The sequence below is a fragment of the Streptomyces sp. NPDC057249 genome, from assembly GCF_042669245.1.
Lineage (GTDB): Bacteria > Actinomycetota > Actinomycetes > Streptomycetales > Streptomycetaceae > Streptomyces.
Genome location: NZ_JBHUXS010000003.1, coordinates 224,385 through 279,789 on the forward strand (window position 1 = coordinate 224,385; position 55,405 = coordinate 279,789).

The 55,405-nt window shown below is 71.6% G+C and carries 53 protein-coding genes and 1 pseudogene; 21 read left to right on the plus strand and 33 right to left on the minus strand.

The annotated features are described in order from the left end of the window. Positions 1–84 precede the first annotated feature (84 nt). Positions 85–1,068: a zf-HC2 domain-containing protein gene (locus ACFUJY_RS07530; protein WP_383295896.1), complete on the minus strand. Its 984-nt coding sequence runs from the start codon at positions 1,066–1,068 to the stop codon at positions 85–87. After that, entirely contained in the window at positions 1,065–1,832 is a 768-nt protein-coding gene (sigE, locus tag ACFUJY_RS07535; RefSeq protein ID WP_383295898.1) for an RNA polymerase sigma factor SigE, read from the minus strand. Before sigE ends, ACFUJY_RS07530 begins: the two co-directional genes overlap by 4 nt. Before the next feature lie 177 nt (positions 1,833–2,009). On the opposite strand from sigE, the gene ACFUJY_RS07540 reads away from it, so the two are divergent. Continuing rightward, a complete protein-coding gene (locus ACFUJY_RS07540; protein ID WP_383295901.1) occupies positions 2,010–2,675 on the plus strand; it encodes an O-methyltransferase in 666 nt (221 codons plus the stop codon). A gap of 100 nt (positions 2,676–2,775) precedes the next feature. Here ACFUJY_RS07540 and ACFUJY_RS07545 read toward each other — a convergent pair whose 3' ends face one another. Then, positions 2,776–2,943, minus strand: a complete 168-nt coding sequence (locus ACFUJY_RS07545) for a DUF3117 domain-containing protein (RefSeq protein ID WP_018105485.1) — start codon at positions 2,941–2,943, stop codon at positions 2,776–2,778. Between the two features lie 315 nt (positions 2,944–3,258). On the opposite strand from ACFUJY_RS07545, the gene ACFUJY_RS07550 reads away from it, so the two are divergent. Continuing rightward, positions 3,259–4,071: an enoyl-CoA hydratase/isomerase family protein gene (locus tag ACFUJY_RS07550; RefSeq protein ID WP_383295903.1), complete on the plus strand. Its 813-nt coding sequence runs from the start codon at positions 3,259–3,261 to the stop codon at positions 4,069–4,071. 18 nt (positions 4,072–4,089) lie between these two features. On the opposite strand, the gene ACFUJY_RS07555 is transcribed toward ACFUJY_RS07550, so the two are convergent. Together ACFUJY_RS07555 and ACFUJY_RS07560 are read right to left on the minus strand one after the other, a co-directional pair. Next, the gene (locus tag ACFUJY_RS07555) at positions 4,090–4,677 is read right to left on the minus strand and encodes a DNA-3-methyladenine glycosylase I (RefSeq protein WP_018105483.1); all 588 of its coding nucleotides are present in this window, start codon (positions 4,675–4,677) and stop codon (positions 4,090–4,092) included. Then, entirely contained in the window at positions 4,674–5,096 is a 423-nt protein-coding gene (locus ACFUJY_RS07560) for a hypothetical protein (RefSeq protein WP_383295906.1), read from the minus strand. Before ACFUJY_RS07560 ends, ACFUJY_RS07555 begins: the two co-directional genes overlap by 4 nt. A 133-nt stretch (positions 5,097–5,229) precedes the next feature. Here ACFUJY_RS07560 and folP point away from each other — a divergent pair, with 133 nt between their 5' ends. Further along, on the plus strand, positions 5,230–6,090 hold the full coding sequence (gene folP / locus ACFUJY_RS07565) for a dihydropteroate synthase (RefSeq protein ID WP_383296475.1): 861 nt from the start codon (positions 5,230–5,232) through the stop codon (positions 6,088–6,090). Between the two features lie 76 nt (positions 6,091–6,166). Here folP and ACFUJY_RS07570 read toward each other — a convergent pair whose 3' ends face one another. Together ACFUJY_RS07570 and dapE are read right to left on the minus strand one after the other, a co-directional pair. Further along, entirely contained in the window at positions 6,167–6,952 is a 786-nt protein-coding gene (locus ACFUJY_RS07570; protein WP_361031807.1) for a TIGR00730 family Rossman fold protein, read from the minus strand. 109 nt (positions 6,953–7,061) lie between these two features. After that, a complete protein-coding gene (dapE, locus tag ACFUJY_RS07575; RefSeq protein ID WP_383295909.1) occupies positions 7,062–8,141 on the minus strand; it encodes a succinyl-diaminopimelate desuccinylase in 1,080 nt (359 codons plus the stop codon). A gap of 35 nt (positions 8,142–8,176) precedes the next feature. Here dapE and ACFUJY_RS07580 point away from each other — a divergent pair, with 35 nt between their 5' ends. Together ACFUJY_RS07580 and ACFUJY_RS07585 are read left to right on the plus strand one after the other, a co-directional pair. After that, positions 8,177–9,100 (plus strand): hypothetical protein, encoded by a 924-nt coding sequence (locus ACFUJY_RS07580; RefSeq protein WP_383295912.1) that lies wholly within the window; start codon positions 8,177–8,179, stop codon positions 9,098–9,100. 314 nt (positions 9,101–9,414) lie between these two features. Further along, positions 9,415–9,813 carry an ATP-binding protein gene (locus tag ACFUJY_RS07585; RefSeq protein ID WP_383295915.1) on the plus strand — a complete coding sequence of 133 codons (399 nt, stop codon included), beginning with the start codon at positions 9,415–9,417 and terminating at the stop codon, positions 9,811–9,813. Between the two features lie 64 nt (positions 9,814–9,877). On the opposite strand, the gene dapC is transcribed toward ACFUJY_RS07585, so the two are convergent. Both dapC and fdxA read right to left on the minus strand, forming a co-directional pair. After that, a complete protein-coding gene (dapC, locus tag ACFUJY_RS07590; RefSeq protein WP_383295918.1) occupies positions 9,878–10,972 on the minus strand; it encodes a succinyldiaminopimelate transaminase in 1,095 nt (364 codons plus the stop codon). A gap of 117 nt (positions 10,973–11,089) precedes the next feature. Further along, positions 11,090–11,410, minus strand: coding sequence for a ferredoxin (fdxA, locus tag ACFUJY_RS07595; protein ID WP_018105475.1), 321 nt, complete (start codon positions 11,408–11,410; stop codon positions 11,090–11,092). Positions 11,411–11,527: 117 nt separating this feature from the next. Here fdxA and ACFUJY_RS07600 point away from each other — a divergent pair, with 117 nt between their 5' ends. From ACFUJY_RS07600 to thrS, 5 genes and pseudogenes are all read left to right on the plus strand, one after another. After that, on the plus strand, positions 11,528–12,526 hold the full coding sequence (locus tag ACFUJY_RS07600; RefSeq protein ID WP_383295922.1) for a GNAT family N-acetyltransferase: 999 nt from the start codon (positions 11,528–11,530) through the stop codon (positions 12,524–12,526). Between the two features lie 3 nt (positions 12,527–12,529). Then, positions 12,530–13,369 carry a tetratricopeptide repeat protein gene (locus tag ACFUJY_RS07605; protein ID WP_383295925.1) on the plus strand — a complete coding sequence of 280 codons (840 nt, stop codon included), beginning with the start codon at positions 12,530–12,532 and terminating at the stop codon, positions 13,367–13,369. 230 nt (positions 13,370–13,599) lie between these two features. Then, positions 13,600–14,331: a hypothetical protein gene (locus ACFUJY_RS07610; protein WP_383295927.1), complete on the plus strand. Its 732-nt coding sequence runs from the start codon at positions 13,600–13,602 to the stop codon at positions 14,329–14,331. Between the two features lie 121 nt (positions 14,332–14,452). Then, positions 14,453–15,160, plus strand: coding sequence for a class F sortase (locus ACFUJY_RS07615; RefSeq protein ID WP_383295930.1), 708 nt, complete (start codon positions 14,453–14,455; stop codon positions 15,158–15,160). Between the two features lie 207 nt (positions 15,161–15,367). After that, a pseudogene (gene thrS / locus ACFUJY_RS07620) lies at positions 15,368–16,606 on the plus strand (threonine--tRNA ligase); the annotation flags it as partial. Positions 16,607–16,650: 44 nt separating this feature from the next. Here thrS and ACFUJY_RS07625 read toward each other — a convergent pair. Beyond that, positions 16,651–17,871 (minus strand): MFS transporter, encoded by a 1,221-nt coding sequence (locus tag ACFUJY_RS07625; protein ID WP_383295933.1) that lies wholly within the window; start codon positions 17,869–17,871, stop codon positions 16,651–16,653. 82 nt (positions 17,872–17,953) lie between these two features. Between ACFUJY_RS07625 and ACFUJY_RS07630 the strand changes: the two genes are divergently transcribed. Both ACFUJY_RS07630 and ACFUJY_RS07635 read left to right on the plus strand, forming a co-directional pair. After that, on the plus strand, positions 17,954–18,532 hold the full coding sequence (locus ACFUJY_RS07630) for a sugar O-acetyltransferase (RefSeq protein ID WP_383295936.1): 579 nt from the start codon (positions 17,954–17,956) through the stop codon (positions 18,530–18,532). A gap of 19 nt (positions 18,533–18,551) precedes the next feature. Further along, positions 18,552–19,094: a TetR/AcrR family transcriptional regulator gene (locus tag ACFUJY_RS07635; RefSeq protein WP_383295939.1), complete on the plus strand. Its 543-nt coding sequence runs from the start codon at positions 18,552–18,554 to the stop codon at positions 19,092–19,094. Positions 19,095–19,154: 60 nt separating this feature from the next. On the opposite strand, the gene ACFUJY_RS07640 is transcribed toward ACFUJY_RS07635, so the two are convergent. Both ACFUJY_RS07640 and ACFUJY_RS07645 read right to left on the minus strand, forming a co-directional pair. Continuing rightward, entirely contained in the window at positions 19,155–19,787 is a 633-nt protein-coding gene (locus tag ACFUJY_RS07640) for a class I SAM-dependent DNA methyltransferase (protein WP_383295941.1), read from the minus strand. 72 nt (positions 19,788–19,859) lie between these two features. After that, complete coding sequence (locus tag ACFUJY_RS07645; protein WP_383296478.1) at positions 19,860–20,384, minus strand: TetR/AcrR family transcriptional regulator; 525 nt, start codon at positions 20,382–20,384, stop codon at positions 19,860–19,862. Between the two features lie 173 nt (positions 20,385–20,557). On the opposite strand from ACFUJY_RS07645, the gene ACFUJY_RS07650 reads away from it, so the two are divergent. Further along, positions 20,558–21,487: an SDR family oxidoreductase gene (locus ACFUJY_RS07650; RefSeq protein ID WP_383295944.1), complete on the plus strand. Its 930-nt coding sequence runs from the start codon at positions 20,558–20,560 to the stop codon at positions 21,485–21,487. An 18-nt stretch (positions 21,488–21,505) separates the two neighbouring features. On the opposite strand, the gene ACFUJY_RS07655 is transcribed toward ACFUJY_RS07650, so the two are convergent. Next, positions 21,506–22,354, minus strand: coding sequence for an ABC transporter permease (locus tag ACFUJY_RS07655; protein ID WP_383295947.1), 849 nt, complete (start codon positions 22,352–22,354; stop codon positions 21,506–21,508). Further along, positions 22,351–23,259 (minus strand): ABC transporter ATP-binding protein, encoded by a 909-nt coding sequence (locus tag ACFUJY_RS07660; protein WP_383295950.1) that lies wholly within the window; start codon positions 23,257–23,259, stop codon positions 22,351–22,353. Before ACFUJY_RS07660 ends, ACFUJY_RS07655 begins: the two co-directional genes overlap by 4 nt. 132 nt (positions 23,260–23,391) lie before the next feature. Between ACFUJY_RS07660 and ACFUJY_RS07665 the strand changes: the two genes are divergently transcribed. Together ACFUJY_RS07665 and ACFUJY_RS07670 are read left to right on the plus strand one after the other, a co-directional pair. Further along, positions 23,392–24,687, plus strand: a complete 1,296-nt coding sequence (locus tag ACFUJY_RS07665; RefSeq protein ID WP_383295952.1) for a sensor histidine kinase — start codon at positions 23,392–23,394, stop codon at positions 24,685–24,687. Then, on the plus strand, positions 24,684–25,415 hold the full coding sequence (locus tag ACFUJY_RS07670) for a response regulator (protein WP_383295954.1): 732 nt from the start codon (positions 24,684–24,686) through the stop codon (positions 25,413–25,415). The genes ACFUJY_RS07665 and ACFUJY_RS07670 overlap by 4 nt, the downstream gene beginning before the upstream one ends. A gap of 43 nt (positions 25,416–25,458) precedes the next feature. Here the strand turns inward: ACFUJY_RS07670 and ACFUJY_RS07675 are convergent, their stop codons facing one another. The 8 genes from ACFUJY_RS07675 to ACFUJY_RS07710 form a co-directional block, all read right to left on the minus strand. Continuing rightward, a complete protein-coding gene (locus tag ACFUJY_RS07675; RefSeq protein WP_383295957.1) occupies positions 25,459–26,070 on the minus strand; it encodes a response regulator transcription factor in 612 nt (203 codons plus the stop codon). Next, complete coding sequence (locus tag ACFUJY_RS07680) at positions 26,067–27,245, minus strand: sensor histidine kinase (RefSeq protein WP_383295959.1); 1,179 nt, start codon at positions 27,243–27,245, stop codon at positions 26,067–26,069. Before ACFUJY_RS07680 ends, ACFUJY_RS07675 begins: the two co-directional genes overlap by 4 nt. Next, positions 27,242–27,982 (minus strand): ABC transporter permease, encoded by a 741-nt coding sequence (locus ACFUJY_RS07685; protein ID WP_383295962.1) that lies wholly within the window; start codon positions 27,980–27,982, stop codon positions 27,242–27,244. Before ACFUJY_RS07685 ends, ACFUJY_RS07680 begins: the two co-directional genes overlap by 4 nt. Next, entirely contained in the window at positions 27,979–28,914 is a 936-nt protein-coding gene (locus ACFUJY_RS07690; RefSeq protein ID WP_383295965.1) for an ABC transporter ATP-binding protein, read from the minus strand. The genes ACFUJY_RS07685 and ACFUJY_RS07690 overlap by 4 nt, the downstream gene beginning before the upstream one ends. 234 nt (positions 28,915–29,148) lie before the next feature. Next, complete coding sequence (locus ACFUJY_RS07695; RefSeq protein WP_383295968.1) at positions 29,149–31,017, minus strand: peptidoglycan binding domain-containing protein; 1,869 nt, start codon at positions 31,015–31,017, stop codon at positions 29,149–29,151. Between the two features lie 407 nt (positions 31,018–31,424). Next, positions 31,425–31,880 (minus strand): DUF6113 family protein, encoded by a 456-nt coding sequence (locus ACFUJY_RS07700; protein ID WP_383295971.1) that lies wholly within the window; start codon positions 31,878–31,880, stop codon positions 31,425–31,427. Then, the gene (mshB, locus tag ACFUJY_RS07705) at positions 31,877–32,776 is read right to left on the minus strand and encodes an N-acetyl-1-D-myo-inositol-2-amino-2-deoxy-alpha-D-glucopyranoside deacetylase (RefSeq protein ID WP_383295974.1); all 900 of its coding nucleotides are present in this window, start codon (positions 32,774–32,776) and stop codon (positions 31,877–31,879) included. The genes ACFUJY_RS07700 and mshB overlap by 4 nt, the downstream gene beginning before the upstream one ends. A gap of 52 nt (positions 32,777–32,828) precedes the next feature. After that, complete coding sequence (locus ACFUJY_RS07710) at positions 32,829–33,023, minus strand: hypothetical protein (RefSeq protein WP_018100847.1); 195 nt, start codon at positions 33,021–33,023, stop codon at positions 32,829–32,831. A gap of 208 nt (positions 33,024–33,231) precedes the next feature. On the opposite strand from ACFUJY_RS07710, the gene ACFUJY_RS07715 reads away from it, so the two are divergent. Then, positions 33,232–35,313, plus strand: a complete 2,082-nt coding sequence (locus ACFUJY_RS07715) for a prolyl oligopeptidase family serine peptidase (RefSeq protein ID WP_383296481.1) — start codon at positions 33,232–33,234, stop codon at positions 35,311–35,313. Position 35,314: 1 nt separating this feature from the next. Here the strand turns inward: ACFUJY_RS07715 and ACFUJY_RS07720 are convergent, their stop codons facing one another. The 6 genes from ACFUJY_RS07720 to ACFUJY_RS07745 form a co-directional block, all read right to left on the minus strand. Further along, the gene (locus tag ACFUJY_RS07720; RefSeq protein ID WP_383295978.1) at positions 35,315–36,370 is read right to left on the minus strand and encodes a hypothetical protein; all 1,056 of its coding nucleotides are present in this window, start codon (positions 36,368–36,370) and stop codon (positions 35,315–35,317) included. Positions 36,371–36,548: 178 nt separating this feature from the next. Then, positions 36,549–37,808 (minus strand): ABC transporter ATP-binding protein, encoded by a 1,260-nt coding sequence (locus tag ACFUJY_RS07725; protein ID WP_383295981.1) that lies wholly within the window; start codon positions 37,806–37,808, stop codon positions 36,549–36,551. Next, positions 37,798–38,775: an ABC transporter ATP-binding protein gene (locus ACFUJY_RS07730; RefSeq protein WP_383295984.1), complete on the minus strand. Its 978-nt coding sequence runs from the start codon at positions 38,773–38,775 to the stop codon at positions 37,798–37,800. The genes ACFUJY_RS07725 and ACFUJY_RS07730 overlap by 11 nt, the downstream gene beginning before the upstream one ends. A gap of 13 nt (positions 38,776–38,788) precedes the next feature. Further along, positions 38,789–39,763, minus strand: a complete 975-nt coding sequence (locus tag ACFUJY_RS07735) for an ABC transporter permease (protein WP_383295987.1) — start codon at positions 39,761–39,763, stop codon at positions 38,789–38,791. After that, positions 39,756–40,679 (minus strand): ABC transporter permease, encoded by a 924-nt coding sequence (locus ACFUJY_RS07740; RefSeq protein WP_383295990.1) that lies wholly within the window; start codon positions 40,677–40,679, stop codon positions 39,756–39,758. The genes ACFUJY_RS07735 and ACFUJY_RS07740 overlap by 8 nt, the downstream gene beginning before the upstream one ends. 99 nt (positions 40,680–40,778) lie before the next feature. After that, the gene (locus ACFUJY_RS07745) at positions 40,779–42,410 is read right to left on the minus strand and encodes an ABC transporter substrate-binding protein (RefSeq protein WP_383295992.1); all 1,632 of its coding nucleotides are present in this window, start codon (positions 42,408–42,410) and stop codon (positions 40,779–40,781) included. Between the two features lie 506 nt (positions 42,411–42,916). Here ACFUJY_RS07745 and ACFUJY_RS07750 point away from each other — a divergent pair. From ACFUJY_RS07750 to ACFUJY_RS07770, 5 genes are all read left to right on the plus strand, one after another. Further along, positions 42,917–43,945 (plus strand): ABC transporter permease, encoded by a 1,029-nt coding sequence (locus ACFUJY_RS07750; protein WP_383295995.1) that lies wholly within the window; start codon positions 42,917–42,919, stop codon positions 43,943–43,945. 74 nt (positions 43,946–44,019) lie between these two features. Then, entirely contained in the window at positions 44,020–45,810 is a 1,791-nt protein-coding gene (locus ACFUJY_RS07755; RefSeq protein WP_383295998.1) for an ABC transporter substrate-binding protein, read from the plus strand. Positions 45,811–45,896: 86 nt separating this feature from the next. Beyond that, positions 45,897–46,877: an ABC transporter permease gene (locus ACFUJY_RS07760; protein WP_383296001.1), complete on the plus strand. Its 981-nt coding sequence runs from the start codon at positions 45,897–45,899 to the stop codon at positions 46,875–46,877. An 11-nt stretch (positions 46,878–46,888) separates the two neighbouring features. Further along, complete coding sequence (locus ACFUJY_RS07765; protein ID WP_383296004.1) at positions 46,889–47,914, plus strand: ABC transporter ATP-binding protein; 1,026 nt, start codon at positions 46,889–46,891, stop codon at positions 47,912–47,914. 26 nt (positions 47,915–47,940) lie between these two features. Beyond that, positions 47,941–49,071 (plus strand): ABC transporter ATP-binding protein, encoded by a 1,131-nt coding sequence (locus ACFUJY_RS07770; RefSeq protein WP_383296007.1) that lies wholly within the window; start codon positions 47,941–47,943, stop codon positions 49,069–49,071. Positions 49,072–49,269: 198 nt separating this feature from the next. Here the strand turns inward: ACFUJY_RS07770 and ACFUJY_RS07775 are convergent, their stop codons facing one another. The 5 genes from ACFUJY_RS07775 to ACFUJY_RS07795 form a co-directional block, all read right to left on the minus strand. Beyond that, on the minus strand, positions 49,270–50,415 hold the full coding sequence (locus tag ACFUJY_RS07775; protein ID WP_383296009.1) for an ABC transporter ATP-binding protein: 1,146 nt from the start codon (positions 50,413–50,415) through the stop codon (positions 49,270–49,272). Next, entirely contained in the window at positions 50,408–51,466 is a 1,059-nt protein-coding gene (locus ACFUJY_RS07780) for an ABC transporter ATP-binding protein (RefSeq protein WP_383296012.1), read from the minus strand. The genes ACFUJY_RS07775 and ACFUJY_RS07780 overlap by 8 nt, the downstream gene beginning before the upstream one ends. 10 nt (positions 51,467–51,476) lie before the next feature. Next, a complete protein-coding gene (locus ACFUJY_RS07785; RefSeq protein WP_383296014.1) occupies positions 51,477–52,424 on the minus strand; it encodes an ABC transporter permease in 948 nt (315 codons plus the stop codon). After that, entirely contained in the window at positions 52,417–53,349 is a 933-nt protein-coding gene (locus tag ACFUJY_RS07790; RefSeq protein ID WP_383296484.1) for an ABC transporter permease, read from the minus strand. Before ACFUJY_RS07790 ends, ACFUJY_RS07785 begins: the two co-directional genes overlap by 8 nt. A gap of 165 nt (positions 53,350–53,514) precedes the next feature. Beyond that, positions 53,515–55,155: an ABC transporter substrate-binding protein gene (locus ACFUJY_RS07795; RefSeq protein ID WP_383296016.1), complete on the minus strand. Its 1,641-nt coding sequence runs from the start codon at positions 55,153–55,155 to the stop codon at positions 53,515–53,517. Positions 55,156–55,405: the final 250 nt, after the last annotated feature.

The window sequence follows — 55,405 nt, forward strand, 5'->3', positions numbered from 1 at the left end:
CGCAGGGGCGCGTCCCTCCCGAAAATCCTGCCGGAATTCAACCAGGTTTGGGCCGGGGGTGCGCAGCCCGTACGGGGTGCGGGCTCAGCGGCGGGGCGAGAGGGGCAGTCCGTGGTCGGCCGAAGCCGGTTTCGCGGCGGCGGAGGTCGGCGGCAGGGAGGGCTGCGGGGCGGGGGCGGGCGGGACGGGATCGAACCCGCCGCCGAGGGTGCGGCCCATGAACGAGCCGGCCCCGCCGGGGCGTATCGCGGACGTGTCAGAGCGGAGGCCCAGCCCGTACGGATTGCCGGAGAGGCGGCCGGAGCCCAGCAGCGACGGGACGGCGAACCCCGCCGACACGGTGTTCACCGCGAGGGAGACCGAGCGGCCCGCCTGGCCGGACGCGGAGCGCGTGCTCTGGCCCGGCCCGGTCCGCCGGCCGGACAGGACGGCGCCGCCGGTCCGGGCGTCGGCGCCGGCCGGGACCACGCTGTTACCCGGGCCGGAGGCACGCGTCGGGGTCTCGCCGGTGGTCGTCGGAAGGGCACCGCCGAGCGCGATGGCCGCCAGCGAGACGGCGCTGGCGGCGGCGAAGGCGAATCTGCGGCCCCGCCACGGAGAGCGGTCGCCCTCGCGCCCCACCTCGTGGATACGGAAGCCCGTACCGGCCGTGGGCAGCGCCGTGGCGCCCCCGTGGGCCGCGGGGAGGTAGCCGAAGCCGTCCAGGGGGCCGGGGGCGGTGGTGAGATCCGCCCGGCCACCCGGTGGGCGCGTGCCCGGGAAGAGTCCGTCACCGAACCGCCCGGAGGCGCCCTCGGGTCTTCCCTGCCGGTCGTCGTCACCCCCGGGCGGCCCGCCCGGAAGCCCTTGGAGGCGGGCCAGGAAGCCTTCGGAGGGCGAGGGAGGGGCGGCCTGTGCGAACACGTTCTTCAGGCGGCGCTGGGCGGCCGCCTCGGCCGCGCACTTGGCGCAGGTCGCGAGATGGGCGAGCACCCGGTCGCGGGCGTCGTGTTTCAGCTCGCCGTCGACGAGCGCGGCGAGGCGGTCCCCCAGGTGTTGTTCCGCAGGGGTCGGCTCTGTACCACTCACGCCGTGCCGCCCTCCCCGGCCAGGAGGACACCGGCGCCCGCGAGCGAGCGCTGCTCGGCGCGCGCCTCGGGCGAGCGGTGCCGCAGCGCCTTGCGCAGGTGGGAGCGCCCTCGGTGGATGCGGCTGCGCACGGTGCCCAGCTTCACGCCGAGCGTCGCCGCGATCTCCTCGTACGAAAGGCCCTCGATGTCGCAGAGGACGACGGCGGCCCGGAATTCGGGCGCGAGGGTGTCCAGCGCCTGCTGGACGTCTGCGTCGAAGTGGGTGTCGTTGAAGACCTGCTGGGGCGACGGCTCACGGCTGGGCAGCCGCTCGGCGGCGTCGTCCCCGAGGGAGTCGAAGCGGATGCGCTGCTTGCGGCGGACCATGTCCAGGAAGAGATTGGTCGTGATGCGGTGCAGCCAGCCCTCGAAGGTGCCGGGCGTGTAGGTCGACAGCGAACGGAAGACACGGACGAAGACCTCCTGCGTGAGGTCCTCCGCGTCGTGCTGGTTTCCCGTCAGCCGGTAGGCGAGGCGGTAGACGCGGCCGCTGTGCGTGCTGACGATCTCTTCCCATGTGGGCGGGGTCCACGCCTGGGATTCCGCATCGGAGGCGAAGGTCGCGGTCGGTGCGGAGTCTGTGGAAGAACGGTCAGCAATGTCGGTCACGGATTTCGGCTCACCCGCCGACCTGAGAAAGCGCCGCAGCACTCCTCCCCGATCCACAGGCGCAGCCGCACCTCCCCTATCGGCTCTGGTGGTGTCCAGTGGAGCCCCTACCATAACCACCTCGCCCGTTAGCTCCGGATAAGCCTTTTTCCAGCTGGGGCCGGGGATGTCCCCCGGAAGCCCACCCGTGCCACGGACCCGACGGCGGGCCTCGTTCCCGGGCTTCTCCCCACCTTTGGACAACGCCCGGTCCCATCTGCGGGTTCCCGGGTCCAGCGGATACAGTCACCGTTGCGCCAACTAAGGGGACAGGAGAGGGTCATTACCGCCAACCGGCAGACGAGCTGGGCGTTCGCCGACGCCTTTGTCGCCGAGGACGAAGCACTGCGCTGGGCCCGGGACCGGGCCCGCGAGGCAGGGCTCCGCTCGGTCTCGCCAGGCACCGGGGCCGCCCTGCGCCTGCTCGCTGCCACCACGGACGCCAAGGCCGTGGCGGAAATCGGTACCGGCACCGGCGTGTCCGGCATCTACCTGCTGCACGGGATGCGGCCGGACGGGGTGCTGACCACGGTCGACCCGGAGCCCGAGCGCCAGCAGTTCGCCCGGGAGGCGTTCCGCGCCGCGGGCTTCGCGGCCAACCGGTCCCGCTTCATCCCCGGGCGCGCCCTGGATGTGCTCCCCCGCCTCGCGGACGGCGGCTACGACCTCGTGTTCTGCGACGGCGACCGGATGGAGAGCCTGGACTGCCTCGCTGAATCGTTGCGCCTGCTGCGCCCCGGAGGGCTCGTCTGCTTCGAGGGCGTCTTCGCGGACGGCCGTACGGTCGACTCGGCCGCCCAGCCCACGGAGGTGCTGCGCGTGCGGGAGCTGCTGCGCGCGGTCCGCGAGAGCCAGGAGCTGATGGCGACGCTGCTGCCGGTGGGCGACGGTCTGCTCTGCGCGGTCCGGCGCGGCTGAGGCGCGCCCGCGCCCGCCCCCGGACCGTACCGGCTCCGGACGCACCGCTGCCCCGGCACGGGAACCATGCCGGGGCAGCGGTGAAGTGATGAGCGTCTGCTCAGCCGACGACCTGCTTGAGGGCGTCGCCGAGGGCATCGGCCTCGTCCGGCGTCAGCTCCACGACAAGCCGACCGCCGCCTTCGAGCGGAACTCGCATGACGATGCCCCGCCCCTCCTTTGTCACCTCGAGCGGGCCGTCGCCCGTCCGCGGCTTCATGGCCGCCATGCTCGTTCCCCTTCCTGAAACCAGCTCATCGCAACCGGCGGCCCCATGACAGGCGCTGCCTCACCGGCATCGAACACAGTGCTTCCACGCCATTATCCCGCATCACCGACCCCGATGACCAACATCGCTCCGCATCTCTTGGGCAACGCGCTCACTCAAAACCACCCAATTCGGGGACCTCACTGGGATACTCCGGCCCCCTGGGCCCCTCAGCGGCGCGGAAATGTTTGACGCAGGTCACATGTCCGCCTCCGGCGAAGTCGGCCATGCTTGCGTGGAAACGCAGGTGGACGACACACAAAGGGGACCTCTCTCATGGCCGATCACAACGACGTGGTGCGGTACGGCATCAGCGACGGGCTCGCGACCATCACGATCAACCGCCCCGGCGCGATGAACGCCATGGACACCGCCGCCAAGGTCGCCCTCCGCGACGCCCTGCGGTCCGCCGCCGCCGACACCGGCGTGCGGGCGGTGCTGCTCACCGCGGCCGGGGAACGCGCCTTCTGCGTCGGGCAGGACCTCAAGGAGCACCTGTCCAAGCTCGCCGAGACCGAGGCGGCGGGCGAGGGCAACGCGCTCAGCACCGTGCGGGAGCACTACAACCCCATCGTGCGGGCGCTCACCGAGATGCCGAAGCCGGTCGTGGCCGGGATCAACGGCGCCGCCGCCGGCGCGGGCTTCGGCTTCGCGCTCGCCTGCGATTACCGGGTGGCCGCCGACACCGCCTCCTTCAACACCTCGTTCGCCGGGGTCGCCCTCACCGCCGACTCGGGCGTCTCCTGGACGCTGCCCCGGCTCATCGGCCAGAGCCGCGCCGCCGACCTGCTGCTCTTCCCGCGCTCCCTCTCCGCGCAGGACGCCCACGAGCTGGGGATCGTCAACAAGCTGGTGCCGGCCGCCGAGCTGGCCGCCGAGGCGGCCGCCGTGGCCCGTGCCCTGGCCGACGGGCCGACCGTCGCCTACGCGGCGATCAAGGAGTCGCTCGCCTTCGGTGCCGGTCACACCCTGGCCGAGGCCCTGGAGAAGGAGGACGAGCTCCAGACGAAGGCGGGCGGGTCCGAGGACCACGGGATCGCGGTGCGGGCGTTCCTCGCGAAGGAGAAGCCGAAGTACCTGGGGCGGTAGGCCGGCGGCCCCCGGGGGTCACGCCGGGGTGGGGCGGGAGACGCAGTCGGCGAGGTGGTCGTCCACCAGGCCGCACGCCTGCATCAGGGCGTAGGCGGTGGTCGGTCCGATGAACCGCAGCCCCCGTTTCTTCAGCTCCTTGGCCAGGGCGGTGGACTCGGGGGTGACCGCCGGTACGTCCCCGAGGGTCTTCGGGGCGGGGCGGCTCAGCGGGTCGGGGGCGTACGACCAGATCAGCTCGTCCAGTTCGCCGGTGCCCCAGCCGGCCAGCACCCGGGCGTTGGCCATGGTCGCGTCGACCTTCGCGCGGTTGCGGATGATGCCCTCGTCGGCGAGCAGCCGCTCCCGGTCGGCCTCCGTGAACTCCGCGACCGCCGGGATGCTGAAGCCGGCGAACGCGCTGCGGAATCCCTCGCGGCGGCGCAGGATCGTCAGCCAGGAGAGACCCGACTGGAACGCCTCCAGGCACAGCCGCTCGAACAGCGCGTCGTCGCCGTGCACCGGGCGGCCCCACTCCGTGTCGTGGTACCAGAGGTAGTCCTCGGTGGACAGGCCCCAGGGGCAGCGCAGTCCGCCGTCCGCCGCCGCCACGGCTCCGCCGGTCATCGGCCGGGCTCCTCGTCGCGGTCCGGCCGCTCGTCCGCCGGTTCGGCGGTCTCGGGCGGCTGCCAGGGGCGGGGCGGCTGGTCCTGTGCTCCCTTGAGGAGGTCGGGGCCGCCCGTCCGGGTCGCCTGCGCGCCGGCCAGCGCCGACTCCAGCTCGGCGATCCGCGCGTCCCGCTCGGCGAGTTCGGCGCCGAGCCGGCCGAGCGCGTCGTCCACGTCCGGCATCCGGTAGCCGCGGAGGCCGACGGGCAGCCGCAGCGCCTCGACGTCCGCGCGGCCGACCGGGCGCGACGCGGGCAGCGGGTCCGTCAGCTGTTCGGGCGCCACGTCCTGCAGAACGGCGCTTCTGCCTCCACCGACCACCGCGAGGGTGACCGCGGCAACCACCACCACCATCGCCAGCAGCAAGAACAAGAACACGCGTATCTCCCCGGGAGCGGAATTCGTCCGGGTCCGATCGTGCCATGCGGTACCGGAGGTTAGTGTCGGCTGTTGGCCCGCGGTGGTCGTTCCGCCGGCGGATTCACAGGAAGGGACACGGATGGCAAGCGGTGTGCTCCGGCTGGGGCGGCGTGAATTCGGGGCGCACGAGCAGGTGGTCATGGCGATCGTGAACCGCACCCCGGACTCCTTCTACGACCGGGGCGCCACCTTCCAGGACGAGCCGGCCCTCGCCCGGGTCGAGCGGGCCGTGGCCGACGGCGCGGCGATCATCGACATCGGGGGCGTCAAGGCCGGTCCCGGCGAGGAGGTCACCGCCGAGGAGGAGGTCCGCCGCACGGTCGGGTTCGTCGCGGAGGTGCGCCGCCTCCACCCGGACGTGGTCATCAGCGTCGACACCTGGCGCCACGAGGTCGGCGAGGCGGTCTGCGAGGCGGGGGCGGATCTGCTGAACGACGCGTGGGGCGGGGTGGACCCGAAGCTCGCGGAGGTCGCCGCGCGGTACGGGGCGGGGCTCGTGTGCACGCACGCCGGCGGGGCGGAGCCGCGGACCCGGCCGCACCGGGTGGGGTACGAGGACGTGATGGCCGACATCCTGGGGGTGACCGTGGGACTGGCCGAGCGGGCCGTCTCCCTGGGGGTCCGGCCCGACGGCATCATGATCGACCCCGGTCACGACTTCGGGAAGAACACCCGGCACTCGCTGGAGGCGACGCGCCGGCTCGGCGAGATGGCGGAGACGGGGTGGCCGGTGCTGGTCTCGCTCTCCAACAAGGACTTCGTGGGCGAGACGCTGGACCGGCCGGTGAAGGAGCGGCTGCTGGGGACGCTGGCGACGACGGCGGTGTCCGCGTGGTTGGGGGCGCGGGTGTACCGGGTGCATGAGGTGGCCGAGACGCGGGATGTCCTGGACATGGTGGCGTCCATCGCGGGGTGGCGGGCGCCGGCGGTCGCGCGGAGGGGGCTGGCGTAGAGAACCAAGCCCCTCCGGCGATTGAGGAGCGGGGGTACGGGGGCAGCTCCCCCGCATGGCCCGGGCCCCGCGACGCTCAGCGCCCCACTTCCTTCGTCACCAGCGCCACCGCCTCGTCCACGTCGTCCGTGACGTGGAACAGCAGGAGGTCCTTCTCCGACGCCTTGCCCTGGGCCACCACCGTGTCGCGGAGCCAGTCCACCAGGCCGCCCCAGTAGGCCGTGCCGAAGAGGACGATCGGGAAGCGGGTGACCTTGCCCGTCTGCACCAGGGTCAGGGCCTCGAAGAGCTCGTCCAGGGTGCCCAGGCCGCCGGGCAGGACGACGAAGCCCTGGGCGTACTTGACGAACATCGTCTTGCGGACGAAGAAGTAGCGGAAGTTGACGCCGATGTCGACGTGCGGGTTCAGCCCGGACTCGAAGGGCAGCTCGATGCCGAGGCCGACCGAGATGCCGCTCGCCTCGCGCGCCCCCCGGTTCGCCGCCTCCATCGCGCCCGGCCCGCCCCCGGTGATGACCGCGAAGCCCGCGTCGACCAGCGCCCTGCCGATCCGTACGCCCGCCTCGTATTCCGGCGCACCTGCGGGCGTGCGGGCCGAGCCGAAGACGCTGATGGCGCTCGGCAGTTCGGCGAGCGCGCCGAAGCCCTCGACGAACTCCGACTGGATGCGCATCACCCGCCACGGGTCGGTGTGCACCCACTCGGAGTCGTCCTCGGAGTCCAGCAGCCGCTGATCCGTCGTGCCGGGCTGCACCTGGTCCCTGCGGCGCAGTACCGGGCCGAGGCGCTGTTCCTCGGGCCGTACCGCGCCCTCGGGGATCTCCGCACCCTCGGGAATGCGCGCGTCCTCGCGGTTGCCCATGATCTGCTCCCTCCGCCGACGTCGGGGGCGCCCTGCGACGCCTCCGTCTCCCGCCAGCGTAGATCGCCACGGGTTACGGACAGGGGAATCCGGGAGGTCAGGTCGTGGGTCAGGCGGTGAGCCAGGAGCGCAGGCGGTCCTCGCAGTGGGTGATGCGCTCCACCTTGACGTGCTCGTCGCGCTTGTGGGCGAGGACCGGGTCGCCGGGGCCGTAGTTGACCGCGGGGACGCCTAGGGGGCCGAAGCGGGCCACGTCCGTCCAGCCGAACTTGGGCCGGGCGACGCCGCCGACCGCGTCCATGAACGCCTTGGCCGCCGGGTGGGAGAGGCCGGGCATGGCCGCGCCGGAGTGGTCGTCCACCGTGAACTCCGCGACGCCGCAGTCCGCGAAGACCTCGCGGACGTGGGCCAGGGCCTCCTCCTGGCCGAGGTCGGGGGCGTAGCGGTAGTTGACGACGACCGTGCAGGCGTCGGGGATGACGTTGTTGGCGACGCCGCCCTCGATGCGTACGGCGTTCAGGCCCTCGTGGTATTCCAGGCCGTCGATCACCGGCCGCCGGGGCTCGTACGCGGCGAGGCGGGCGAGGACCGGGGCGGCGGCGTGGATGGCGTTGGACCCCATCCAGCTGCGCGCGGAGTGCGCCCGCTCGCCCTCCAGGTGGAGGAAGACCCGCAGGGTGCCCTGGCAGCCGCCCTCGACCTCGCCGTTCGAGCCCTCCAGCAGGATGGCGAAGTCGCCCTGCAGCCAGTCCGGGTGGGCGTCGGCGATGCGGCCGAGGCCGTTGAGGTGGGCGGCGACCTCCTCCTGGTCGTAGAAGACGAAGGTGAGGTCGCGGTTCGGCTCGGGCACGGTGGCGGCGATGCGCAGCTGGACGGCGACTCCGGACTTCATGTCGGAGGTGCCGCAACCCCAGAGGAGGCCGTCCGCGTCGAGCCGCGAGGGCACGTTGTCGGCGATCGGCACGGTGTCGATGTGGCCGGCCAGGATGACGCGTTCGGAACGGCCGAGATCCGTCCTGGCCACGACGTTGTTCCCGTACCGCTCGACGCTCAGGTGCGGCAGTGCGCGCAGCGCCGTCTCGATGGCGTCGGCGAGGTCCTTCTCCTCCCCGCTGACCGAGGGGAAGTCCACCAGCGCGGCGGTGAGGGCGGGCCCGTCCAGGGTGAGGTCAAGCATGCTTTCGGCCATGGATAGGAGCCTAGTCCCTCGCGTACGGTGGCCCCGTGACCAGGACCGACTCCGCTGCCCCCCGGCGCCCCGGCCGCAGCCGCCGGCTGCGGGTCGTGGCGGCCTTCGGCGTGCTCGCGGCGGTGGCCGGTTATCTGACGGTCCAGTACGTGTCGGGCGGGCGCGGGTCCGACCAGTGCACGGTGCGGTCGGCGGACGGTTCGTACCGGCTGACGCCCGAGCAGGCGGCGAACGCGGCGACGATCTCCGCCGTCGGCACCCGGCGCGGGATGCCGGAGCGCGCGGTCACCATCGCGCTGGCCACGGCGTTGCAGGAGTCCGCGCTGCACAACCTCGACCACGGCGACCGGGACTCGCTCGGGCTGTTCCAGCAGCGCCCCTCGCAGGGCTGGGGCACCGCGAAGCAGATCATGGACCCGGTGTACGCGGCCGGGAAGTTCTACCAGCACCTGGCCGAGGTGCCGGGCTATTCGCGGCTGCCGCTGACCGAGGCCGCGCAGCGCGTCCAGCGCAGCGGTTTCCCGCAGGCGTACGCGAAGCACGAGCCGGACGCGGCGCTGCTGGCCGCCGCGCTGACCGGCCGCACTCCGGCCGCGCTGGACTGCGAGCCGCCGCGGACCACCGCCGGGACGGGCGACGCGGCGAAGGTGCGGGCGGCCCTGGTGAGCGCCTTCGGCAAGGGCGTGCTGCCGGGCGGCACCGGCACGGCGGGCCCCTCTTCCTCGGGCACGCTCACGGTCCCGGTGCGGGCGGACCGCCGCGCCGACCGGGACGGCGTACCGCAGCGCGGCTGGGAGCTGGCGCACTGGGCGGTGGCCGAGTCCGAGGCGCTGGGCATCGACGAGGTCGCGTACGGGGGCCGGGTCTGGGCGGCCGGCTCGGGCTGGCGCACGGAGCGCGAGGCGTCGCGGCGCGAGGCGTCGGACGCGGATCAGGTACGGCTCCGCCTCGTGCGCTGAGGGCGCTTCGGGGTGACCGCCCACGTGTGCGGGTCATCGCCCGTACGGGGGTACCGTCGTGCGCCCCGGGCGCCCTGCGGGCGGCAGCTCGGCGACCGCGCCGACAACTCCCGCAGCCCTTGCCGCGCAAGGGCAGTGACGGTTCACCGGCCCACCGCACAACGCACCGTTTGCCCGGGTTCCTCCGCTGAGGATTATCCGACGCATTGCTCAGTCTTTACGTCACCGCACCGCAACCTCACCCGCCCCCACGACGGTTGTCAGGGCGTCCGGCTCACGGACAGCCCGAATTCCCCTCCCGTCGAAGGAGCATCATGTCCCTCCCCCTGACCCGTCGGATCGCCCGTACCGCGCTGCTGATCGCGGCGGGTGCGGCCCCCGTGGTCGGTGCGGCCGGTGCCGCGGGTGCCGCGGAGCTCACGCAGGCCCCGGACCTCGGCGGACTCACCAGCGTCGAGGGCTCCGGTCTCGGCAAGACGGTCGAAGGCGCCGCCAAGCCGGCCTCGGGCGCCGCGAGCGAGACCGGCGGCAAGCTCGTCGGCACCGCGCTGCCGGTGGCGGGCAAGACGCTCACCGACGTCGGCGGCAAGGCCGCCCCCGCCGCGAAGAAGGTCTCCGGCGCCACCAAGGGCGGGGCCACCGGCACCGTCTCCGATGCCGCCAAGGGCGGCCTGCCCACCGACGCGCTCACCCAGGGCCTGCCGCTGGGCTGACGCCACCCACGCGTGAGGGCCCCCGGGAGCGCGTGCTCCCGGGGGCCCTCACGTACGCCGGTGGTCAGCCGAGGCGCTTGACCGCCGCCGCCACGCGTTCGTCCGTGGCCGTGAACGCCACTCGGACGAAGCGGTCGCCGGCCGGTCCGTAGAAGTCGCCGGGCGCGACCAGGATGCCCCGCTCCGCCAGGTACGCCACGGTGTCCCAGCAGGGTTCGTCGCGGGTGGCCCAGAGGTACAGGCTCGCCTCGCTGTGCTCGATGCGGAAGCCGTGGGCCTCCAGGGCGGCGCGGAGGGCGGCGCGCCGGTCCGCGTACCGGGTGCGCTGTTCCGCCACGTGCGTGTCGTCGCCGAGCGCGGCGACGGTCGCGGCCTGGACGGGCGCGGGCGTCATCATGCCGCCGTGCTTGCGGATCAGCAGCAGCTCGCTCAGCACGGCCGCGTCGCCCGCGATGAACGCGGCGCGGTAGCCCGCGAGGTTGGACCGCTTGGACAGCGAGTGGACGGCGACGATGCCCTCGTAGGTACCGCCGCAGACGTCGGGGTGGAGCACCGAGACCGGCTCCGCTTCCCAGCCCAGCTCCAGGTAGCACTCGTCGCTGAAGACCAGCACGCCGTGCTCGCGGGCCCAGGCGACGATGCGGACCAGCTCCTCCTCGGCGAGGACGCGGCCGGTCGGGTTGGACGGGGAGTTGAGCCAGAGCAGCTTCAGGCCGGCCGGGTCGAGCTCGGTCGGGTCGTCGTAGACCACCGGCTCGGCGCCGCAGAGCCGGGCGCCGACCTCGTACGTCGGGTAGGCCAGGCGCGGGTAGGCGACCTTGTCGCCGGGGCCCAGACCGAGCTGGGTCGGCAGCCAGGCCACCAGCTCCTTGGAGCCGACGACGGGCAGCACGTTCTCGTGGGCGACCGAGACCGCGCCGAGCCGCCGCTCCACCCAGCCGGTGAGCGCGTCCCGCAGCGCGGCGGTCCCCCACACCGTCGGATAGCCGGGGCTGTCCGCCGCCGCGACGAGCGCCTCCCGGATCAGCTCGGGCACCGGGTCGACGGGGGTGCCGACGGACAGGTCCACGATCCCGTCCGGGTGGGCCGCGGCCGTCGACTTGTAGGGCGCCAGCTTGTCCCAGGGGAAGACCGGGAGGCGGGAGGAGACTGCGGACACGGCTCTCTGCTTTCTCGTACGGAGTTCACGCGGGCGGCCCGGCGGGGCGGGAAACACCGCGGTCCCGCACGGCGGCGAGCCGTACGGGACCGGGGCGGCGCACGTGCCGGGGCGCTGTTACTGGTTCTGCGGCGGCAGCGCGGCGATGAACGCGTGGTCGCGCTCGATCAGGCCGAGCTTGGAGGCACCACCCGGCGAACCGAGGTCGTCGAAGAACTCGACGTTCGCCTTGTAGTAGTCCTTCCACTCGTCCGGGGTGTCGTCCTCGTAGAAGATCGCTTCCACCGGGCAGACCGGCTCGCAGGCTCCACAGTCGACGCACTCGTCCGGGTGGATGTACAAGGACCGCTGGCCCTCGTAGATGCAGTCGACGGGGCACTCTTCGATGCAGGCCTTGTCCTTGACGTCGACACAAGGCTGCGCGATGACGTAGGTCACGCTGTCGTTCCTCCTCGGTAGGGCGTTGGCTCTCGCGCGGGAGCGCGGCGTCGTCGATGCCCGCCCCTAGTATCTCCGTTCGCGGGCACGATCCGAACAGGAGGGGCGGACAGAGCTGTGGAATTCACCATCGGCGGACGGCTGGAGGTCCGAATTGCACCAGCTGACGTGGGCAAACGGGTATCAGTCCGGCGTATGACGGGAGACGGTACCGAGGGGTCGAAATTCACCGACACGGTCGGCGTTCTCACATCGTGGAACGACGGAGTGCTGTGCGTCACACCCAGGAGCGGCGAGTCGGTGCGCATCCCGGAGGGCTCCCTCGTGGCGGGCAAGGTCGTGCCGGCCGCCCCGGCCCGGCGGCGCGGTCCCGCCGCCTCCTTCGCCGAACTCGCCCGGGTGACCGCGCGCGCCTGGCAGCCCGTGGAGAGCGAGCCGCTGGGCGACTGGCTGCTGCGCGCCTCCGGCGGATTCACCCGCCGGGCCAACTCCGTGCTGCCGCTCGGCGACCCGGGCGTGCCGCTCGACGCGGCGCTCGGACGCGTCCGGGACTGGTACGCGGAACGGGGGCTGCCCGCGTACGTGCAGACCGCGACCGGTGCCGAGGGCGCGCAGGAGGAACTGTGCGCGGCACTGGAGGAGCACGGCTGGCGGCGCGAGGTGACGGCGGAGGTGCGGATCGCGGCGCTCGCCCCGGTCGGCGACCTGCCCGCCGAGGTCTCCCGGGTCCGGCTGGACCGTACGGCCGGCGCGGCGTGGCTCGCCCGCTACCAGCGCGTCGGGACGCCGGGACCGGAGGTGACGGCCGTGCTGCACGGCGGCCCCTCGGTGTGGTTCGCGACGGTGCCCGGCGGGGAGGGCGAGGCGCCCGCCGCGATCGGCAGGTGCGTGGTGGACGGCCGGTGGGCCGGCTTCATGGCCGTCGAGGTGGCCCCCGAGCACCGGCGCCGGGGCCTGGCGACCGCCGTGATGACCGCGCTGGCCCGGCAGGCGATGGACGAGGGCGCGTCCGCCGCCTGGCTCCAGGTGGAGGCGGACAACGAGGGCGCCCGCGCGCTGTACGACGGGATGGGCTTCGCCACGCACCACCGCTACCACCACTTCCGGCCGGTGTGACCGATGGCCTACGAGAGGAACGACTGCGAGGAGCGGCGCCGCCGGTTCGCGGAGGAGGCCAGGGCCGAGCGGCCCGACCTGGCGCTGCTGTGCCTGCTGGTGGCGGCGGAGGCCGATCCGGAACTGGACGCGCACGGCATCGACGAGGCGCAGATCGAGCTGGACCGGCTCGCCGGGCTGCTCCCGTACGGGCTGCGCGGGGCCCACGCCTGGGCGTCGGCACTGGCCGGACTGCTCGGTGAGCGGTGCGGGTTCGAGGGCTCGGCGGCGGACTACCAGCGCCTGGAGTCGTCCCTGCTCCACGAGGTGCTGCGGCGGCGGCGCGGGCTGCCGATCCTGCTGTCGGTGGTGTGGATCGAGGTCGCCCGGCGGGCCGGCGCGCCGGTGTACGGGGTGGCTCTGCCGGGGCACTTCGTGGTCGGCTTCGGCGACCCGGGCGAGCGGGTGCTCGCCGATCCGTTCGCCGGAGGCCGGCCGCTGACGGACCAGGACGCGGAGCTGCTGGTGACGAGCGCGACCGGGGAGCGGTGGGAGCCGTCGTCGCTGGGGCCCGCCCGGCCGCTGGAGGTCGTGCTGCGGGTCCTGAACAACATCCGGGCCTGGGCGGCGGCCCGCCCGGAGCACACGGCCGTGGCGCTGTGGGCGGCGGAGCTGTCGCTGCTGCTGCCGTCGCACCCGGCCAGGCTGCGCTACGAGCACGCCCAGCTGCTGGTGCGCGCGGGCGAGTTCCTGCGCGGCGCGGCCGAGATGGAGGAGTACGCGCGGATCGTGGAGGACGTGGAGCCGGCCGTGGCGGAGGCGGTGCGCACCAGTGCGCGGGCGGCGCGGGCGCTCCTGAACTGACGGAGCGGGAGGTGTGGCGCGGCGCCCAAACCTCTCGGGGCGCGGCATGCCGTCCAACGGGTGATTATCCGCTCTTCGCCACTCGATGGGCCCACGCCGTAGCCCCCATGCGGCGCTCTCCGATGGCGCGCTCCCGGGTTCGGACTGACGGTGGATCACGTAGCCGCTGCGTCACCAGGAGTCGACACGCCGTCACTCCTCGCAGGGGCGACGAAAGGAAATGTGTACAGATGCGCTCTGCCCGCACGCTGTTCGCTTCGGCCGCCGTCACGGCGGTCCTCACCATCACCGCTCCCTCGGCCTACGCGATGACCGTCGCCGCCGACCAGCACAACGGCGGCTCGTCCGCCTCCGACCGCGAGCACGACAACTCCGACGGCGAGTGGAAGAAGGACAAGCCGCACGGCGGCATGCACACCGGCGGCGGCGCGCTGTCGAAGACCGTCACGAAGGAGTGGCAGCCGGGCGACGAGGGCGGCAAGTACAGCAAGGACGACGCGGACAAGCCGCACGGTGGCATGCACACCGGCGGCGGTGCCCTCGCCAAGGCGGTCGCCAAGGAGTGGCAGCCCGGTGACGAGGGCGGCAAGTACAGCAAGGACAAGCCGCACGGCGGCATGCACACCGGCGGCGGCGCGCTGGCCAACACCCTCGCCAAGGAGTGGCAGCCGGGCGACGAGGGCGGCAAGTACAGCAAGGACGACGCGGACAAGCCGCACGGCGGCGTCCACACCGGCGGCGGCGCCCTCGCCAAGACGGTCGCCGAGGAGTGGCAGCCCGGCGACGAGGGCGGCAAGTACAAGGACGAGGAGAAGCCGCACGGCGGCATGCACACGGGCGGTGGCGCGATGGCGATGACCGGCAGCGGTCTGGCGGCCGGTTCGCTGCTGCTGCTCGGTGGCGCCGGCGTCGCGGCGTACCGGCTCCGCCGCCGTCAGGCGTCCGGCGGTGCGATGGCCTGACCGGCCCGCGGGCCCTTGTCGTCGCGGTCGCCGTCCCCTCCGGACGGTGGCCGCGGCGCCCGCGTTTTCCCCGGTCCTCCCCACTCGTACCGCCCCCGTACGGACGAAAGGCACGTGCTCCATGGCCGCCCCGCAGACCACCGAAACCCCCTCCCCCGGGGCCGCGTCCCGGACCGGCTCGCTCGGCCGGGCCCTGTTCTGGCCCCTCGCGACGGCCGGTCTCGGCATGACTCTGATCTACCACTCCATCGGTTCGCCGGCCGACGACAAGGCGCCCGCCCCGCCTCCGGCAGCCGCGTCCGCCGCCGCGTCCCCGTCGGCGGCGGCCTCCGCGAAGGCCACCCCGAGCGCGTCGCCCTCGCTGCCGCGCTCGGTGCCGACGCGGCTGCGCATCCCGGCGATCGCGGTGGACGCGCCGTTCACCCCTCTCTCCATCGGTCCTTCGGGGCGGCTCGACGCCCCGCCGCCGAACGACAAGAACCTGGTCGGCTGGTTCAAGGACGGTGCGACGCCCGGCGAACGCGGGACGTCGATCGTGGCGGGCCACGTGGACACCACGACCGGCCCGGCCGTCTTCCTCCAGCTGCGCTTCCTGAAACCCGGGGCGACCGTCGACATCACCCGCGCCGACGGCACGGTGGCCACGTTCGCCGTGGACACCGTGGAGACGTTCAGCAAGGCGGACTTCCCCGACGACAAGGTGTACGCCGACACCCCGGACGCCCAGTTGCGGCTCATCACCTGCGGCGGCGCATACGACCGGAAGGCCAAGGACTACGAGGACAACGTCGTGGTCTTCGCGCACCTGGACTCGGTGAAGAAGAAGTGAGCGCCGGCCTTCCCCCGTGTCCGGGCGGGAAAACCCGATGCGCACGGGCGCGGGGCGCTGTTAGCGTCGGGCCCATGCAGCGTGCCGCCATGAACACGACGACGCCGGAGAGTGTCCCGGCGCGCTGACTGCTGACCAGCCGACAAGCCCCGGGGCGAGTGCCCCGGGGCTTTCGCGTGGGGTCGCTCGCCCTTCCCACGCGAGGAGACCACCATGCACGACCACCGCAGACTCGGCCGTGAGCTGGAGCTGTTCGACACCGATCCGCTGATCGGCGCGGGGCTCCCGTACTGGCTGCCGGACGGAGCGGAGCTGCGGCACACCCTGGAGGAGTACGTCCGGGGCGCCGAGCGGCGGGCCGGGTACCGCCATGTCTACTCGCCGGTGCTCGGCAAACGGGAGCTGTACGAACGCTCGGGGCACTGGGCGCACTACAGCGACGACATGTTCCCCCCGATGGACCTGGGCGGACAGCAGCTGGTGCTGCGGCCCAGCCTGTGCCCGCACCACGCGGTGATCTACCGCTCCCGGGCGCACAGCTACCGCGAACTGCCGCTGCGGATGGCGGAGCTGGGCGGGATGTACCGGGCGGAGCTGTCCGGGGTGCTCGGCGGGCTGACCCGGGTGCGCTCCATCCAGCTGAACGACGCGCACATCTTCTGCACCGTGGAGCAGGTCGCCGGCGAGGCGCGCGGCGCGCTCGACATGATCCTGCGGGCGTACGAGGCGCTGGGTGTCCGCGCGGCCCGCTTCCGGCTCTCGCTGCCGGGTCCGGGCGGCAAGTACGTCGCCGCCCCTGAGCTGTGGCGGCGTTCCACCGCGCTGCTGACCGAGGTGCTGGCGGCGTCGGGCCTGCCGTACGAGGCGGCGGAGGGCGAGGCGGCGTTCTACGGGCCGAAGATCGACGTCCAGGTCGAGGACGCGGCGGGCCGCGAGTTCACCCTGTCCACCGTGCAGGTCGACTTCCACCAGCCGGAGCGCTTCGACCTCCACTACATCGGCGAGGACGGGGCGAAGCACCGTCCGGTCATGGTGCACCGCAGCATCATCGGCAGCGTCGAGCGGGCCGTCGCCCACCTCATCGAGCAGCACGGCGGCGCCTTCCCGGCCTGGCTGGCCCCGAAACAGCTGGCGGTCCTGCCGGTGTCCGACGCCGAACTCCCGGACGCGGAGGCGCTGGCCGGGCGGTGCGCGGAGCTGGGGCTGCGCGCGGAGATCATCGGCCGTGAGCGCGGCAGCCTGGGCGCCCGCATCCGCGAGGCCAGGCTGGTGCCGTACCAAGTGGTGATCGGCGCGGCGGAGGCGGCCGACGGGTTCGTCGCGCTCCGCCTGCGCGACGGCCGCCGGCTCGCCCCCCTGCCGGCCGGCGAGGCGCTGTCCCGGATCTCCGCGCTGACCGCCGCGCACAGCACCGCGCTGTGGGACGAGGAGGCGGACGACCTTTAGCGGAGGGGTTCAGGGCCGTCCCGCAATCCCCGGCGGGACGGCCCTCAGGCCGCGTCCGGCGCCGCCTCCACCTTCCGCGTGTCGCCCTCCCGCCCGGGGCCCAGCGCCCCGGCCAGCGTCGCCGCCACGGCCACCAGCGCCAGGACCACGGTCATCGTGAGCCGCAGGCCGATGTGGTCGGCGAGGAAGCCGAGGGCGGGCGGGCCGACCAGGAAGGCGCCGTAGCCCGCCGTGGAGACCGCGGCCACCCGCGCGGCGGCGTCCGTCGGGTGGTCGCCCGCGGCGGACACCGTGACCGGGAAGCCGAGCGAGGCACCGAGCCCCCACAGCACCGTGGCGGCGCCCGCCATCAGGGGGCTCGGGGCGACGATCACCACGGCCAGGCCCAGCGCCGCGGTCAGGCCGCTGACCCGGACGACCAGCGCCCGGCCGAACCGCTCCAGAAAGGGGCCGCCGGCCAGCCGGCCCAGGGTCATCGAGGCGGCGAAGACCAGGAACGTCAGCGAACCCGCCGTGGGGCTCACGTCGTACCCGTCGACCATGAGCAGCGGCAGCCAGTCGTTGGCCGCGCCCTCCGCGAAGGCCATCGCCAGCACGATCACGCCGATCAGGACGAGCTGCCGGTCGCGCCACACGTGCAGCTGCCCGAGGAGACCGCCGCCCCGCTCGGCCCCCGCGGCCGGGGTGTCCTCCTTCCCCGTGCCGTGCGGGAGGGCGAGGACCGCCCGGGTACCGGCCGCGGCTATCAGCCCCGCGATCAGCGTCAGATGCCAGCCGACGGGGAACGCGGCAGCCGTCAGCACCATGCCGAGGAGCGCCCCGACGACGGTTCCCAGGCTGAAGCATCCGTGCAGCACGGGCAGGACGGGCCGGCCGATGAGGTTCTCGACGGCGGCGCCCTCGATGTTGAACGCCACCTCGCTCATCCCCATCCCGCCGCCGAACAGAGCCAGGCCCCCGAAAACCACGGCCGCCTGCGACATGACGGTGCCGGCGGCGACCACCAGGAGTCCGGTGACGATCAGGACGACGCCACCGAGGATCGTCGCCCTGCCCCCCTTGCGCCGCACCATCGGACCGGACGCCATGACACCGGCCATCGAACCGGTGGAGAGCCCGAACAGCACCAGGCCCATCGCGCCGGTGGACACGTCGAGCCCGTCCCGGACGGCGGGGGTGCGGGCGACCCAGGAGGCCATGCCCGTACCCGCGGCGAGCATGAAGAGAAACAGTGCGGCACGCCAGCGGCGTGTGGCGGCATCCATACAGCGGGGCCTCGTCAGACGGTCGGAAAAAGGCGGGCGCAACGAGCGTACGTTCGTACGCCTGGAGTGTACGCTCGTACCCATGACGGACTACTTCGCGGGTGATCCGCGTACGAACCACGAGCGGATGCTCGCCGGAGACCTGTACATCGCGGACGACCCGCAGATCGTCGAGGCCCAGAAGCGGGCCGTGCGGCTGGCCGCCCGCTATCTCGCCGCCTACGCCGAGGACCCGGACGCGGCCCGGCCCGTCGTCGCCGAACTCCTCGGCGGCCTCGGCGCGGGGGCGCACATCCGGCCGCCGCTGTACGTCGACTACGGCTCGTACATCACGGTCGGCGAGGACACGTTCATCAACTACAACCTCACCGCGCTGGACGTCGCGCCGATCACCATCGGCCGCGACTGCCAGATCGGGCCGAACGTCCAGCTGCTGACGCCCACCCACCCGGTGGAGCCGGAGCCCCGCCGGGACAAGCTGGAGGCGGCGCGGCCCATCACCATCGGCGACAATGTCTGGCTCGGCGGCGGGGCGATCGTGCTGGCCGGGGTGACGATCGGGGACAACAGCGTCATCGGCGCGGGTGCCGTCGTCACCAAGGACATCCCCGCCAACGTGGTCGCCGTGGGCAATCCGGCCCGGGTGATCCGTTCGATCTAGGCGAGGGACAGGAACACAGGTGGCGACCGGACAGAACGACCCCGAGCGGCGGGAGCGCATCATCACCGCCGCGCTCGATCTGATCGCGGCCGAGGGGGTCGCCGGGACCTCGCACCGCAAGGTCGCCGCGCGCGCCGGGGTACCGCTCGGCTCGATGACGTACCACTTCGCCGGCATGGACGAGCTGCTGCGGGAGGCGTTCATCCGCTTCTCCAGCGGCATCGTCGCCGTCTTCGAGGAGCGCCTGGGCGCCGCCACGACGCAGGACGAGGCGCGCGAGGCGGTCGCCGATCTGGTCCACCACCTGTCCGGCGGCAACCAGCGCGAACTGGTCCTCACGCACGAGCTGTACACCCTCGCCGCCCGCAAGCCCGCCTACCGCGAGCTGACCCGCGCGTGGATGCGCCGCAGCCGGGTCGCCCTGGAGTGGCACTTCGACCCGGCGACGGCCCGTCAGCTCGACGCGCTGATCGAGGGCCTGTCCATCCATCGCGCACTGGAGACCGAACCGCACGACCGCGCCCTGACCGTCGAGGCCATCGCCCGCATCACGCGCGCCTGACGCGCGCCCACAGCCCCTGGCCGGCACCCCACCTGACCAAGGTGCCGGCCAGGTCACCCCCTACGCACCGGCCGCCCGGGCCAGCACGCACACCTGGGGCCACTTCGCGCCCGGGGTGGTCAGCCGGGCGGTGACGGTGAACCCGGCCTCCTCCAGTTGTCCGACAACCCGGTCGGGCGACAGCAGGTGGATGGCGTACGCGACACCGCCGGTGCGCTTCTCCGAGGTGTAGGGCTCCCCGTTCCCGGCGTGGAACCCCAGCAGCAGCCGGCCGCCGGAGGCCAGGACCCGGCGGAACTCCGCGAAGAGGACCGGGAGCCGGTCCGGCGGCGTGTGCAGGATGGACCACCAGGCGACGATCCCGCCGAGGCCGCCGTCCGGCAGCCCGAGCGCGTCCATCGCCCCGGTCTCGAAGCGCAGGTCCGGGTGGCGGCGCCGGGCGGCGTCCACCATCCGCGGCGACACGTCCACGCCGTGGACGTCCAGTCCGAGGCCCGCCAGATGGGCCGTCACATGGCCCGGCCCGCAGCCGAGATCGGCGACGGGGAGCCCGCCGTCCGCGCGGACCTCCTCCGCGAAGGCGCCGATCAGCGCGCGCCCCGGCACGTCCTCGGCGAAGAGGCCGGGAACGCGGGCGGCGTAGTCCTCGGCAACGGAGTCGTAATAGGCGCGGGTCGCGTCGAGTTCGGTCATCCGTACGAGCCTAGGGGGTGGCTACGGCGGCCGGGGCCGCGTACCCCGCACTGGCGGGCGGGCGTCGTCATGTCAGGGCCGGCCGCCCGCCATCAGGGATTCGAGTCCGGCGAGCCCTTCCAGGACGAACTCCCCCAGGCCGCGCACCCCGAGGGTGTCGATCCAGCGCTCGAAGGCGACCTTGAAGACGGCGATCCCCGCCTCGGCCGCCAGACTGGCCGCCGGTTCGCCGACTCCACGCGCGCGCAGGGCCTCCGCCATCGCCGCGGCGAGCGAGGCCAGCTTCACCAGCTCGCGTTCCTGGAGCTCCGGATTGGCCATGATGATCCGCTGCCGTCGCCGGGCCTGCTCGTGGCGCTCGTCGAACACGGCCGCCGCGGCCTGGAGCGCCTCCGCCACCGCGTCCATCGGGGGCGTGGCCGGGGGCGCTCCGGCGAGGCCGCCCACCAGGCGCTCCTGGAGCAGGGCGGAGCCCGCGAACAGCACCTCTCGCTTGTCCGCGTAGTGCCGGAAGAAGGTGCGTTCCGTGAGCCCGGCCCGCTTGGCGATCTCGGTCACCGTCGTCTGCTCGTAACCCCGCTCGCCGTACAGCTCCATGGCGGCCTGCTCCAGCCTGCCGCGCGCGTTCGGCTCCCATCGACCCATGCGCCGAGTCTATGGGATGACAGTGACTGACATCGGAGTTAGGCTGATGACAGTCGCTGACATCGAAGGTCGGGCCGAGTGCCCGGCTGCCCGGATCGTCGGCCTGTTCCAGGAGGTCTTCTCTCATGCGTGTATTCATCACCGGCGCGTCCGGCTGGATCGGTTCCGCGGTCGTCCCCGAGCTCATCGGGGCAGGCCACCAGGTCGTCGGGCTCGCCCGTTCGGACGCCTCGGCCGAGGCGCTGGCCGCCGCCGGGGCCGAGGTGCTGCGCGGCTCGCTGGACGACCTGGACGTGCTGCGCGGGGCCGCCGCGGAGGCGGACGGGGTCGTCCACCTCGCGTTCAAGCACGACATCGCGTTCTCCGGGGACTTCCAGGGCGCCACGGACGCGGACCGGAAGGCCATCGACGCCTTCGGGAACGCGCTCGCCGGCTCCGGCAAGCCCTTCGTCATCGCGTCCGGGCTCCTCGGGCTGGCCCCGGGCCGGGTCGCGACCGAGGAGGACGGGCAGAGCGCCGCCCCGGACGCGCCCGCCGGGGGCCCGGGCGACCGCCAGGACAACGCGCGGGCGACGGTCGCCCTCGCCTCCCGAGGCGTCCGCTCGTCCGTCGTCCGGCTGCCCCCGACGGTCCACGGCGACGGAGACCGGGGCTTCGTCGCCGCGCTCGTCGCCACCGCCCGCGCCAAGGGCGTCTCCGGCTACGTCGGTGACGGCTCCCAGCGCTGGCCGGCCGTCCACCGCGCGGACGCCGCCCACCTGTTCCGGCTGGCCCTGGAACAGGCCCCCGCCGGCTCCGTGCTGCACGCGGCGGGCGAGGAGGGCGTCGCGCTGCGGTCCGTCGCCGGAACCGTCGCCCGCCACCTCGGCGTCCCCACGGCCTCCGTCGCACCCGAGGACGCGGCCGGCCACTTCGGCTGGCTGGCCGGCATGGTGGCCCTCGACTCGCCCGCGTCCAGCACGTCGACCCGGGACCGCTTCGGCTGGAAGCCGGCCGGGCCCGGGCTCATCGCGGACCTGGACCAGGGGCACTACTTCGGCGCGCCGGGCGCGTAACGCGCGGCCCCGCCGCCCTCACTGGTCGCGGCCGTGCACCGCGACCACCGCCACGGCCCCCGCGACCAGCGCCCACAGCGCGTAGACGGACCAGGCGCCCGCCTCCGACCACGGGTAGAGCTCGGCCGGGGGCTGCGGGAGGGCCCCGCCCGTCAGGCGGTCCCAGGCGCTGAACGGCAGGGTGTGCCGGAACACCGCCGTCAGGTGCCGGCGGTCGCTGAGGACCATCGGGAGCAGGAGCAGCACCACCACGCACGCCACGATCGACGTCCCCGTGTGCCGGATCACCGTGCCGAGCGCGAGGCCCGTGAGCGCGGCGACCGGGGCGAGCAGCGCGGATGCGGCGAGGACCTGGAGCGTTCCGGGGTCGCCGAGGGAGACCGCCGCGCCGCGTCCGGACAGGATCGCCCGGGTCGAGGCGAAGGAGGCGGCGGCGACGAGCACGCCGAAGGCCGTGCTGACGGCGGCGAGTACGAGGACCTTGGCGGCCATTACCGAGCGCCGGGCGGGCACGGCGGTGAACGTCGTGCGGACGAGCCCGGTCCCGTACTCGCCGGTGACCGACACGGCGCCGATCGCGGCCAGGGCCAGGACGAGCACCAGGGCGGAGTTGTCGGTGAAGGCGTCGACGAGTGCCAGGCGGTGGCCGACGAAGAACTCCTGGCTGCCCTTGTCGTACTGGTACCAGTACTTGTAGTGGTCGTAGGCCGTACCGGCGTTGAACGCGACGACCGCCAGCGCGCTCAGCGCGTACAGCCAGGGTGTGGAGCGCAGCGACCACGTCTTCAGCCACTCGGCGGCGATCAGGTCGGTGAAGCGCGCGCGGGCCTCGACGCGCGTGACGGGGGCGGCGGTGGCCGTGGTCATCGGGGGTCTCCTGCCGGGTACTGGACACTGTCCGAGGTGAGTTCCATGAACGCCTCCTCCAGCGAGGCGCCGAGAGTGGTCAGTCCGTGGAGCAGGACCCGGTGGCGCAGGGCGAGTTCGCCGATGCGCTCGGCGGGGAGCCCGGTCACGGTGAGCCGGTCGCCGTCCCCGGTCACCGAGGCTCCCTCGGCGGTCAGCAGCGGCGTCAGGTCCGCCGCGTCCGGGGTGCGTACGGTGACGCTGCGGCGGGCGGAGCGGGCGGCGAACGCGCTCAGGCTCTCGGCCGCGATCAGCGCGCCGCGCCCGATGACGACGAGCCGGTCGGCGGTGTGCTCCATCTCGGTCATCAGGTGGCTGGAGACGAAGACGGTGCGGCCTTCGGCGGCGAGCCGGCGGAAGAGCCCGCGCACCCACAGCACGCCTTCCGGGTCGAGGCCGTTGAGCGGTTCGTCGAAGAGCAGGACGGGCGGGTCGCCGAGCAGGGCCGTGGCGATGCCGAGGCGCTGGCGCATCCCGAGCGAGAAGCCGCCGACGCGACGGCGGGCCGCTGCCGCGAGGCCCACCTCTCCGAGGACCTCGTCGACGCGGGCGCGCGGGATGCCGTTGCTCCGGGCCAGCACGGCCAGGTGGGCGCGGGCGGTGCGACCGCCGTGGACGTCGCCCGCGTCGAGCAGGGCGCCGACGTGGCGCAGGCCGCGCGGGTGGTCGCGGAAGGGCCGGCCCTCGACGGTGGCCGTTCCGGCGGTCGGCTCGACCAGGCCGAGGAGCATGCGCAGGGTGGTGGTCTTCCCCGCCCCGTTGGGCCCGAGGAAGCCGGTCACCTCGCCCGGGCGGACGGTGAAGGTCAGGTCGTCCACGGCGGTGGCGCCGCCGTATCGCTTGGTCAGTCCGTTGACTTCGATCACGGACCCACCCTGCGGGCCGCGACCGGGTGGTGTCGTCGGGCCGTCGCTGACAACCAGGCCGGCCCGTCTGCACCCGTGGGTGTACAACCGTGGGCCGATGCGCGGGCGTTCGGGGCTGGCTACGCTCGGCACATGTCCAGCTCACCGGTCCTGCCCCTGCTCAAGCGCGTCCCACCGGGCGCGTGGGTGGCGGCTGCCTGGTACGCGGGCATGGTGCTCACGCTGCTCATGCGGGTCCGGCTGCCCGGCGAGCAGCAGGCGTCGGTCCTGCCCGGGGTCCTGTTCTACCGCTGGGACGGCCTGCTGACCCATCTGCTGTCCACGGCCCTGCTCATGGCCGGCTGCCGGTGGCTCACCCGGCGCCCGCTGGGCGCCATGGCGGTGCTCCTCGCCGCCTCCGCGCTCGCCACCATGCCGCTCGGGGTGGCGGAGATACCCCTGGCGCAGTTCCTGGCCGTCGATGTCGCCCTGTACTTCACGGCCGCCGCCCGCCCGCTGCGCACGGGCATCCTCGCCCTCGTCATGTCGGTCGCCGTCCTGGTCGCCTTCGTGAGCAGCCGGGCGCTCGCCGGATGGCCCGCCGGTACGTCGGCGGAGCTGGCCGTCGCCCTGACGGCGGTCGTCGCCTGGCTGGTGGGCCGCTCGGTGTACGAGAGCCGCAGGCACGACGCGGACCTGACCGCCCGGGCCACCGACCGCGCGCTCGTCGCCGAACGACTGCGCATCGCCCGCGAGATGCACGACGTGGTGGCCCACAGCGTCGGCATCATCGCCCTCCAGGCGGGCGCCGCGGCCAGGGTCGTGCACACCCAGCCGGAGGCCGCCCGCGAGGCGATGAGCGCGGTGGAGGCGGCCGGCCGGGAGACGCTGTCGGGGCTGCGCAGGATGCTGGGCGCGCTCCGGGAGACCGGGCCCGGCCAGGACGAGGCGGGGCGCGAGGAGGCGCCGCTGCGCCCGGCCGAGGGCCTCGCCGACATCGACCGGCTCGCCCGGGCCACGACCGCCGCCGGGGTCCGGGTCGAGGTGGACTGGCGGGGGGAACGGCGCGCGCTGCCGCCGGAGTTGGAGCTGTCGGCGTTCCGGATCGTCCAGGAGTCGGTGACCAACGTGGTGCGCCACGCGGAGACCGACGCCTGCCGGGTCCGCGTCGAGTACGGCGAGGAGGAGCTGGCCGTCGAGATCACGGACCGGGGCCGGGGCGGGGACCGGAGCGCGGGCCGCGACCCGGGGCGGGGCGCGGCGCCCGGGTTCGGCCTGGCCGGGATGCGGGAGCGGGTGGCGCTGCTGCACGGCGAGTTCGCCGCCGCACCGGCCCCCGGCGGGGGCTTCCGGGTCACGGCCCGTCTGCCGGTGCCCGCGCCGGAGCGTGCGCGGGAGGCGATATCCGCGCCGCCGGAGCCGGAGCCGGTGCGGGGAGCGGCGACATGAGCGGCGGCGGGCGCCCCGGCGCGCCGGGGGACGCCGCCCAGGACGCGGGCGGGGCGGCGGCCGCCCCTTCCCCGGTCCGCGTCGTGCTCGCGGACGACCAGCCGCTGGTACGGGCCGCGTTGCGCATGGTCATGGCGGACACCCCGGACATCGAGGTGGTCGGCGAGGCGGGGACGGGCGGGGAGGCGGTCCGGCTGGCCGCCCAGCTGGCGCCGGACGTCGTCGTGATGGACATCCGGATGCCCGGTATGGACGGCATCGAGGCCACCGAACGGATCGCCGCGCAGGGCGGCGCGGCCCATGTGGTGGTCCTGACGACGTTCGACGACGACGACTACGTGTACGGGGCGCTGCGCGCCGGCGCGGCCGGGTTCCTGGTCAAGGACATGGCCCTGGACGACATCCTGGCGGCGGTCCGGGTGGTGGCGTCCGGCGACGGGCTCATCGCGCCGAGCGTCACCCGGCGGCTGATCAAGGAGTTCGCGGCCCGGCCCTCGCCCGCCGCGCCGGTCCCGGCGCCGCTGACCGCGATCACCGACCGGGAGCGGGAGGTGCTGGCGCTGGTCGGCGGCGGCCTCTCCAACGCGGAGATCGCCGAGCGCCTGGTCATCAGCGTCGCCACGGCGAAGACGTATCTCACCCGCCTGCTCGCCAAGCTGGGCGCACGGGACCGGGTGCAGCTGGTCATCATCGCGTACGAGGCGGGGCTGGTGTCCCCGGGCCGGTGACGGAGGCGACGGCCGGACGGCGACGGCCCGCCCGGGACGCCCCCTACAGCCAGCCCTTCTCGCGCGCCATGCGGACCGCCTCGGCGCGGTTGCGGGCGGCCAGCTTCTGGATGGCCATGGAGAGGTAGTTGCGGACGGTGCCCTGGGAGAGGTGGAGGGCGGCGGCGATCTCCGCGTTGGTCGAGCCGTCGGCGGCGGTGCGCAGGACCTCGCTCTCGCGGTCGGTCAGCGGGTTCGCACCGTCGGCGAGGGCGGCGGCGGCCAGGCCGGGGTCGATGACGCGTTCGCCGGCGAGCACCTTGCGGACCGCCTCGGCGAGCTGGGACGCGGGGGCGTCCTTGACCAGGAATGCGTCGGCGCCCGACTCCATGGCGCGGCGCAGATAGCCGGGCCGGCCGAACGTCGTAACGACCACGACCTTCACGTCCGGCAGGGCCTCGCGGAGCCGGGCCGTCGCCTCTATGCCGGTCATGCCGGGCATCTCGATGTCCAGCAGGGCCACGTCTACGGCGTGTTCGCGGGCCGCCGCCAGGACCTCGTCGCCCCGGGCGACCTGGGCGACCACCTCGATGTCCGGTTCCAGGCCGAGGAGCGCCGCCAGGGCCTCGCGCACCATGGACTGGTCCTCCGCGAGGAGAAGTCTGATCATGCTCATTCCGCGGATCCCAGGCCGGATTCGAACGGAACGCTGAGGACCATGGTGAAGCCTTTGCCCGAACGGGGCTGGGTGGCCCGGGTGGTGAGGGTGCCGTCCACCGAGGCGAGGCGTTCGGTGAGCCCGGTGAGGCCGTTGCCGGGCGTGGTCCCGGCGCCGCCCCGGCCGTCGTCGGCGACGGTCAGTTCGAGCACCCGCCCGTCCAGCGTCTGGCGGGGAGCCAGGGTCACCGTGCAGCGGTGCGCGCCGCTGTGGCGTACGACGTTGGTGACCGCCTCCCGCAGACCCCACGCGAGCACCTCCTCCGCCTTCTCGGGCAGCCCGTCGGGGATGTCGGCGGGGACGTCGGCGTCGACCCCGGCGGCGGCCAGCGCGGTGCGCGCCCCGGCCAGTTCGCCGGGGAGGGTCGGCCGACGGTATCCGGTGACGGCACTGCGGACGTCCACCAGGGCCTGGCGGCTGACCTGTTCGATGTCCGCGACCTGGGCCGCCGCCAGCTCGGGCCGGTCGGGGAGCATCCGGCCGGCCAGCTCGCTCTTGAGGGTGATCAGCGAGAGGGAGTGGCCCAGCAGGTCGTGCAGGTCGCGGGCGAGGCGCAGGCGCTCCTCGTTGGCGGCGAGCTGCGCGACGGTGGCGCGGGCCTGGCGCAGCTCGATCGTCGTGCGGACCAGCTGCCGTACGCCCGTCATCGCGAAGCCGCCCAGCAGGGCGGGGAAGACCAGGGCGGTGACCGTCGCGCGCGGGTCCTCCAGGGTCGCGCCGACGCCCACCATGACGACGGTGACGACGGGGATCAGCCACCGCGCGGTCCGCAGCGGCATCGTGGCACCGGCCGACACCGCCACGTACACGAAGAGGACCAGCCAGGGCGTGCCGAACGTCAGCGCCAGCACGAGCGCGAGGCTCCCGAGGAAGGCCAGCGACGCCCGGACCCGGAAGGGATCGCGCGCCTTCGACGTGTGCCGGAAGACCAGGACCAGATAGGCGCCGACGAAGACCGCCAGCCCGAGGACGCCGAGTGCGGTCGCCCACCGGGTGTGGTTGCCGTCGGCGAGGTCCTTGACCGGCGCGCTCATGAAAGCGAGCCAGATACCGATCCACAGCAGCTTGATCCCGGCCTGACGGGCGGTCGCGGGCGGCCGCCCGAGCCCCACCGACGTCTCGTCGTCGTTCACGCTTTCAAGGTGTCCTTCCGGTAGAGCCAGGCCGCGCCGCCCGCGAAGACCAGGAAGTAGGCGCACAGGACGGCGACGTCCTTGGCGTGCGGCGCGCCGCCCATCTCGACGGCCTGGCCGAGTGCAGCGTACGCGTGTGTGGGAAGCCACTCGGAAACGTGTCGAAGCCACTGCGGGAAGGTCGCGCTGGGCATCCAGAGGCCGCCGAGGATGGACAGCCCGAAGTAGATGATCATCGTGACCGGGCGGACCGCGTCCCCGCTGGTGAGGTATCCGATGGCGACGCCGAGCGCGGCGAAGACCAGGGAGCCGGCCCAGATGACTCCGGTCAGCGCGAACCACTGCCAGAGGTCGAAGCGGACGTGTTTGACCGAGGCGGCGACGAGGAAGACCACGACGATGCACGGCAGGGTGACCATGGCGGCGCTGGCGATCTTCGCCAGGACGTATCCGCGGCCGGGCAGCGCGGTCAGCCGCAGCTGGCGCACCCAGCCCTTCTCGCGCTCCTTGGCGATGCGCTCGCTGTTGCCCATGAGGACGGCGGTCAGCGCGCCGAACGAGGCCATGGAGACCATGAAGAAGGACTGGAGGGTCAGATCGGTGTGCGGGATCGTGGCGGTGTCGTTCTGGGTGCCGGAGATCAGCAGGTAGATCACCGACGGGTAGACGACCGAGAAGAACATGAACTTCTTGTTCCGCAGGGTGCGAGTCACTTCGAGCCTGATCAACGTGTTCATGCGGTCCTGGCCTCCTCGGCCTCGGTGATGGCGACGAATGCCTGCTCCAGGCCGAGTCCGGCGACTTCCAGCTCGCGCGGGTACAGACCGAGGGCGTAGAGGGCGTGCACGGTCGCGTCGGCGTTGTGCGACTGGATGCGCACCCGCCGGCCGTTGACGTCGAGCGAGGCGAGGAACGGCAGGGCGCCGAGGGCGGCCCGGTCGATCGTTCCCTCCAGCTCGAAGGCGATCCGGCGGGCCCCGGCCTTCGCCTTGATCTCGGCGGCGGTCCCGTCGGCGAGGAGGCGGCCCTTGTGCAGGACGAGGACGCGGTCGGCGATCGCGTCGGCCTCTTCGAGGTAGTGGGTGGCGAAGAGGACGGTGCGGCCCTGCTCGGCCTGCTCGCGCATGGTGGCCCAGAACGCCTGACGGGCGGTGACGTCCATGCCGGTCGTCGGCTCGTCGAGGACGATGAGGTCGTTGGCACCGGCGGTGGCCAGCGCGAACCGCACGCGCTGCTCCTGGCCGCCGGAGAGCTTGTTGACCATCCGGCCGGCGATCGACGCGATGCCCGCCCGGGCCAGCACCTCGCCGACCGGGTGGGGGCGCGGGTGCAGGTCGCAGGCCAGCCGGACCAGTTCCTCGACGGTGACGTCCTCCATCAGGCCGCCGCTCTGCAGCATGGCACCGACCCGGCCGGCCTTGATGGCCCCCTGCGGAGTGGTGCCGAAGAGGCTGACCGTGCCGGAGTCGGCGGTGCGCAGGCCGAGGAGCAGGTCGAGGGTGGAGGACTTGCCGGCGCCGTTGGGGCCGAGGAGCGCCACGGTCTCGCCGGGATGCAGGTCCAGGGTGAGCCCGTCGACGGCACGTACGTCTCCGTAGACCTTGCTGACCTGGTCGAAGCTGACCACCGCGGTCCTCGTCGCGGTCGCTCCGATGGCTGTCGTCGTCATGCGTCCAGCCTGGCCGACCGGGGGGTGCGCGCGGCAGGGCCGGCGGTCGTGTATCCGGGATGACAGATGTCATGCGGCCGGGGTGACGGGTGTACGGGACCGGGATTACGGAGCCGGGTGTACAGGGGGCCGGACGGGGAAGGCGGCACCCCGGCCGGTGCCCGTTCCGCCCGTTCACGCCGCCGCCCCCGGCCGGTGTCCGGTCGGGGGCGGGTGGCACGGGACGCGGGTGGGTCAGCCGTTGCCGTCGAGGTCGATCGTGACCGTGCGCTCGGCGGGGGTCTTCCCCAGCAGGGCGCCCTTCATGGCGTAGGCCACGTCGTCCGCGCTGAGCTGGTGCTTCTTGCCGTCGCCCTTGGTGATCATGATGCCGTCGAAGACACCGGCGCAGAGCCGGTCGATGGCCTCCTTGTCGTAGACGTCGACCAGCTTCCCGTCGACCGCCTTCATCGACAGGATCTGCGGCAGCGACTTCGCCGGGCCGAACGGGATCTGCTTGCCGCCCGCCTTGATGGTGACCAGCCCGGACATCGCCGGCTCCGCGAACTCCTTCATCGCCCGGTCCAGTTCGGCCTGGGTGATGGAGGGTTCCTGGGTGACGACGGGCAGTTCGACGGTCTTGGCGCTGCCGGTCTCGACCTGGGCGCGGTAGGCGTCCCGGACGGAGCCCATCGCCTTGTTCACGTCGATCGCCTTGCCGGCCTTGCCCGGTACGGCGACGGCCTTGCCCGGCTCGAACCTGATGGTGCCGTCCTTCACGGTGCCCGAGGCTCCGGCCAGGTCCTGGAGTGCGACGCCCAGCTTCTCCTCGTCCACCGGGAAGACCGGCTCGACGGTTCGCGCGCCGCCGAAGAGCGAGCCGATCACGGAGACCGGGTTGTAGTCGCTGCCGGCCGCGGCGCGCACGGTGGCCTGGCTGTCCAGGGAGAGCCCGGCCTTGTCCGGGGCGAGTTCCGTCTCCTTGCCGTCCACGGTGAGCTTGAGCGGGGTCGCGGCGCGCTTGGCGAGCGCCGCGTCCAGCTTCTCGACGCCGTCGTCCTTCGTGCCGCCGCCGATGTCGACGCCGAGGACCGTGGTGCCCTTGGGGACGTCGGAGTGGTTCATCAGGAGTCCGGCGCCGTACGCGACACCGAGCAGGCAGACGGCCGCCGCGCCGAGCAGGACCAGCTTCGAGCGGCCCTTCTTGGCGGGCGCGGGCTTCGGCGTCGGGCGGGGCGCCGGGGCCGGCTTCGGCGCCGAGGCACCGGGTCCGCCCGGGCCGCCGGGCCCGGTGCCCATCGGGTCGCCCGGCACGTTCCGGTCACCGGGCACGACGGGGATGCCGCTGTTCAGCGTGTCACCCGAGACGTTGCCGCCGGGGCCGCCCGGGGGCGGGGCGAACTGCGGGGTGAGGACGGCGGTGTCGTCGGACATGCGCGGCGGCACACCGCCCTGCCCGGGGCCGCCCGTGTTCAGCGGACCGGGGCCCGGCGGGAAGGGGCCGGGGCCGTCGAGGTTCGGGGTGAGCGACGAGGTGCCGGCGGCCGGGCCCGTGGTGGGGCCGGCCGGTCCGGGGGTGCGGACGCCCAGGTCGGGGGTGGAACGCGGGCCGCCCGGGCCCTCGCCGGGGCCCTGCGGGAAGTCGCGCTGCGGGCCGTCCGAGAAGTACGGCAGGTCGGTCCGGGGACCGGAGGGCGGGGAGACCCGGCCGGGGCCGGGAGCGCCCGGACCGCCGGGAGCACCCGGAGCGCCCGCGCCGCCGGGACCGGCCGGAGCGCCGGGACCGCCCGGGGCACCGGCACCACCGAAGGCACCGGAGCCGGCCGGAGCACCCGGACCGCCGGCCGCACCCGGCACCGGGAAGCCCGCGCCGTCGGTGTCGCCGCCGGGCCGTCCGTCCGTGGAGGGCTTCGTGGCCGCCGGGGACTTGCGGGGCGCGAACCAGTCGCTGCCGCTCTTGTCCTTGGCCGGCTTCTCGGCGGACTCCGCCGGGTCCGCGTCCTCGCCGCTCTCCGCGCTCGGCGCCGGCGTCCGCGGTGCACCGCCCGGCGCGGAGGCGCCCGGACGCGGGGTCGAGCCGGTGCGCTCGCCCTCGCCGTCGGCGTCGCTCACGGGCGTACGCATGACAACAGGCGGGATGGGGCGCGACCCCGGGATGTTGATCCGGATGCGCGTCGTCAGCGTCGTCTCGGTCTTCGGCTCGTCCGGCCGGTCGGCACCGCCGGGTTCCCGGGACCCTTCCGGGGCGTCCTGCGACGGGTGCGTCGACGGATACTGGCGGGATCCGTACGGCGGCGTACCCGAGGGGTACGCGGCTCCTCCGCGACCCTGGGGCCCGGAGGACGAACTGTCAGTTTCACGACTCAAAGCAGGTTCTCCCGATTGGCTCCGCCGCCCGTACTTCCCCCGTGCCGCAGCCCGGGCGCGCGAACCACCATACTGGCCGCCGCCGGCACACACCCCGCGACCGGGGGAAACGACTGCGCACCCCCTGGGCGGGCAGGGGGCATTACGGGATCGGACGGAGCACATTACTTGGCAGGTCGGCCGCTTTCGGCCCGCTGCCCGGACGATCGCGGCATGGTGGCACAGATCACAGCGATGGCCATTCCACCCAGCATGAAGAGCCCGAGGCCGAGCGCGTCACCGAAGACATAGTCCCCTTCGGGCCGCCCACTGAGCAGAAAGACGACCGAAATCAGCCACCCCGCCGCCGGCGCCACCGCCCCCGGCTGGGTGCCCGTCAGCGTGCGCCCGCCGTGGAAGAGGCCCGCCGCGGCGGCCAGGGCGAGCAGCAGCCCGCCGGGGAACCAGGCGGGCTGGACGAGCGCCCCGGCGATGCCCACGACGGCACCGAGGACCGCGAGCCCGAACAGGGCGGCGATCCGGGCGGGGTTGAGGGGCGCGGCCATGCCGCCGGCCGGAATGTCCTTCTTCTGCGCTTCGGTCCGGCTGCCGCCGGCCCGCGCCCTGCTGCTGCCGCTCATCGGTCCGCCCCCGGCACACCGGCGAAGAGGTCCCGTTCGCGTTCGCCCGCCGGGGCGCCCGGGGCGCCGGTGACCAGCTCGTAGTACTCCGTGGTGAACACGGGCTGCCCGAGGTCGTTGGAGAGCGCGAAGTACGGTCCCCGGACGGCGATCTGGGTGGCGTGCGCCCGCATCGCGGCGGCCTTCGCGTCCTCGTGGCCGGTGCCGTCGATCACGGTGGTGATGCGGTCGTCGTCCACCACGCCGGGTACGTCGCCGAGCGCGGCGATCCCCGGGAACGCGTCCGGGGCCTCGGCGCGCAGCGCGGCGAACCCCTCCTCGGCGACCGAGCGCGGCACCCGGTTCCAGTAGACCTTCGCGATGGCGTGCGGGGCGCCGGAGCCGGGGCGGTACGCGGGGTCGGCGGCCAGCTCCGCGGCGCGGGTGGCGACCCGGTGGGCCTGGATGTGGTCCGGGTGCCCGTAGCCCCCGTCGGGGTCGTAGGTCACCAGGACCTGGGGGCGCACCTCGCGGATCACGGCCGCGAGGTGGCCGGCGGCCTCGTCGAGGTCGGCCGACCAGAAGGCGCCGGGGCGGCGGTTCTGCTCGGTGCCCATCATCCCGGAGTCCCGGTAGCGGCCGGGGCCGCCGAGGAAGCGGTGGTCGGTGACGCCCAGCTCCTTCATGGCCGCAGCGAGTTCGCCGATGCGGTACGGGCCCAGTGCGTCGTCGCGGTCGGCGGCGAGGTGGGCGAGGGCGGGCGGGATGATCTCGCCCTCCTCGCCGAGCGTGCAGGTCACCAGCGTGACCAGGGCGCCCTCCGCCGCGTACCTGGCCATGGTGGCGCCGTTGTTGATCGACTCGTCGTCCGGGTGCGCGTGCACCAGGAGCAGCCGCCGGGCGGGAAGGTCCGTCATGGGCACCAGCCTACGAGCCCATGAGGCGACCGCCCGCCGACGGGTGACCGGGTCAGAACTTGATGCCGCCGATCATGCCCGCCACGTTCGTGGTCAGCTCGGAGATGGTGGGTGCGATGGACGAACTGGCGAGATAGAAACCGAGCAGCGCGCAGACGACCGCATGTCCTCCCTTCAGTCCGGACTTCCGGATCAGCAGGAAGACGATGATCGCCAGCAGCACCACCGCCGAAATCGAGAGCGCCACGGCGGTTCACCTCCATCTGTACGGTCGGGACGGGCAGCACGCATGGAGCCAGCAGGTTCATACCCACCGAGCGCTACGGATCATAACTATCCGTGGCAACGCATTGTTCGGGGCACAGCAGCACGAGGGGCGCACGGACGGGCGTGGCCGATAGGTTCGGCGCATGACTTCGTCAGAGATCACGTTTCCGCTCCAGCTGGCCCGGACCATGAGATTCACCCTTGGGGCACCGCGCGCGTTCACGGTGTCACCCGACGGTGGACGCGTGGTCTACCTGCGCTCGGGTTCGGGTACGGACCGCTCGGGGCAGCTCTGGGTGCTGGACCTCGACGAGGGCAGCGGGCCGCGAGAACGCCTGGTGGCCGATCCGGCGGCGCTGCTGGGCGGTTCGGAGGAGCGTCTGTCGGCGCAGGAGCGCGCCCGGCGGGAGCGCAGCCGCGAGGGCTCGTCGGGGATCGTGGGCTACGCGCTGGACGGCTCCGCCGAACTGGCCGCGTTCGCGCTCTCCGGGAAGGTGTACGTCGCCGGTCTGGGCGCGGGCGGGGCGCGCGCGCTGCCCGTTCCCGGCCCGGTGATCGACCCCCGCCCCTCCCCGGACGGGCGACACGTCGCCTATGTGTCCAAGGGTGCCCTGCGGGTCGTCGGTGTGGACGGCGAGGCGGACCGGGCCCTCGCGGAGCCGGAGGACGGCCATGTCACGTACGGGCTCGCGGAGTTCATCGCGGCCGAGGAGATGAGCCGCAACCGGGGCTTCTGGTGGTCGCCGGAGTCCGACCGGCTGCTGGTGGCCCGGGTCGACGACAGCCCCGTGCGGCGGTGGTGGATCGCCGACCCGGCGCACCCCGAGCGCAAGCCGGCCGAGGTCGCGTACCCCGCGGCGGGCACGCCCAACGCCGTGGTGGGGCTCAACGTCGTGGACCTGGACGGCAAGCGCACCGAAGTGGTGTGGGACCGGGCCCGGTTCCCGTATCTGGCGCGGGTGCACTGGTCCTCGTACGGGGCTCCGCTGCTGCTCGTCCAGGCGCGGGACCAGCAGAGCCAGCTGTACCTTGCGGTGGACCCGGAGACCGGGGCGACCCGGACCGTGCACGCGGACGAGGACGAGGTGTGGCTGGAGCTGTTCCCGGGGGTGCCCGCGTGGGCGCCGGACGGGCGGCTCGTGCGGATCACGGACGAGGGCGGGGCACGGCGGCTCGCGGTCGGCGACCGGACGCTGACCGGGGGCCAGTTGCACATCCAGTCGGTGCTGGACATCGGGGAGTCCGACGTCCTGGTGTCGGCGTCGGCGGGCGAGGAGGCGGCGCAGCCGGAGACCGGCGAGAGCCATGTGTACCGGGTCAACGAGCTGGGCGTCGAGCGGGTCTCCGAGGGCGTCGGCGTGCACACGGCGGTCCGGTCGGGCCGGGTGACGGTGCTGGTCTCGGCGACGCCGGAGCGGCCCGGGTCGACGGCCCGGGTGCTCCGGGACGGCAAGGAGATCGCCGTCGTGGAGAACCGCGCGGAGCGCCCGGTGCTGACCGCGCGGCCGGTGTTCACCGAAGGGGGCGCACGGCGGATTCCGTGCGCCGTGTTGCTCCCCACCGGGTACTCGGAGTCGGACGGTCCGCTTCCGGTCCTCATGGACCCGTACGGCGGACCGCACGGCCGGCGGGTCGTGGCCGCCCACAACCCGCATCTCACCTCGCAGTGGTTCGCGGACCAGGGCTTCGCGGTCGTCGTCGCCGACGGACGCGGCACGCCCGGCCGGTCACCGGCCTGGGAGAAGTCGATCAAGCACCGGGTGGCGGTCAGCTTGGAGGACCAGGTGGACGCGCTGCACGCGCTCGCGGAGGAGTTCCCGCTGGATCTCGGCCGGGTGGGCATCCGGGGCTGGTCGTACGGCGGTTATCTGGCGGCCCTCGCGGCGCTGCGGCGGCCCGACGTCTTCCACGCGGCGGTCGTCGGCGCCCCGGTGACCGACCAGCGGCTCTACGACACCCACTACACCGAGCGCTACCTGGGCGACCCGGCGGAGAACCCGGAGGTGTACGCGGAGAACTCGGTGGTCACCGACGCGGGCCTGTCGAACGCGGCCGAGCAGGTGCGGCCCATGATGATCATCCACGGCCTGGCCGACGACAACGTGGTCGTCGCGCACAGCCTGCGGCTGTCCTCGGCGCTGCTCGCGGCGGGCCGGCCGCACGAGGTGCTGCCGCTGAGCGGGGTGACCCACATGACCCCGCAGGAGAAGGTGGCCGAGAACCTGCTGCTGCTCCAGGTGGACTTCCTGAAGCGGTCGCTGGGGCTCTGAGTCACCAGCCGGGCGGCGGCTGCGAGGGCGGCGGGGGCGGGCCGAATCCGCCGCTGCCGCCCTGCGGGTAGCCGTAGCCGGGGCGCGGTCCGGGGTACGGGGGCGCGGCCGGCGCGGGGCCCCATCCCGGGCCGCCGGCCCACGGGTCCTGGCCCGGGGTGCGGACCGGGCCCGGTACGGCGAGGGCGAGGAGCGCGGCCAGGGCGGCGAGCAGCTGGAAGAACGAGCTGAGCAGGCTGAGCTGGAGCTCGACCGACAGGTCGCCGAAGTGCTCCAGCATGTCGTAGTGCACGATGCGGACCACCCCGAACACCCCGCCGGGCAGCAGCACGGCCGCGGCCACCAGGCCGAACGGGCGGGCGTGCCGGGCGCGGGCCACGGCGCTGATCCCGGCGACCACGCAGAGCAGGGCGAGCATCACGGTCGCCCAGCCCGGCGGCGGACCGGTCAGGTACTGCGCGACCCGGTCGCCGCCGACGTACCAGTCGGGGAAGAATCCCGGGTCCCGGACGACCTGGCGGATCTCCCACGCGATCAGCACCACCCCGGCGGCGCACAGCGCCAGGAACGCCAGTACGCCCGCGCCGGGGCCCGGCCCGGCCGGTGTCCGCTCGTAGGAGTCGACGGGCGGCCGACGGCCCGCCCCGGCAGTGATGATCATCGCGGCGGCGGCGGCCACGGCGACGAAGGCGCAGATCAGGGCCCGCGAGCGCAGGTCGTCGGAGTACGCCGCCTCCATCCGGCGGCTGCCGATGGTCCAGAGGCCGGGCAGTCGCACGGCGAGGGTGACCACCCCGGCGACGACGAGCGCGGACGCGGCGGACGCGGCGCGCAGCGCGGCCACGGCTACGGCGACGTACACCACGAACAGGACGAGGTCCGTGCCCGAGGTGGTGGGAGCGACCCGCAGGCCGGCGTCGTACAACCCGGACCAGGACCGCCATAGTTGACCGAAACCCGTCGCGTCGACGTCCCGTATCAGCCAGCTCGCGACGATCACCGCGAGCACGGCGGACAGCACGGCTCCGGTGGCTCTTGCTCCGCGGGTGAGTATCACACCGGCGATACTTCCGTGCGTCCGGCCTCCGGACAAGAGGGCCTGCGCCGCCGCCCGCACGGCGACCGGCCGGGGGGCGTCACACCCCGCCGGCCGGTCCACGGCACCCGCACGGCCGTACGCCGTCCATGCTGCCGCGTCCGTATATCGGGGACGTTGCCCTCGTGTTAACGCCGCGTCAGACGGACCGGCTGCTCCCGGAGGGCGGGGGCGGGCCCTCGTCGCGGTCCGTCGGCCCGGGCCGCTGCGCCGTCTCCGCCGCCCGCTCCGCCGCCTCCTCCTGGCCGCCCTCGCCCGGCACGGAATCGAGCGTGCCCTCCGGCGGGACCACCCGCTTCTCCTCCGCGAAGTGGCAGGCGGAGGCGTGCCGGGCCGGGCTGTCCACGTCCAGGAAGGCCGCCGGGACCGCCAGCAGCGGCACCTCCAGCTCGCACCGCTCCTGCGCCTTCCAGCAGCGGGTGCGGAAGCGGCAGCCGGACGGCGGGTTGGCGGGCGAGGGCACGTCGCCGTGCAGGATGATCCGCTCGCGGAACTCCCGGGCCGCGGGGTCCGGCACCGGCACGGCGGAGAGCAGCGCCTGCGTGTAGGGGTGCGTGGGGTGGTCGTAGATCTCCGCGTCGGTGCCGATCTCGACGAACCGGCCCAGATACATTACGCCGACCCGGTCGGAGATGTGGCGCACGATGGACAGGTCGTGCGCGATGAAGACGTAACTCAGGTTGAACTCGGCCTGGAGCCGGTCCAGCAGGTTGACGACCTGCGCCTGGACGGAGACGTCGAGCGCGGAGACCGGTTCGTCGGCGACGATGATCTCCGGGTTGAGCGCGAGGCCGCGGGCGATGCCGATGCGCTGGCGCTGGCCGCCGGAGAACTGGTGCGGGTAGCGGTTGATGTACTCCGGGTTGAGCCCGACGACGTCCAGCAGCTCCTGGACTTTGCGGCGCCGGCTGCCCTTCGGGGCGACCTCGGGGTGGATCTCGTACGGCTCCCCGATGATGTCGCCGACCGTCATGCGCGGGTTGAGCGAGGTGTACGGGTCCTGGAACACCATCTGGATGTTGCGCCGGACGGCCTTGAGCGCCCGGCCGGAGAGCTTGGTGATGTCCTCGCCCTTGTACCGGATGGAGCCGGCCGTCGGCTTCTCCAGGTGCACGAGCAGCCGGGCGACCGTCGACTTGCCGCAGCCGGACTCCCCCACGACGCCCAGCGTCTCGCCGGCCCCGAGGTCGAAGGTGACCCCGTCGACGGCCTTGACCGCGCCGACCTGCTTCTTGATGAGGATGCCCTGGGTCAGCGGGTAGTGCTTGACGAGGTCGCGCACCTCCAGGATCGGTTCGCCGCCCGCGTACGCGCTCTCCCGGCGCGACTCGGACAGCAGGGTGCGCGCCGTCTCGCCCTCCTCACGGGCTTCCTTGCGCCCCGAGTGGTCAGCGTGCATCGAGCGTCTCCTTCCAGAAGTGGCAGGCGCTCTGTCGGTGCTCGGCCACGTCGTACAGCGGCGGCACGTCGGTGCGGCAGACGTCCTGGGCCATCGGGCAGCGCGGGTTGAAGGCGCAGCCGGGCGGGATGTGCAGCAGGTTGGGCGGCAGCCCCTTGATCGCGTACAGCTCCTGGCCCTTCTGGTCCAGGCGCGGGATGGAGGCCAGCAGGCCCTTGGTGTACGGGTGGGCGGGTGCCTTGTAGATGTCGTGCACGGGTGAGGTCTCGACGATCCGGCCCGCGTACATCACGGCGATCTTGTCGGCGACGTCCGCGACCACGCCGAGGTCGTGGGTGATGAGGATCAGGCCCATGTTCAGTTCGCGCTGGAGTTCGGCGAGCAGGTCCATCACCTGGGCCTGGACGGTCACGTCGAGGGCGGTGGTCGGCTCGTCGGCGATGATCAGGGAGGGCTCCAGGGCGAGCGCCATGGCGATCATGATGCGCTGGCGCATGCCGCCGGAGAACTGGTGCGGGTAGTTGCCCACCCGCTCCTTGGCGGCCGGGATGCGGACCCGGTCCATCAGCTCGACGGCCTTGGCCTTCGCGTCCTTGCGGGACATCCCGCGGTGCACCACGTACATCTCGCCGAGCTGCTCGCCGACGGTCAGCACGGGGTTGAGGGAGGACAGCGCGTCCTGGAAGATCATGGCCATCTCCTGGCCGCGGATCTTCCGGCGCTCGTCCTTCTTCATCTTCAGCAGGTCGCGGCCCTTGAACAGGATCTCGCCCCGCGGGATCTTCCCCGGGGGCATGTCGAGGATGCCCATGACCGCCTGGGCGGTGACCGACTTGCCGGAGCCGGATTCGCCGAGCACCGCCAGCGTCTCGCCCTCGGCCACCGAGTAGTTGACCCCGTTGACGGCCTTCACGACCCCGTCCCGGGTGTGGAACTCCACGTGCAGATCGCGCACTTCGAGCAACATGGCAGCGGACTCCTCAGCGCAGCTTGGGGTCGAGGGCGTCGCGCACCGCGTCGCCGAGCATGATGAAGGCCAGCACCGTGACCGCCAGCGCGCCGGCGGGCCAGAGGAGCATGTGCGGGGCGTTGCGGATGTACTGGGACGCGGCCGAGATGTCGATGCCCCAGGAGACGGCGGGCGGCTTCAGGCCGACGCCGAGGAACGACAGGGTCGCCTCCAGCGAGATGTACGTGCCCAGCGCGATCGTCGCGACGACGATGACCGGGGCGACGGCGTTCGGCGCGATGTGGCGCAGCATCATCCGGCCGTTGGAGGCGCCGAGGGCCCGGGCGGCCTGGACGTAGTCGTTGTGCTTGGCGGTGATGACGGAGCCGCGGGCGATGCGGGCGATCTGCGGCCAGCCGAGCAGGACGATGAAGCCGACCACCGGCCAGACGGTGGAGCTGGTCACCACGGAGAGGAAGACCAGGCCGCCGAGGACCACGGGGATACCGAAGAAGATGTCGGTGAGCCGGGACAGGATCGCGTCCCACCAGCCGCCGAAGAACCCCGCGAGGCCGCCGAGGACACTACCGATCAGGGCGACCCCGAGGGTGGAGCAGATGCCGACGGTGACGGAGTTGCGGGCGCCGTACACGACCCGGGTGTAGACGTCGCAGCCCTGTCCGTCGAAGCCGAAGGGGTGGCCGGGCTGGGAGCCCTCCTGGGCCTTGCCGAGGTCGCAGTCGAGCGGGTCGCCGGACGCGATGAGCTGCGGCCAGATCGAGATGACCACCAGGAACAGGATGATCAGCGCGGAGATGATGAAGACCGGGTTGCGGCGCAGGTCGCGCCAGGCGTCGGACCACAGGCTCTGCGGTTTGGTGTCGGGGCCGGTCCCCCCGGGTCCGCCGGGGGTCTTCTCCAGGCTGTCGCCCTCCGCGAGCGCGAGGTCCGTGGGCCCGCCGGCTCCGGCGGCCGAGATCGCCTCGTCCGGTGTCTGCTCAGGCATAGCGGATCCTCGGGTCGAGTACGGCGTACAGGAGGTCGACGATCAGGTTGGCCGCCAGGAAGACGAGCACCAGGACGGTGACGAAGCCGACGACGGTCTGCGAGTTCTGGCGGAGGATGCCCTGGTAGAGCTGGTAGCCGACGCCGTGGATGTTGAAGATCCGCTCGGTGACGATCGCCCCGCCCATCAGGGCGCCCACGTCCGTACCGATGAAGGTGACGACGGGGATCAGCGAGTTGCGCAGCAGGTGCCGGATGACCACGCGGCGCCGGGGGAGCCCCTTGGCGGTCGCGGTGCGGACGTAGTCGGCGCGGGTGTTCTCGGCGATCGAGGTCCGGGTGAGCCGGGTGACGTACGCCAGCGAGACGGAGGCGACCACCAGGCCCGGGATGATCAGCTCGTTGAGCGGGGCCTCGGGCGAGACGGACGGCTTGATGACGTCCCACTCGACGCCCAGGAGCAGCTGGAGCAGCAGACCGGTGACGAAGGTCGGGACGGAGATCACGATCAGCGTCAGGATGAGGACGGTGGTGTCGACCGGCCGGCCGCGGCGCAGCCCGGTGACGACGCCGAGGCTGATGCCGATGACGATCTCGAAGACGATCGCGACGAGGGTGAGGCGGATGGTGATGGGGAAGGCGGTGCCCATCAGCTCGGTGACCTCCTGCCCGTTGAACGCGGTGCCGAAGTCGCCGGTGAAGACGTTGCCCATGTAGGTGAGGTATTGCTGCCACACCGGCTTGTCGAGGCCGAATTCCGCGCGGAGTTGGGCGGCGGTCGCCGGGTCGCACTGGCGGTCGCCGCAGAGACCGGCGATGGGGTCGCCCATCACGTTCACCATCAGGAAGATCAACAGCGTGGTGCCGAAGAAGACCGGGATCATCTGCAGCAGCCGCCGGATCACATAACGTCCCATGAAGGGCTCCGGGGGTCGCGGGGACGGAGGCTGAGGAGTCGGGGGACGGGGAAGCCGGGCGGCCGGTGCGTCACCGCACGGGTCACCCGGCTTCGTCCCTTACTTGACCTTGATCTGCTCGTACACCGGGACGCTGAACTGGTTCAGCGAGACGTTGGTGACGTTCTCCGAGTAGCCGGCGCTGCCGTTCTGGTACCAGAGCGGGATGACGGGCATCTGCTCGACCATGACCTTCTCGGCGTCCTGGAAGAGGGAGACGGCCTTGGCCTTGTCGGACTCGGCGTTGGCCTTGTCCACGAGGTCGTCGAACTGCTTGTTGCTCCACTTGCCGTCGTTGGACGAGGCGTTGGTGTAGTACACGGGCTGCAGGAAGTTCTGGATGAGCGGGTAGTCCATCTGCCAGCCGGCGCGCCAGGGGCCGTGCAGCTTCTGCTGGGAGACCTGGCTGCGGAAGTCGGCGAAGGTGCCGATGGGGGCGCCGACGCAGGCCCGGTTGTTGCCCATGACCTTGTTGATGCTGTTGCAGACGGCGTCGACCCACTCCTTGTGCGAGCCGGTGTCCCCGTTGTACGCGATCTTGAGCTGGCCGCCGGGGATGCCGCCGCCTTCCTGGATCAGCTTCTTGGCCTCGGCGGCGTTGTACGTGCACTCCTTGCCGCAGAGCCCCTTCTTGAAGCCGCCGTCCTCACCGAGGACCGGTGAGGTCCAGTCGGATGCGGGGGTGCGGGTCTTCTGGAAGATCTGGTTGGTGATCTGCTCCCGGTTGATCGCCATCGACAGGCCCTGGCGGACCTTGGCCGCGCCGGGGGTATCCCACTGCTTGTCGTAGAACGGGAAGGCGAGGGTCTGGATGATGCCGGCCGGGGTGTTGATGTAGCGGTCGCCAAGGTCCGATTTGACGTTCTTGAGCTGCGAGGCGGGCACGTCGTCGACGAGGTCGAGGTTGCCCGCGGTCAGGTCGGTGTAGGCGGTGTTGTTGTCGGTGTAGACCTTGAGGTCGATGCCGCCGTTCTGCGCCTTGTCGTCCCCGGGGTAGTCGTCCCACTTGCGCAGGCTCATCGAGGAGCCCTTGGTGTACTTCTCGATGGTGTACGGACCGTTGCCGACCGGCTTGGAGAGCCAGCCGGCGTGGTCGCTGAAGAAGGCCTTGGGCAGCGGGGCGAAGGCCGGGTAGCCGAGGGTGTCGGGCCACAGCGAGAACTTCTGCGACAGCTTGACCGTGAAGGTCATGTCGTTGACGATCTTGAGGCCGGAGAGCTTGGTGGCACTGGCCTTGCCGGACTCCGGGTGGACGTCCTCGTAGCCGTCGATGTAACCGAAGAAGTAGGCGTTCTTCTGGTTGTTCTTGAGCAGGGCGCCGTAGTTCCAGGCGTCCACGAAGGACTTGGCGGTGATCTTCTCACCGTTGCTGAAGGTCCAGCCGTCCTTCACCGTCACGGTGAAGTTCTGGTTGTCCTTGGTCTCGATCTTCTCGGCGAGCATGTTCAGCGCCTCGCCGGTCTTCGGGTCGTACCGCTTCAGACCCCGGAAGATCATGTCGAGGACCTTGCCGCCCTGCACCTCGTTGGTGTTGGCCGGCTCCAACGGGTTCTGCGGGTCACCCCAGGACGAGCTGACGATCCCGTCGGCGCCACCGCCACCGCCACCGCTGTCGCCCCCGCCGCAGGCCGTCGCCGCCAGGGCGACGGCCGCCGCGCATGCGGCCCACTTGACGTGTGTGGCTCCGCGCATGGAGTGCCTCCTCGTTCTGCTCCGGCTTACGTGAGGTCAAATATCACCTCGGAACGGGGCGTACGCATATCTACTCCCCCCATTCGGGCAGGCCGGTCGCCGCCCGGCCGCTCGCACACACCCCCGGACACCGGATTCCGGACGCGTGCGCGACACCGCGACAGGGCCTCCCACCCCCTCTGACGAGCGGCGAAGCGATAACGACGGGGCAACGAACCGGCATCGGCCGCATAGCACCACATCCGGATGTACGAATTCCGAGACAATGCCGCCCGGATATCGGACTCAATGCCCGGATTGAATTGAATTGCAGGTCAATATGCCCTGGATCAGGCAAACGCAAGGTAAAAGACTCGCCATGCGATGGTCATGAACGGGTCAAAGTGCCAAAGAGCGGACCAAGGCGGCTCGACATTCATTGACCCTGCGTGAATTGCGTTGAAAAAGTCCGGGTAGCCCGTGGGTGTGCCCTGCGGAGTCCTTCGACCCTCCGGGCCAGGAGCACCATGACGATTCCAACCTCGAACGCAGCAGCCCCCCTTGAGGCGGCGGACATGACGGCGGCCGTCCCGCCGGAGACCGACGCACGCAAGGGAGGTGACGGCCGGTCGCCCGGAAAACTCGCCTGGCGCCGATTCAAGCGGGACCGCACCGGCATGATTTCCGCCTATGTGGTCATTTTCTTCTTCGTGGTGGCCATTGCCGCCCCGCTGATCGCGAAGCTGTACGGAAAGGACCCGTACACCACGTACGGGCAGAACGACACCAGTCTGCTGGACGACTTCGGTTCCCCGGTCCTCCCCAACGGCGGGATCAGCAGTGACTTCTGGTTCGGCATCGAGCCCGGTCTCGGCCGGGACGTCTTCACCTTCCTGCTCTACGGCATCCGCAACTCCCTGCTCATCGCCGCCGCCACCACGCTCCTCGTCACGGTGATCGGCATCGCGATCGGCATCACCGCGGGCTATCTCGGAGGCAAGACGGACTACCTGGTCGGCCGGGTCATCGACATCCTGCTGGCCTTCCCGTCCACACTCTTCTTCATCGCCTTCTGGCCCGTACTGCTCTCGATCCTGGTCGACCCGGAGGAGAACACCCCGGTCTGGCTGACCGTGGTCACCCTCATCTCGGTCATGACCGCCTTCGGCTGGGCGTCCATCGCCCGTCTGCTGCGCGGTGAGGTGCTGGCCCTGCGCGAGCGCGAATTCGTGGAGGCCGCCAAGGTCACCGGCGCCTCCCCGGCACGGATCATCTTCAAGGAACTGCTGCCCAACCTCTGGACACCCATCCTGATCCAGGCCACGCTCGCGCTGCCCGCGTACGTGACGGCGGAGGCGGGTCTCGCCTTCCTCGGCGTCGGGCTGACGTCTCCGACCCCGGACTGGGGCGTGATGATCCAGCGCGGCTCGGACGTCTACCAGAGCGACATCACGTTCATGCTCTTCCCCGGCGCGTCGATGGTGATCTTCGTGATCGCCTTCAACCTCCTCGGCGACTCCGTGCGCGACGCACTGGACCCCAAGACCAAGCGCTGAATCCGCCGTACTCCGGACGGGCGACGGGGCCCACCCGGATCCACCGTTTCTCCACTCGACCAGAGCAGGAAGCCATGTCTCTCTCCCGCAGAAACTTCGTCATCGCCACGTCGGTCGCGGCCGGCGGCTCGATGGTGCTCACCGCCTGCAGCAGCGGCAGCTCCAGCACCGGCAAGGACGGCAGCAAGAGCAAGGGCCACGGCGGCACCGACAAGTACACCGGCTCGGTGGTCGTCGGCACCAAGGAGGACTCCACCGGCCCCGCCCCCGAGGTCCCCGGCGCCAAGAAGGGCGGGACGATCCGCGGCATCGCCCCCGACGACTTCTCGCACCTGGACCCGCAGCGCATCTACTTCTCGTGGAACTCCGCGGTCGGTGACCTCTTCATCCGCTGCCTGACCGGCTACAAGATCGCCGCCGACGGCTCGATGAAGCTCGTGGGCGACCTCGCCACCGACGCCGGCACCACCAAGGACGGCGGCAAGACCTGGGAGTTCACGCTCAAGGACGGCCTCAAGTGGGAGGACGGCAAGGAGCTGACCGTCGAGGACGTGCGCCACGGCATCGAGCGCGGCTTCGCCAGCTTCACCACCGAGGGCGCCGGCTACGCCCAGCAGGCGCTCACCGGCACCACCGACTTCCGCGGGAAGTACAAGGGCCCGTACGGCGGCAAGCACCTCGACTCGGTCGTGACCGACAAGGCCGCGAAGACCATCACCTTCAAGCTCGTCGAGGCTCGCCCGGACTTCAACTTCACCCTGGCGATGAGCTCCTACGGCGCCGTCCCGGTCAAGGGCGACAGCAAGGAGAAGTACGACAAGGACCCGGTCTCGGCCGGCCCGTACCGCATCAAGTCGCACTCCGTCGACAAGTCGATGACCCTGGTCCGCAACGAGCACTGGGACCCGAACACCGACGCGATCCGCACCGCGTACCCGGACCAGTTCGTCTACGAGTTCGGCCCCGAATCCCTCCAGGCCACCGACCGCCTGATCGCCGACTCCGGCGACGACCAGTACGCCGTCATGGCGTACAGCGGCGTCCCGGCCGAGCGCATCCAGAAGGTCCTCACGGACGCCGAGCTGAAGAAGCGCACCTTCAACGGTCTGCTCACCGGCATCTACTACTACGCGATCAACACCAAGCGCATCACCGACGTGAAGGTGCGCCAGGCCCTGATCCACGCCTGGCCGCTGGAGCAGATCCGCAAGATCTACGGTGGTCCGTCGGCCGGTGACTACGCCACGTCCATCCTGAGCCCCGACATCATGGGCTACGCCAAGGACGACGTCTACGGCAAGCTGAAGAAGCCGCAGGGCGACCCGGAGAAGGCGAAGGCGCTGCTGAAGGAGGCGGGCAAGGAAGGTCAGAAGATCGTCTACGCCTTCCCGCAGAGCAACACCTACGACAAGACCAAGGTCGTCATCGAGAACGCCCTCAAGGCGGCCGGCTTCGAGGTCGTTCTCAAGCCGATGGAGTCCACCAGCTACTACGACGGCATCCAGAAGATCGACAACAAGTTCGACGTGATGTGGTTCGGCTGGTCCCCGGACTGGCCGACCGGCTACACGCTGATGCAGCCGCTGTTCGACGGCGGCACCATCGCGGACGGCGCGAACAACATCTCGCAGCTGAACGTCGACTGGGTCAACGAGGCCATCAAGAAGAACGTCACCATCGCCGACCCGGTCGAGGCCGGCAAGGCGTGGGCCGCGCTCGACAAGCGGATCATGACGGAGGAGGCGCCGATCATCCCCGAGACGTTCCAGCGCCGCTTCTACCTGTACGGCTCCAAGGTCGGCGGCGCCATGTTCCACCCGCTGTGGTCCTCGGCCGTGTTCTACAAGCTGTTCGTGAAGGCCTAGCCGACACCCCCTGAGGCGGGGCGCCCACGCGGCGCCCCGCCCGCTCCCCTCCCCCTCGTCGGCGTCTGCCAGGGAAATCCATCGCCATGTTCCGCTTCCTCATCCGCCGGGCAATCGGCGCACTGGTCATCCTGCTGATCATCAGTGCCATCACCTTCGTCCTCTTCTACGTCGCGCCCCGCGACCCCGCCCGTGCGGCCTGCGGCAAGATCTGCACGCCGGAGACGCTGGCGCTGGTCAAGCAGAACCTCGGCATCGCCGACCCGCTGCCCGTGCAGTACTGGCACTGGCTGGAGGGCGTGTTCGTCGGCCGCGACTACAGCTCGTTCGGCCACTGCCCCGCGCCGTGCCTCGGCTACTCGTTCCGCAACCGCGAGCCGGTCCTCGCCACCATCCTGGACCGTCTCCCGACGACGCTCTCCCTCTCCGTCGGCAGCGCGGTCGTCTTCGTGCTCTTCGGTGTGGGCACCGGCATGCTGGCCGCCGTGAAGCAGGGCAAGACGCTGGACAAGGTCGCCTCCTCGGCGTCCCTGATCGGCTCCTCGATGCAGATCTACATCGTCGGCGTGGTCGCCATGTACTACCTCAGCGACCAGTGGCACATCCTCAGCCGCCCGAAGGACGTCCCGTTCACCCAGGACCCGGCCGGCTGGTTCTCCGGACTGCTGCTGCCGTGGCTGGTGCTGGCGCTGATCTTCACCGCCAACTACACGCGTATGACCCGCTCCCAGCTCGTGGAGACGATGAGCGAGGACTACGTCCGCACCGCCCGCGCCAAGGGCCTGTCCCGGCGCACCGTGTTCTTCCGGTTCGCCTGGCGCGGCGCGATGGGCCCGATCGTCACCATCTTCGGACTCGACCTCGGCCTGCTGCTCGGCGGCGCGATCATCACCGAGAAGACCTTCGGTCTGCACGGCATCGGCGCCCTGTCGATCAAGGCGGTCTACGACAACGACCTCCCGATGATCCTAGGGGTCGTCCTGGTCGCGGCGGCGGCGATCGTCCTCTTCAACATCATCGTCGACGCCGTCTACGCCCTCATCGACCCACGCGTCCGCCTCGCCTAGGGAGAGACCCCATGAGCACCCCCTTCCTCTCCGTACGCGATCTGCGCGTGCACTTCTCCAGCGAAGACGGCATGGTCAAGGCCGTCGACGGGCTCTCGTTCGACCTGGAGCGCGGCCGGACCCTCGGCATCGTCGGCGAGTCCGGCTCCGGCAAGTCCGTCACCAACCTGGCCATCCTCGGGCTGCACCACCCCGACCACACCACGATCGAGGGCGAGATCCTGCTCGACGGGCAGGACCTGCTGGCCGCCTCCGAGCGGGAGCTGGAGCGGCTGCGCGGCAACAAGATGGCCATGGTCTTCCAGGACGCCCTGGCCTCGCTGTCGCCGTACCACACCGTCGGCAAGCAGATCGGCGAGACGTTCCGCAAGCACACCGGCGCCTCCAAGCAGGAGGCCCGGGCGCGGGCCGTCGAGATGCTCACCAAGGTGGGCATCCCGCAGCCGAACCTGCGCGTGGACGACTACCCGCACCAGTTCTCCGGCGGTATGCGCCAGCGCGCGATGATCGCCATGTCGCTGGTCTGCAACCCCTCGCTGCTGATCGCGGACGAGCCGACGACCGCGCTCGACGTCACCGTGCAGGCCCAGATCATGGACCTGCTCAAGGACCTCCAGCAGGAGTTCGGCACCTCGATCATCTTCATCACGCACGACCTCGGGGTCATCGCCGACATCGCGGACGACGTCCTCGTGATGTACGGCGGGCGCTGTGTGGAGCGGGGTACGAAGAAGGAGGTGCTGCGCACGCCCCAGCACCCGTACACCTGGGGTCTGCTGGGCTCGATGCCCACCCTCGAAGGCCCGGTGGACGTGCCGCTGTCGCCGATCCCCGGTACCCCGCCGAGCCTCCTCAACCCGCCGACCGGCTGCCGCTTCCACCCCCGGTGCTCGTTCACCGAGCAGGTCGGCGGCGACCGCTGCTCGGCCCAGCAGCCTCCGCTGGACCTGGTGTCCGGGCGCGGGGCGGCCTGCCACCTGACCCCGGAGCAGCGCGCGGAGTTCTTCAGCGACTTCGCCGGCACCCGGGCCAACTGACGTACAAGAGACGGGACTTTCCCACCATGAGCAGCACCGATCCCCTCCTGGACGTCTCCGGACTCACCAAGCACTTCCCGATCAAGGGCGGCTTCCCGATCCGGCGGACCGTGGGGGCCGTCCAGGCCGTGGACGGACTGGACTTCACCGTCGCCGAGGGCGAGAGCCTGGGCCTGGTCGGCGAGTCCGGCTGCGGCAAGTCGACCACGGGCCGGCTGATCACCCGGCTGCTGGAGCCGACCGCGGGCCGGATCACCTACCGCGGGCAGGACATCACGCACGCCGGCCGCAAGCAGCTGGCGCCGGTCCGCTCCGAGATCCAGATGATCTTCCAGGACCCGTACGCCTCGCTGAACCCGCGCCAGACGGTCGGCAAGATCGTGTCGGCGCCGATGGAGGTCAACGGCATCGAGCCGCCCGGTGGGCGCGAGGCGCGGGTGCGGGAGCTGCTGGAGACGGTCGGGCTCAACCCGGAGCACTACAACCGCTTTCCGCACGAGTTCTCCGGCGGTCAGCGCCAGCGCATCGGGGTGGCCCGCGCACTGGCCCTGGAGCCGAAGCTGATCGTGGCGGACGAGCCGGTGTCGGCGCTCGACGTGTCGATCCAGGCGCAGGTGGTCAACCTGCTGCAGAAGCTCCAGAAGGAGCTGGGGATCGCCTTCCTGTTCATCGCCCACGACCTGGCCGTCGTGCGGCACTTCTCGCAGCGCGTGGCCGTGATGTACCTCGGCCGGATCGTGGAGATCGCGGACCGCGAGGACCTGTACGGCAATCCGCGCCACCCCTACACGCGGGCGCTGCTCTCCGCCGTGCCCGAGGCCACCGCGGACGACACGCCCGCCCGTGAGCGCATCCGGCTCACCGGCGACGTCCCGTCCCCCGTCGATCCGCCGTCCGGCTGCCGCTTTCGCACCCGCTGCTGGAAGGCGACGGACAAGTGCGCGAGCGAGACGCCCCCGCTGGTACGGGTCTCCGGCAGCCGTGAGGGCCACCTGACGGCCTGCCACTACCCGGAGGACTCCCGGTCGGTGGCCGCCGTCCCGCAGGCCCGCAAGGAGGCCGCGAAGCCCGCCAAGAGCCTCGGCACGGCGGACGCGAAGCCCGCCAAGACCCTGGAGAAGGACGGCGGACCCGAAGACCGCGAGGCGCGAGGCTGACACCCCTCGCCTCGGCCCCGGGGCCGTACGCCCGGCGCGGGACCCGACCGGTCCCCGCCCGCCGTACGGCTCCGGCCGGGGGAACCGAGCACGCAACGGCCCATTGACCCGAGCACCCTGCGAGCCCGGTTCCCGGTACACGGGAAAGGCGCCCCGGAACCGATCGGTTCCGGGGCGCCTTTCGTCGCGCGCGGCGGGTTACGAGGCCGCGTGCACCACGTCCTTCTCCTCCGCGAAGTGGCAGGCCGACTCGTGGGCGGCCGGCGTCTTCGAGGCCTTGAAGCGCTCGGGGACCGCGAGGAGCGGCACCTCGGTGGCGCACTTGTCCTGGGCCTTCCAGCAGCGGGTGCGGAAGCGGCAGCCCGAGGGCGGGTTGGCCGGCGACGGGACGTCACCGGAGAGGATGATCCGCTCGCGGCCGTCGCGGGCCTCCGGGTCGGGGACCGGGACCGCCGACAGCAGCGCCTGGGTGTAGGGGTGCGTCGGGTGGTCGTAGATCTGGACGTCCGTACCGATCTCGGCCATCTTGCCGAGGTACATGACGCCGACCCGGTCGGAGATGTGCCGGACGATCGACAGGTCGTGCGCGATGAAGAGGTAGGAGAGGTTGAACTCGTCCTGGAGCTTCTCCATCAGGTTGACGACCTGCGCCTGCACCGACACGTCGAGCGCGGAGACCGGCTCGTCGCAGATGATGATCTCCGGGTTGAGCGCGAGGCCGCGGGCGATGCCGATGCGCTGGCGCTGGCCGCCGGAGAACTGGTGCGGGTAGCGGTTGATGTACTCCGGGTTGAGCCCGACGACGTCCAGCAGCTCCTGGACCCTGCGCCGACGGTCGCCCTTGGGAGCCACCTCCGGGTGGATCTCGTACGTCTCGCCGATGATGTCGCCCACCGTCATACGGGGGTTGAGCGAGGTGTACGGGTCCTGGAACACCATCTGGATGTTGCGCCGGACGGCCTTCAGGGCGCGGCCGGACAGCTTGGTGATGTCCTGGCCCTTGTAGAAGACCTCGCCGGCGGTGGCCCGCTCCAGCGACATCAGCAGCTTGGCCACGGTGGACTTGCCGCAGCCGGACTCGCCGACGATGCCGAGCGTCTCGCCCGCGTACAGGTCGAACGAGATGCCGTCGACGGCCTTGACCGCGCCGACCTGCTTCTGGAACAGGATGCCCTGCGTCAGCGGGAAGTGCTTGACGAGGTTGCGCACCTGGAGGATCGGCTCCCCCTGCGACACGGGCGCGTCGATGGCGGCTACGGCCTCCGCCTCGGTCGCCGCGTCGACGGCCTCCACGTCGGAGACGTTGGGGGTGGCGTCCACGGACTCCTTCGAGATGTCAGCCATGGATCGTCTCCTTCCAGAAGTGACAGGCGCTGCGGCGGCCGGCCAGCTCGGTGCCGTCCTGCTCCGTCACCGCGTGCAGCGGCGGGATGTCCGAACGGCAGATGTCCTGGGCCATGGTGCAGCGCGGGTTGAAGGCGCAGCCCGACGGCACGTGCAGCAGGTTGGGCGGCAGGCCCTTGATCGCGAAGAGCTCCTGGCCCTTCTGGTCCAGGCGCGGGATCGAGGCCAGCAGACCCTTGGTGTACGGGTGCGCGGGGCGCTTGTAGATCTCGTGCACCGGGGCGGTCTCGACGATCCGGCCCGCGTACATCACGGCGATCTTGTCGGCGACGTCCGCCACGACACCCAGGTCGTGGGTGATCAGGATCAGGCCCATGTTGTACTCGCGCTGGAGCTCCGCGAGCAGGTCCATCACCTGGGCCTGGACGGTCACGTCGAGCGCGGTGGTCGGCTCGTCCGCGATGATCAGGTCCGGTTCCAGGGCGAGCGCCATCGCGATCATGATGCGCTGGCGCATACCGCCGGAGAACTGGTGCGGGTAGTCCGAGACCCGGGCCGCGGCGGCCGGGATCTTCACCTGGTCCATCAGCTCGATGGCCTTGGCGCGGGCTTCCTTCTTGGACAGGCCCTGGTGGACCCGGAACATCTCGCCGAGCTGGTAGCCGACGGTGAGGACCGGGTTCAGCGAGGACAGCGCGTCCTGGAAGATCATGGCGATCTTCTGGCCGCGGATCTGCCGGCGCTCCTCCTGGGACATCTTGAGCATGTCCTGGCCGCGGAAGAAGATCTCGCCCTGGGGGATCTTGCCGGGCGGCATGTCGAGGATGCCCATGATGGCCTGCGCCGTCACGGACTTGCCGGAGCCGGACTCACCGAGGACGGCGAGGGTCTCGCCGGCGTCCACGCTGTAGTTGACCCCGTTGACCGCCTTGGCCACACCGTCGCGGGTGTGGAACTCCACGTGCAGGTCACGGACTTCGAGCAGGGGGCCGACGTGGTCGTCCCCCCGTCGTGCGGACGGGACTTCGGCGGTCTTGTTGATGGTGGCCACGTTCGCCCTCCTATCGCGACTTCGGATCGAGGGCGTTGCGGACGGCTTCGCCGAGCATGATGAACGCCAGAACGGTGATGCTGAGCATGATCGACGGGTAGATCAGGATGTGCTGCGCCACCCGGATCTGGTTCGAGCCGGTCGAGATGTCGATGCCCCACGAGATGGTCGGGTCGGCGAGGCCGAGACCCAGGTACGACAGGGTCGCCTCGGCCGAGATGTACACGCCCAGCGAGATGGTGGCGACGACGATCACCGGCGCCATCACGTTCGGCAGGATGTGCCGGAACATGATCCGGCTGGTGCTCGCGCCGAGCGCCCGCGCCGCTTGTACGTAGTCGGCCGCCTTGGCGGTGATCACTGCGCCTCGCATGACACGGGCGATCTGCGTCCAGCCCAGGAACGCCAGGGCGAGGACGACGACCCACACCTTGCGCTCGCTGAACGACTGGAGCACGACCATCGCGCCGAGCAGGAAGGGCAGGCCGAGGAAGATGTTGGTGAAGCCGGAGAGGACGGCGTCCACCCAGCCGCCGAAGAACCCGGACAGCATGCCGATGAGGCCGCCGAACAGGGTCACCAGCACGGTGACGCACACGCCGACGGTGATCGAGGCGCGGGTGCCGTAGATGACGCGGGCGTAGACGCTGCGGCCCTGCCCGTCGTAGCCGAGCCAGCCCTCCGAGCCGATCTTGCTCAGCTCCGGCTTCTTCAGGAAGTGCTTCCCGAGGTCCGCGTGGGTCGCCGAGGCCCCGGTGAACAGGCCGGGGAAGACGGCTATCACCAGGAGGATGACGATGAGGACGGACGACACCAGGAAGTACGGATTGCGGCGCAGGTCGGCCCAGGCGTCGCCCCACAGGCTGCGCGCCTTGGCGGCCTTCACGACGGAGGTCGGGTCCGTCACGGGACCGTGGACGTCCTCGGGCGCGGGTGCGGTCTTGGTCACGTCAGGCATAACGGATCCTCGGGTCCAGGACCGCGTACAGCAGGTCGACGATCAGGGTCATGAACAGGTAGACGAGCACCAGGATGGTGACGAGGCCCACCAGGGTGGTGCCTTCACGCCGGGTGATCGACTCGACGATGGTGCCGCCGATGCCCTTGACGTTGAAGACGGACTCGGTGACGACCGCACCGCCCATCAGGGCGCCCAGGTCGGTGCCCAGGAAGGTGACGACGGGGATCATCGAGTTGCGCATCAGGTGCACACCGATGATGCGGCGCTTGGGAAGTCCCTTGGCGACGGCCGTGCGCATGTAGTCGGACCGCAGGTTCTCGGCCATCGTCGTACGGGTCAGTCGTGCCACGTACGCGAGGGAGAGCGAACCGAGCACGATGGCCGGGGTCAGCAGCTCGCTCCAGGTCGCCTCGTTCGAGACGTTGGGCGAGATCAGCCCGAGCTGGTCGGCGAAGACGGACTTCACGATGTGCGCCAGCACGAAGACGGGGATCGAGATGATCAGCAGCGTGAGGATCAGGACCGCGTTGTCGGCCAGCCGGCCGGCGCGCAGGCCCGCGATCATGCCGAGGCCGATGCCGAGGATGATCTCGATGACGAACGCCATGCTCGCCAGTCGCAGCGTCACCGGGAAGGCGTCGCCGAGCACGTCGGTGACGGGGCGCCCGCTGGCTATCTGGTCACCGAAGTCCAGGTGGAAGAGCATGCCCTTCATGTATTCCCAGTACTGCACCAGAATCGGCTGGTCCAGTCCGAGCTTGTGCCGCATCGCTTCCAGAGTGGCCGGGTCGGCCCCCTTGTCCCCGAAGAGCCCGCGCACGGGGTCGCCGGGCAGCGTGTAGACCATCAGGAAGATCAGCAGCGTTGTCCCGAGAAAGACCGGGATCATCTGGAGCAGTCGTCGTGCGACATAGCGCCCCATCATGCCTCCATGTAATAGGCGGCGGCAGCCGACGGGCCCTCCCCCGCGCCGACTGCCCCTGAGGGTGGGTCGGTTGCGTGGAAGGGCCCCCCGGCCACTGCGAGCGGCAGGCGCGGGACCGTTCTTCTGCGGTCCCGCGCGTGCGCGCGGACTACGTCGGTGTGGTTACTTCTTGACTTCGATCTGCGTCAGGATCGGGTCGCCATCCTGGGCGTAGTCGACGTTCTGGACCTTCTCCGAGTAGCCGGCGTTGACCTTGTAGTACCAGAGCGGGATGGAGGGCATGTAGTTCACCAGCTCCTTCTCGATCTTCTGGTACGCGGCGACGGAGTCCTCGAGGGAGGCGGCGGAGTCGGCCTTCTTGATCTCCGCGTCCAGGCCCTTGTTCGAGAAGTCGCCCTGGTTGCCCGCGGCGCCGGTACGGAACAGGTCCGAGATGAAGTTGGCGTTCACCGGGTAGTCGAGCACCCAGCCGGAGCGGTACAGGGACTTGACCTGCTTGTCGTCACGCGCGTTGGTGTCGGCCTGGAAGTCGGCCTTCGAGTCACCGGTGCACTTGACGCCGGTCGACTGCGTGATGCTGTTGCAGACCGCCTCGACCCATTCCTTGTGGCCGCCGTCGGCGTTGAACTGGATCGAGATCTTGTTGCCCGGGACGCCGCCGCCGTCCTTGATGAGCTTCTTGGCCTTGGCGGGGTCGTACTTGGTGATGTCGCCGGTGGCGTTCGGCTGGTAGCCGAGCACGCCCTTGGCGACCCAGCCGGTGGCGGGCTCGCGGGTGCCCTGGAGCACGGTCTTGGTGATGGTGTCGCGGTCGATGCCCATCGACAGGCCCTGGAGGACCTTCGGGTCGATGTTCTTCCACTGGTCGGTGTAGAAGGCGACGGCGATCGTCTGGATCGCGGAGTACGCCTTGTCCACGGCGCGGTCACCGAGGTCGGACCGGTAGACCGGGAGGTCCTTCGGGCCGATCTGGCGGAGCACGTCGACGTTGCCCGACTTCAGGTCCTCGTAGGCGGTCTCCAGGGTGGTGTAGTTCTTGAAGATCACACCGCCGTTCTTCGCCTTGTCAAGACCCTTGTAGTCGTCGTTGCGCTCGACCTTGATCTGCTTCTTGTGGTCCCAGCTGACGAACTTGTACGCGCCGTTGCCGACCGGCTTCTCGCCGGCGGCCTTCGGGTCCGCGTAGAAGGACTCGGGCAGCGGGGAGAAGACCGTGTAGCCGAGCTTGTACGAGAAGTACGGCAGCGGGGCGTTGAGCTCGATGGTGAACGTGTAGTCGTCCACCTTCTTCAGACCGGACATGGTGTCCGACTTCGGCTTGGCCTTCGCGTCGGACGGGTGAACGTCCTCGAAGCCCTTGATGTCGCCGAACCAGGACGCGTTGGTCTGGTTGTTCTTGATGTTGGCGGCCCAGTTCCAGGCCTTGATGTAGGACTCGGCCGTGACGGGGGTGCCGTCGTGGAACTTCCAGTCCTTCTTGAGCTTGACCGTCCAGAGCTTGGAGTCCTTGGTGTCGACGGACTCGGCGTTGATCATCTCAAGCTTGCCGGAGGCGTCGTAGTCCACCAGCTGCGAGAAGATCGCGTCGGTGACGATGCTGCCGTTCGACTCCATCGTGTTGGCCGGCTGCAGCGGGTTCTGCGGCTCACCGACCTCGACGGAGAAGAAGCCGTCCGGGTTCACAGCGCCCTTGGCGGTCTTGCTGCCCTTGTCGGCATCGTCGTTGCCGCCACCGCAGGCAGTCGCAGCCAGGGCGATGATGGCCGCTCCCGCGACCCACTTGGCGCTCTTGGCACCACGCATGGGTTTCCTCCTCATGAGTCCACTTTTGACTACAAGAAGGGCACTGGGTCGATACACCGACACCCCTGACGGTGATCGTTCAGTGCCCTTAGTGTGCTCGTGAGTCGGCGCACTCCCCACAGTGCGTGACCCATTGACCCGAGCTCAATGGAGCCAACTATTAAGTACGACAGGGCCGTAAACCACACTTAAAGGGTCTCGGTTTGACAACATCCGGCCCTTGCGTGGACCAAAATCCGGACAAAGTGAT

What these genes read in the sequence shown, in the direction of transcription:
- sigE (WP_383295898.1), bottom strand. Translation starts at nt 1,832, where the DNA reads ATGGTAGGGGCTCCACTGGACACCACCAGAGCCGATAGGGGAGGTGCG.
- ACFUJY_RS07545 (WP_018105485.1), bottom strand. Translation starts at nt 2,943, where the DNA reads ATGGCGGCCATGAAGCCGCGGACGGGCGACGGCCCGCTCGAGGTGACA.
- ACFUJY_RS07550 (WP_383295903.1), top strand. Translation starts at nt 3,259, where the DNA reads ATGGCCGATCACAACGACGTGGTGCGGTACGGCATCAGCGACGGGCTC.
- ACFUJY_RS07555 (WP_018105483.1), bottom strand. Translation starts at nt 4,677, where the DNA reads ATGACCGGCGGAGCCGTGGCGGCGGCGGACGGCGGACTGCGCTGCCCC.
- ACFUJY_RS07570 (WP_361031807.1), bottom strand. Translation starts at nt 6,952, where the DNA reads ATGGGCAACCGCGAGGACGCGCGCATTCCCGAGGGTGCGGAGATCCCC.
- dapE (WP_383295909.1), bottom strand. Translation starts at nt 8,141, where the DNA reads ATGGCCGAAAGCATGCTTGACCTCACCCTGGACGGGCCCGCCCTCACC.
- ACFUJY_RS07585 (WP_383295915.1), top strand. Translation starts at nt 9,415, where the DNA reads ATGTCCCTCCCCCTGACCCGTCGGATCGCCCGTACCGCGCTGCTGATC.
- ACFUJY_RS07605 (WP_383295925.1), top strand. Translation starts at nt 12,530, where the DNA reads ATGGCCTACGAGAGGAACGACTGCGAGGAGCGGCGCCGCCGGTTCGCG.
- ACFUJY_RS07610 (WP_383295927.1), top strand. Translation starts at nt 13,600, where the DNA reads ATGCGCTCTGCCCGCACGCTGTTCGCTTCGGCCGCCGTCACGGCGGTC.
- ACFUJY_RS07615 (WP_383295930.1), top strand. Translation starts at nt 14,453, where the DNA reads ATGGCCGCCCCGCAGACCACCGAAACCCCCTCCCCCGGGGCCGCGTCC.
- ACFUJY_RS07625 (WP_383295933.1), bottom strand. Translation starts at nt 17,871, where the DNA reads ATGGATGCCGCCACACGCCGCTGGCGTGCCGCACTGTTTCTCTTCATG.
- ACFUJY_RS07630 (WP_383295936.1), top strand. Translation starts at nt 17,954, where the DNA reads ATGACGGACTACTTCGCGGGTGATCCGCGTACGAACCACGAGCGGATG.
- ACFUJY_RS07640 (WP_383295941.1), bottom strand. Translation starts at nt 19,787, where the DNA reads ATGACCGAACTCGACGCGACCCGCGCCTATTACGACTCCGTTGCCGAG.
- ACFUJY_RS07645 (WP_383296478.1), bottom strand. Translation starts at nt 20,384, where the DNA reads ATGGAGCTGTACGGCGAGCGGGGTTACGAGCAGACGACGGTGACCGAG.
- ACFUJY_RS07650 (WP_383295944.1), top strand. Translation starts at nt 20,558, where the DNA reads ATGCGTGTATTCATCACCGGCGCGTCCGGCTGGATCGGTTCCGCGGTC.
- ACFUJY_RS07655 (WP_383295947.1), bottom strand. Translation starts at nt 22,354, where the DNA reads ATGACCACGGCCACCGCCGCCCCCGTCACGCGCGTCGAGGCCCGCGCG.
- ACFUJY_RS07665 (WP_383295952.1), top strand. Translation starts at nt 23,392, where the DNA reads ATGTCCAGCTCACCGGTCCTGCCCCTGCTCAAGCGCGTCCCACCGGGC.
- ACFUJY_RS07670 (WP_383295954.1), top strand. Translation starts at nt 24,684, where the DNA reads ATGAGCGGCGGCGGGCGCCCCGGCGCGCCGGGGGACGCCGCCCAGGAC.
- ACFUJY_RS07675 (WP_383295957.1), bottom strand. Translation starts at nt 26,070, where the DNA reads ATGAGCATGATCAGACTTCTCCTCGCGGAGGACCAGTCCATGGTGCGC.
- ACFUJY_RS07685 (WP_383295962.1), bottom strand. Translation starts at nt 27,982, where the DNA reads ATGAACACGTTGATCAGGCTCGAAGTGACTCGCACCCTGCGGAACAAG.
- ACFUJY_RS07690 (WP_383295965.1), bottom strand. Translation starts at nt 28,914, where the DNA reads ATGACGACGACAGCCATCGGAGCGACCGCGACGAGGACCGCGGTGGTC.
- ACFUJY_RS07695 (WP_383295968.1), bottom strand. Translation starts at nt 31,017, where the DNA reads ATGCGTACGCCCGTGAGCGACGCCGACGGCGAGGGCGAGCGCACCGGC.
- ACFUJY_RS07700 (WP_383295971.1), bottom strand. Translation starts at nt 31,880, where the DNA reads ATGAGCGGCAGCAGCAGGGCGCGGGCCGGCGGCAGCCGGACCGAAGCG.
- mshB (WP_383295974.1), bottom strand. Translation starts at nt 32,776, where the DNA reads ATGACGGACCTTCCCGCCCGGCGGCTGCTCCTGGTGCACGCGCACCCG.
- ACFUJY_RS07715 (WP_383296481.1), top strand. Translation starts at nt 33,232, where the DNA reads ATGAGATTCACCCTTGGGGCACCGCGCGCGTTCACGGTGTCACCCGAC.
- ACFUJY_RS07725 (WP_383295981.1), bottom strand. Translation starts at nt 37,808, where the DNA reads ATGCACGCTGACCACTCGGGGCGCAAGGAAGCCCGTGAGGAGGGCGAG.
- ACFUJY_RS07730 (WP_383295984.1), bottom strand. Translation starts at nt 38,775, where the DNA reads ATGTTGCTCGAAGTGCGCGATCTGCACGTGGAGTTCCACACCCGGGAC.
- ACFUJY_RS07735 (WP_383295987.1), bottom strand. Translation starts at nt 39,763, where the DNA reads ATGCCTGAGCAGACACCGGACGAGGCGATCTCGGCCGCCGGAGCCGGC.
- ACFUJY_RS07740 (WP_383295990.1), bottom strand. Translation starts at nt 40,679, where the DNA reads ATGGGACGTTATGTGATCCGGCGGCTGCTGCAGATGATCCCGGTCTTC.
- ACFUJY_RS07745 (WP_383295992.1), bottom strand. Translation starts at nt 42,410, where the DNA reads ATGCGCGGAGCCACACACGTCAAGTGGGCCGCATGCGCGGCGGCCGTC.
- ACFUJY_RS07750 (WP_383295995.1), top strand. Translation starts at nt 42,917, where the DNA reads ATGACGATTCCAACCTCGAACGCAGCAGCCCCCCTTGAGGCGGCGGAC.
- ACFUJY_RS07755 (WP_383295998.1), top strand. Translation starts at nt 44,020, where the DNA reads ATGTCTCTCTCCCGCAGAAACTTCGTCATCGCCACGTCGGTCGCGGCC.
- ACFUJY_RS07760 (WP_383296001.1), top strand. Translation starts at nt 45,897, where the DNA reads ATGTTCCGCTTCCTCATCCGCCGGGCAATCGGCGCACTGGTCATCCTG.
- ACFUJY_RS07765 (WP_383296004.1), top strand. Translation starts at nt 46,889, where the DNA reads ATGAGCACCCCCTTCCTCTCCGTACGCGATCTGCGCGTGCACTTCTCC.
- ACFUJY_RS07770 (WP_383296007.1), top strand. Translation starts at nt 47,941, where the DNA reads ATGAGCAGCACCGATCCCCTCCTGGACGTCTCCGGACTCACCAAGCAC.
- ACFUJY_RS07775 (WP_383296009.1), bottom strand. Translation starts at nt 50,415, where the DNA reads ATGGCTGACATCTCGAAGGAGTCCGTGGACGCCACCCCCAACGTCTCC.
- ACFUJY_RS07785 (WP_383296014.1), bottom strand. Translation starts at nt 52,424, where the DNA reads ATGCCTGACGTGACCAAGACCGCACCCGCGCCCGAGGACGTCCACGGT.
- ACFUJY_RS07790 (WP_383296484.1), bottom strand. Translation starts at nt 53,349, where the DNA reads ATGGGGCGCTATGTCGCACGACGACTGCTCCAGATGATCCCGGTCTTT.
- ACFUJY_RS07795 (WP_383296016.1), bottom strand. Translation starts at nt 55,155, where the DNA reads ATGCGTGGTGCCAAGAGCGCCAAGTGGGTCGCGGGAGCGGCCATCATC.